Origin of the sequence: Streptomyces sp. NPDC058653, assembly GCF_042716895.1 — a bacterium.
In the GTDB taxonomy this organism is placed as follows: Bacteria; Actinomycetota; Actinomycetes; order Streptomycetales; family Streptomycetaceae; genus Streptomyces.
The window spans coordinates 1-57,671 of the sequence record NZ_JBHXRM010000001.1; the positions used below are offsets into that span (position 1 = coordinate 1).

General features: G+C 71.5%; 43 protein-coding genes and 2 pseudogenes (1 of these 45 running past the window's edge). 21 read left to right on the forward strand and 24 right to left on the reverse strand.

Annotated features, from left to right (window positions below; all coding sequences use genetic code 11):
• Positions 1 to 68: 68 nt before the first annotated feature.
• Genes ACFWU9_RS00005 through ACFWU9_RS00025 form a run of 5 tightly spaced genes read right to left on the reverse strand, consistent with a single transcriptional unit; the run spans position 69 to position 6,429 of the window.
• Positions 69 to 1,004: an ROK family protein gene (locus tag ACFWU9_RS00005; RefSeq protein WP_384313231.1), complete on the reverse strand. Its 936-nt coding sequence runs from the start codon at positions 1,002 to 1,004 to the stop codon at positions 69 to 71.
• Complete coding sequence (locus tag ACFWU9_RS00010) at positions 1,001 to 2,710, reverse strand: dipeptide ABC transporter ATP-binding protein (RefSeq protein WP_384313233.1); 1,710 nt, start codon at positions 2,708 to 2,710, stop codon at positions 1,001 to 1,003. Before ACFWU9_RS00010 ends, ACFWU9_RS00005 begins: the two co-directional genes overlap by 4 nt.
• Positions 2,707 to 3,606 carry an ABC transporter permease gene (locus tag ACFWU9_RS00015; protein WP_093591732.1) on the reverse strand — a complete coding sequence of 300 codons (900 nt, stop codon included), beginning with the start codon at positions 3,604 to 3,606 and terminating at the stop codon, positions 2,707 to 2,709. Before ACFWU9_RS00015 ends, ACFWU9_RS00010 begins: the two co-directional genes overlap by 4 nt.
• Positions 3,603 to 4,562 (reverse strand): ABC transporter permease, encoded by a 960-nt coding sequence (locus tag ACFWU9_RS00020; RefSeq protein ID WP_384313235.1) that lies wholly within the window; start codon positions 4,560 to 4,562, stop codon positions 3,603 to 3,605. The genes ACFWU9_RS00015 and ACFWU9_RS00020 overlap by 4 nt, the downstream gene beginning before the upstream one ends.
• Positions 4,563 to 4,611: 49 nt before the next feature.
• The gene (locus tag ACFWU9_RS00025; RefSeq protein ID WP_384313237.1) at positions 4,612 to 6,429 is read right to left on the reverse strand and encodes a peptide ABC transporter substrate-binding protein; all 1,818 of its coding nucleotides are present in this window, start codon (positions 6,427 to 6,429) and stop codon (positions 4,612 to 4,614) included.
• Positions 6,430 to 6,736: 307 nt separating this feature from the next.
• Between ACFWU9_RS00025 and ACFWU9_RS00030 the strand changes: the two genes are divergently transcribed.
• From ACFWU9_RS00030 to ACFWU9_RS00040, 3 genes are read left to right on the forward strand one after another with little or no spacing between them, the layout of a single operon-like run.
• Positions 6,737 to 7,969 carry an ROK family protein gene (locus ACFWU9_RS00030; RefSeq protein ID WP_384313239.1) on the forward strand — a complete coding sequence of 411 codons (1,233 nt, stop codon included), beginning with the start codon at positions 6,737 to 6,739 and terminating at the stop codon, positions 7,967 to 7,969.
• A 59-nt stretch (positions 7,970 to 8,028) separates the two neighbouring features.
• Positions 8,029 to 9,552, forward strand: a complete 1,524-nt coding sequence (locus tag ACFWU9_RS00035; RefSeq protein ID WP_384313241.1) for a M81 family metallopeptidase — start codon at positions 8,029 to 8,031, stop codon at positions 9,550 to 9,552.
• Positions 9,549 to 10,322, forward strand: a complete 774-nt coding sequence (locus ACFWU9_RS00040; RefSeq protein WP_384313242.1) for a copper homeostasis protein CutC — start codon at positions 9,549 to 9,551, stop codon at positions 10,320 to 10,322. The genes ACFWU9_RS00035 and ACFWU9_RS00040 overlap by 4 nt, the downstream gene beginning before the upstream one ends.
• Before the next feature lie 36 nt (positions 10,323 to 10,358).
• On the opposite strand, the gene ACFWU9_RS00045 is transcribed toward ACFWU9_RS00040, so the two are convergent.
• Positions 10,359 to 10,637, reverse strand: a complete 279-nt coding sequence (locus tag ACFWU9_RS00045) for an AfsA-related hotdog domain-containing protein (protein ID WP_384313244.1) — start codon at positions 10,635 to 10,637, stop codon at positions 10,359 to 10,361.
• Between the two features lie 28 nt (positions 10,638 to 10,665).
• On the opposite strand from ACFWU9_RS00045, the pseudogene ACFWU9_RS00050 reads away from it, so the two are divergent.
• From ACFWU9_RS00050 to rfbB, 3 genes and pseudogenes are all read left to right on the forward strand, one after another.
• Positions 10,666 to 10,873 (forward strand): annotated as a pseudogene (locus tag ACFWU9_RS00050) (FAD-dependent monooxygenase); the annotation flags it as partial.
• A gap of 19 nt (positions 10,874 to 10,892) precedes the next feature.
• Positions 10,893 to 11,654, forward strand: coding sequence for a sugar phosphate nucleotidyltransferase (locus ACFWU9_RS00055; RefSeq protein ID WP_384313246.1), 762 nt, complete (start codon positions 10,893 to 10,895; stop codon positions 11,652 to 11,654).
• Positions 11,651 to 12,685 (forward strand): dTDP-glucose 4,6-dehydratase, encoded by a 1,035-nt coding sequence (gene rfbB / locus ACFWU9_RS00060; RefSeq protein ID WP_384313248.1) that lies wholly within the window; start codon positions 11,651 to 11,653, stop codon positions 12,683 to 12,685. Before ACFWU9_RS00055 ends, rfbB begins: the two co-directional genes overlap by 4 nt.
• A gap of 131 nt (positions 12,686 to 12,816) precedes the next feature.
• Here rfbB and ACFWU9_RS00065 read toward each other — a convergent pair whose 3' ends face one another.
• Positions 12,817 to 13,770: a TDT family transporter gene (locus ACFWU9_RS00065; RefSeq protein WP_384313250.1), complete on the reverse strand. Its 954-nt coding sequence runs from the start codon at positions 13,768 to 13,770 to the stop codon at positions 12,817 to 12,819.
• A 127-nt stretch (positions 13,771 to 13,897) separates the two neighbouring features.
• Positions 13,898 to 14,641, reverse strand: coding sequence for a flavodoxin family protein (locus ACFWU9_RS00070; protein WP_384313252.1), 744 nt, complete (start codon positions 14,639 to 14,641; stop codon positions 13,898 to 13,900).
• Positions 14,642 to 14,960: 319 nt separating this feature from the next.
• Here ACFWU9_RS00070 and ACFWU9_RS00075 point away from each other — a divergent pair, with 319 nt between their 5' ends.
• The 3 genes from ACFWU9_RS00075 to ACFWU9_RS00085 all read left to right on the forward strand — a co-directional run bounded on the left by ACFWU9_RS00075 (position 14,961) and on the right by ACFWU9_RS00085 (position 18,526).
• Positions 14,961 to 16,664 carry an NAD-dependent malic enzyme gene (locus ACFWU9_RS00075; RefSeq protein WP_384313254.1) on the forward strand — a complete coding sequence of 568 codons (1,704 nt, stop codon included), beginning with the start codon at positions 14,961 to 14,963 and terminating at the stop codon, positions 16,662 to 16,664.
• A gap of 97 nt (positions 16,665 to 16,761) precedes the next feature.
• Positions 16,762 to 17,400, forward strand: a complete 639-nt coding sequence (locus ACFWU9_RS00080; protein ID WP_384313256.1) for an RraA family protein — start codon at positions 16,762 to 16,764, stop codon at positions 17,398 to 17,400.
• 91 nt (positions 17,401 to 17,491) lie between these two features.
• Entirely contained in the window at positions 17,492 to 18,526 is a 1,035-nt protein-coding gene (locus ACFWU9_RS00085) for an MBL fold metallo-hydrolase (RefSeq protein ID WP_384313258.1), read from the forward strand.
• Here ACFWU9_RS00085 and ACFWU9_RS00090 read toward each other — a convergent pair.
• Positions 18,516 to 19,765 (reverse strand): annotated as a pseudogene (locus tag ACFWU9_RS00090) (erythromycin esterase family protein). The gene ACFWU9_RS00085 and the pseudogene ACFWU9_RS00090 sit on opposite strands and share 11 nt — an antisense overlap.
• Before the next feature lie 45 nt (positions 19,766 to 19,810).
• On the opposite strand from ACFWU9_RS00090, the gene ACFWU9_RS00095 reads away from it, so the two are divergent.
• A complete protein-coding gene (locus tag ACFWU9_RS00095) occupies positions 19,811 to 20,545 on the forward strand; it encodes a MerR family transcriptional regulator (RefSeq protein ID WP_384313259.1) in 735 nt (244 codons plus the stop codon).
• Positions 20,546 to 20,697: 152 nt separating this feature from the next.
• Positions 20,698 to 21,615 (forward strand): hypothetical protein, encoded by a 918-nt coding sequence (locus ACFWU9_RS00100; protein ID WP_384313261.1) that lies wholly within the window; start codon positions 20,698 to 20,700, stop codon positions 21,613 to 21,615.
• A gap of 94 nt (positions 21,616 to 21,709) precedes the next feature.
• Here ACFWU9_RS00100 and ACFWU9_RS00105 read toward each other — a convergent pair whose 3' ends face one another.
• From ACFWU9_RS00105 to ACFWU9_RS00150, 10 genes are all read right to left on the reverse strand, one after another.
• Positions 21,710 to 23,746 (reverse strand): peptidase M6, encoded by a 2,037-nt coding sequence (locus ACFWU9_RS00105; protein WP_384313263.1) that lies wholly within the window; start codon positions 23,744 to 23,746, stop codon positions 21,710 to 21,712.
• A 12-nt stretch (positions 23,747 to 23,758) separates the two neighbouring features.
• Complete coding sequence (locus ACFWU9_RS00110) at positions 23,759 to 24,760, reverse strand: proline racemase family protein (protein ID WP_384313264.1); 1,002 nt, start codon at positions 24,758 to 24,760, stop codon at positions 23,759 to 23,761.
• Positions 24,760 to 25,731, reverse strand: coding sequence for a dihydrodipicolinate synthase family protein (locus tag ACFWU9_RS00115; RefSeq protein ID WP_384313266.1), 972 nt, complete (start codon positions 25,729 to 25,731; stop codon positions 24,760 to 24,762). The genes ACFWU9_RS00110 and ACFWU9_RS00115 overlap by 1 nt, the downstream gene beginning before the upstream one ends.
• Positions 25,728 to 27,224 (reverse strand): FAD-dependent oxidoreductase, encoded by a 1,497-nt coding sequence (locus tag ACFWU9_RS00120; RefSeq protein WP_384313268.1) that lies wholly within the window; start codon positions 27,222 to 27,224, stop codon positions 25,728 to 25,730. The genes ACFWU9_RS00115 and ACFWU9_RS00120 overlap by 4 nt, the downstream gene beginning before the upstream one ends.
• Positions 27,221 to 27,553, reverse strand: a complete 333-nt coding sequence (locus ACFWU9_RS00125; protein ID WP_384313270.1) for a (2Fe-2S)-binding protein — start codon at positions 27,551 to 27,553, stop codon at positions 27,221 to 27,223. Before ACFWU9_RS00125 ends, ACFWU9_RS00120 begins: the two co-directional genes overlap by 4 nt.
• Entirely contained in the window at positions 27,550 to 28,788 is a 1,239-nt protein-coding gene (locus ACFWU9_RS00130; protein WP_384313272.1) for an NAD(P)/FAD-dependent oxidoreductase, read from the reverse strand. Before ACFWU9_RS00130 ends, ACFWU9_RS00125 begins: the two co-directional genes overlap by 4 nt.
• 104 nt (positions 28,789 to 28,892) lie before the next feature.
• Positions 28,893 to 29,489, reverse strand: coding sequence for a helix-turn-helix domain-containing protein (locus ACFWU9_RS00135; RefSeq protein WP_384313274.1), 597 nt, complete (start codon positions 29,487 to 29,489; stop codon positions 28,893 to 28,895).
• A gap of 192 nt (positions 29,490 to 29,681) precedes the next feature.
• On the reverse strand, positions 29,682 to 30,959 hold the full coding sequence (locus ACFWU9_RS00140; RefSeq protein WP_384313276.1) for a DUF1266 domain-containing protein: 1,278 nt from the start codon (positions 30,957 to 30,959) through the stop codon (positions 29,682 to 29,684).
• A 159-nt stretch (positions 30,960 to 31,118) separates the two neighbouring features.
• Positions 31,119 to 32,099, reverse strand: coding sequence for an acetylxylan esterase (locus ACFWU9_RS00145; RefSeq protein ID WP_384313278.1), 981 nt, complete (start codon positions 32,097 to 32,099; stop codon positions 31,119 to 31,121).
• Between the two features lie 22 nt (positions 32,100 to 32,121).
• Positions 32,122 to 34,236 (reverse strand): glycogen debranching N-terminal domain-containing protein, encoded by a 2,115-nt coding sequence (locus ACFWU9_RS00150; protein WP_384313280.1) that lies wholly within the window; start codon positions 34,234 to 34,236, stop codon positions 32,122 to 32,124.
• 122 nt (positions 34,237 to 34,358) lie between these two features.
• Between ACFWU9_RS00150 and ACFWU9_RS00155 the strand changes: the two genes are divergently transcribed.
• From ACFWU9_RS00155 to ACFWU9_RS00190, 8 genes are all read left to right on the forward strand, one after another.
• A complete protein-coding gene (locus ACFWU9_RS00155; protein WP_384313282.1) occupies positions 34,359 to 35,426 on the forward strand; it encodes a LacI family DNA-binding transcriptional regulator in 1,068 nt (355 codons plus the stop codon).
• Positions 35,427 to 35,583: 157 nt separating this feature from the next.
• Positions 35,584 to 36,825: an extracellular solute-binding protein gene (locus tag ACFWU9_RS00160; protein WP_384313284.1), complete on the forward strand. Its 1,242-nt coding sequence runs from the start codon at positions 35,584 to 35,586 to the stop codon at positions 36,823 to 36,825.
• A 75-nt stretch (positions 36,826 to 36,900) separates the two neighbouring features.
• A complete protein-coding gene (locus ACFWU9_RS00165; RefSeq protein ID WP_384313286.1) occupies positions 36,901 to 38,076 on the forward strand; it encodes a carbohydrate ABC transporter permease in 1,176 nt (391 codons plus the stop codon).
• Positions 38,073 to 39,038, forward strand: a complete 966-nt coding sequence (locus ACFWU9_RS00170) for a carbohydrate ABC transporter permease (protein WP_384313288.1) — start codon at positions 38,073 to 38,075, stop codon at positions 39,036 to 39,038. Before ACFWU9_RS00165 ends, ACFWU9_RS00170 begins: the two co-directional genes overlap by 4 nt.
• Positions 39,039 to 39,130: 92 nt before the next feature.
• Positions 39,131 to 41,908: a GTPase-associated protein 1-related protein gene (locus tag ACFWU9_RS00175; protein ID WP_384313290.1), complete on the forward strand. Its 2,778-nt coding sequence runs from the start codon at positions 39,131 to 39,133 to the stop codon at positions 41,906 to 41,908.
• 198 nt (positions 41,909 to 42,106) lie between these two features.
• Entirely contained in the window at positions 42,107 to 42,763 is a 657-nt protein-coding gene (locus ACFWU9_RS00180) for a tellurium resistance protein (RefSeq protein ID WP_384313781.1), read from the forward strand.
• Positions 42,760 to 43,674, forward strand: a complete 915-nt coding sequence (locus ACFWU9_RS00185) for a protein phosphatase 2C domain-containing protein (RefSeq protein WP_384313292.1) — start codon at positions 42,760 to 42,762, stop codon at positions 43,672 to 43,674. Before ACFWU9_RS00180 ends, ACFWU9_RS00185 begins: the two co-directional genes overlap by 4 nt.
• Before the next feature lie 153 nt (positions 43,675 to 43,827).
• Complete coding sequence (locus ACFWU9_RS00190; RefSeq protein WP_384313294.1) at positions 43,828 to 45,165, forward strand: protein kinase; 1,338 nt, start codon at positions 43,828 to 43,830, stop codon at positions 45,163 to 45,165.
• A gap of 467 nt (positions 45,166 to 45,632) precedes the next feature.
• On the opposite strand, the gene ACFWU9_RS00195 is transcribed toward ACFWU9_RS00190, so the two are convergent.
• Genes ACFWU9_RS00195 through ACFWU9_RS00205 form a run of 3 tightly spaced genes read right to left on the reverse strand, consistent with a single transcriptional unit; the run spans position 45,633 to position 49,961 of the window.
• Positions 45,633 to 47,831: a hypothetical protein gene (locus tag ACFWU9_RS00195; protein ID WP_384313296.1), complete on the reverse strand. Its 2,199-nt coding sequence runs from the start codon at positions 47,829 to 47,831 to the stop codon at positions 45,633 to 45,635.
• 43 nt (positions 47,832 to 47,874) lie between these two features.
• On the reverse strand, positions 47,875 to 48,399 hold the full coding sequence (locus ACFWU9_RS00200; protein WP_384313298.1) for a hypothetical protein: 525 nt from the start codon (positions 48,397 to 48,399) through the stop codon (positions 47,875 to 47,877).
• Positions 48,396 to 49,961, reverse strand: a complete 1,566-nt coding sequence (locus ACFWU9_RS00205; RefSeq protein WP_384313300.1) for a hypothetical protein — start codon at positions 49,959 to 49,961, stop codon at positions 48,396 to 48,398. Before ACFWU9_RS00205 ends, ACFWU9_RS00200 begins: the two co-directional genes overlap by 4 nt.
• A gap of 404 nt (positions 49,962 to 50,365) precedes the next feature.
• Between ACFWU9_RS00205 and ACFWU9_RS00210 the strand changes: the two genes are divergently transcribed.
• Positions 50,366 to 51,043 (forward strand): cupin domain-containing protein, encoded by a 678-nt coding sequence (locus ACFWU9_RS00210; protein ID WP_384313783.1) that lies wholly within the window; start codon positions 50,366 to 50,368, stop codon positions 51,041 to 51,043.
• 63 nt (positions 51,044 to 51,106) lie between these two features.
• Here the strand turns inward: ACFWU9_RS00210 and ACFWU9_RS00215 are convergent, their stop codons facing one another.
• Positions 51,107 to 53,473: a discoidin domain-containing protein gene (locus tag ACFWU9_RS00215; RefSeq protein WP_384313302.1), complete on the reverse strand. Its 2,367-nt coding sequence runs from the start codon at positions 53,471 to 53,473 to the stop codon at positions 51,107 to 51,109.
• A 422-nt stretch (positions 53,474 to 53,895) separates the two neighbouring features.
• Here ACFWU9_RS00215 and ACFWU9_RS00220 point away from each other — a divergent pair, with 422 nt between their 5' ends.
• Positions 53,896 to 57,123, forward strand: coding sequence for a family 78 glycoside hydrolase catalytic domain (locus ACFWU9_RS00220; RefSeq protein WP_384313304.1), 3,228 nt, complete (start codon positions 53,896 to 53,898; stop codon positions 57,121 to 57,123).
• Between the two features lie 433 nt (positions 57,124 to 57,556).
• Here the strand turns inward: ACFWU9_RS00220 and ACFWU9_RS00225 are convergent, their stop codons facing one another.
• A protein-coding gene (locus ACFWU9_RS00225; protein ID WP_384313306.1) for a LacI family DNA-binding transcriptional regulator crosses the window boundary here: on the reverse strand, positions 57,557 to 57,671 show its 3' portion. 923 nt of this gene lie beyond the right edge of the window; 115 of the gene's 1,038 nt are visible here — the last part of the coding sequence; the start codon falls outside the window, past its right edge; it ends in the stop codon at positions 57,557 to 57,559.

The following is a 57,671-nucleotide window of genomic DNA, read 5'->3' on the forward strand; positions in this document are numbered from 1 at the left end:
GCCGTCCACTCCACGCCACGGACGGCGGCGAGCCGCCACGATCACGGCCACTGCTTCTACGGCAGTCGTCAGACCCCCACGTTCGCCGTCAGCTCCCGACGGGCCCGGGCCGCGGCGCCCACCGGGACCGCGTCCGTGGCCAGGGCTGCCCTGACCAGGCGGACCGGGTGGCCGCTCACCGGTGGGTCGGCGGCCAGTGATGCCAGGATCAGGGGTTCCAGCAGGGGCCAGGCGCGGCTGACCCCGCCGCCGACCACCACCGTGGTGATGTCCACGACGCCCGCCGTGATGACGATCGCCCGGGCGATCCCGGCTCCGGCGGCCCCGTACACCGCCAGAGCGTCCTGATCACCGTAACGGGCGGCCTCGGCGACCTCGCGGGCGGTCAGCCGGCGGCCGGTGCGCTCCGCGTAACGGGCCCCGATGGAACGGCCGGAGGCCAGGGTCTCCAGATGGCCCCGGCCGCCGCACGAGCAGAGCAGATCGCCGAAGCCGGGGATGTGCCCGATCTCGCCCGCCGCCCCGTGCGGTCCGGTGAACAGCGCGCCGCCGGTCCACAGCGCGCCGCCGACCCCGGTGCCCAGGGTCATCCCGAGGACGTCCGACTCACCGCGTACGGCGCCGCCGGACACCTCCCCGTAGAGGAAGGCGTTGACGTCGTTGTCCAGGAAGGCCGGGACGCCCAGGGCCTTCTCGACGGCGTCCGTCACCGCGAAGTCGGCCCAGCCGGTGAAGGAGTCGCTGGCCACCAGGATGCGACCGGTGGCGGAGTCCACCACGCCGGCCGCGCCCACCCCGGCGCCGGCGAGGCGGCCGGGGGTGCGCTTCAGCAGCGGGACCAGCGCGCCCATGGCCGCGTCGATCATGGCCTGGCCGCCATCGGTCGCCGGGGTCGCCACCTCGGCGCGGTCCAGCACGGTCAAGTCCTCGGCGCAGAGCACCACTTGGGTGGTGGTGCCGCCGATGTCCACGCCGGCGAAGAGCGTACGGTCGTGGGAACTCACGCCTGCGCCTCCGTCCGGCCGGCCGCGAGGGTGGCCAGGCGTTCGGCTCTGCGGCCGCGTTGGATCACCGGGTCGGGTACCGGCACGGCGGCCAGCAACCGGCGGGTGTAGTCGGTCTCCGGGTGCAGCAGGGTCGCCCCGGTCGCGCCCTGTTCCTCGATCCGGCCGGCCCGCATCACCACGACGCGCTGGGCGAAGTGCTGGACGACGGCGAGGTCGTGGGAGACGAAGAGACAGGCGAAGCCCAGCTCGTCCTGGAGTTCGGAGATCACTTCGAGCACCGCCTCCTGCACGCTCACGTCGAGCGCGCTGGTGGGCTCGTCGGCGACCAGCAGCCGGGGCTCAAGGACCAGGGCGCGGGCCAGGCTGACCCGTTGGCGCTGACCGCCGGACAGCTCCCGGGGGGCACGCCGGGCCAGATCGGGCGACAGCCGGACCCGTTCGAGGACGGCGGCGACCTTGGCCTGGCGGTCCTTGGCGGAGAGCCCGCGGGCGTGCACCCTGAGCGGCTCGGCGACGCACTCGCCGACCGTCATACGGGCGTCCAGCGAGGCGACCGGGTCCTGGAGCACCACGCCGATACCGGCCCGCAGCGCCCGCCGGGCCCGGGCCCGGGCGCGCGCCAGGTCCGTGCCGAACAGCGAGGCGGTGCCGGAGTCCGGCCGGATCAGACCGAGCGCGACCCGGGAGGCGGTGGACTTGCCGGAGCCCGACTCGCCCACCAGGCCCAGGGTCTCGCCGGCGTGGACGGTGAGCGACACCTCGTCCAGAGCCCGTACGGCGCCTTTGCCGCGGCCGAACACCACCGAGACGTCACGGAGTTCGACGACCGGCTCGGTGTCCGGGCGTTCGGCGGGCGCCGCCGGTACCGGCGGGCCGGCCTCGGCGACCGTCAGCCGGGGCACCGCGGCCAGCAGCCGCTTGGTGTAGTCGTGGGACGGGCGGAGCAGCACGTCCTCGACCGGGCCGGTCTCCACGATCTCGCCGTCGTACATCACGGCGACCCGGTCGGCGAAGTCCGCGACCACGCCCATGTTGTGGGTGACCAGCAGGACGCCGGTACCGGTCTCGACGGCGAGGCGGCGCAGCAGGTCGAGGATCTCGGCCTGCACCGTGACGTCCAGCGCGGTGGTCGGCTCGTCGGCGATCAGCAGGGTGGGGTCGTTCGCGATGGCCATGGCGATGACCACGCGCTGGCGCTGTCCGCCGGAGAGCTGGAAGGGGTAGGCGCCGGCCCGCTTCTCCGGCTCGGGGATACCGACCTTGCGGAGGAGTCCGACGGCCTCGGCGGCGGCGTCCCTGGCGGACACCTCACGGTGGTTGCGGATCACCTCGGCGATCTGCCTGCCGATCCGGGTCAGCGGGTCCAGCGCGGTGGCCGGCTCCTGGAAGACCATGGTGACGGTCCGGCCGCGGAGCGCGGCCAGGTCGGCCTCACGGGCACCGACCATCTGATGGCCGGCGATGGTGGCACTGCCGGTGGCGCGGGCGTTGCCGTCCAGCAGGCCCATCGCGGCCAGCGCGATCGTGGACTTGCCGGAGCCCGACTCGCCGACCAGGGCGAGCGTCTCGCCGGGCCGTACGTGCAGGGAGACCCCCCGTACGGCAGGCACGTCGCCGGTCTCGGTGGTGAAGACGACACCGAGGTCGTCGAGTTCGAGAATCGGCCCGGCCTGCGGGGCGGCGGAGCCCTGGGCGGCGGTCATCCGCGTCCCCTCACGTCGAATGCGTCGCGGAGTCCGTCCCCGATCGCGTTGAACGCCCACACCACCAGGATGATGGCCAGGCCCGGCGGCAGGATGAGCCACCAGTAGCCGGAGTACGCGGCGGTGAGACCGGCCGAGAGCATGCCGCCCCAGTCGGTGGCCGGCGGCTGGACGCCCAGGCCCAGGTAGGAGACGTACGCGACCAGCAGGATGGCGTCGGCGATCTGGAAGGTGGCCGCGACGATGATGGTCGAGACCGAGTTCGGCAGGATGTGCCGGGTGATCGCCCGGGCGTGCGTTCCACCGATGGCCCGCAGGGTCAGGACGTAGTCGCGGTTCTTCAGGGTGAGTGTCTCGGCCCTGATCAGCCGGGACGGCATCAGCCAGGAGACGACGCCCAGGATGACGATCAGTCCGGTCGGGCCGGGGGTGGTGATGGCGGAGACCACCAGCAGGATGAAGAGCGCCGGGATGGCGATGCCCGCGTCCACGATCCGCATCATGACCGCGTCGATCCAGCCGCCCGCGTAGCCGGCGGCGGCGCCCCACAGGGTGCCGATCACGGTGGCCAGGATGCCCGCGGCGAGGCCGACGATCAGCGACACCTTGCCGCCGTACATCAGCCGGCCCAGCTCGTCGTGGCCGACGGCGTCGGTGCCGAGCCAGTGCGATCCGCTGGGGGCGAGGTTGACCTGTTCGAGCATCGTGTGGGTCTGGTCGGTGGAGTACACCAGCGGACCGACGAAGCAGAACAGGAAGAAGAAGACCACGACGCCGAGCCCGACCACGGCGAGCCGGTTGCGCAGGAAGCGCCGGACGGCGAGCCGGGAGCCGGACGCCGCGGTGGCGGCGGTGGCCTTGCCGGGCATCTGGTCCGGCTGGATGAGGGCGCTCATGCCCGGCCTGCCTTCACTCGGGGGTCGATGAGCCGCTGGACGATGTCGGCGAGCAGGGTGCCGATCACGGTGGCGATCGCGATGACCAGCACACAGCCCAGCAGGACCGGGTAGTCGGAGGACTGCGCGGCGGTCCAGAAGAGCAGGCCCATGCCGGGGTAGTTGAAGAGCTGCTCGACCACCAGGGCGCCGCCGAACAGCACCGGCACGTAGTAGCCGAGCATGGCGATCACCGGCGTCAGCGAGTTGCGGAACACATGCCGCCACAGGATGGCGCGGGAGCGGGAGCCGCCGGCCCGCGCCGTCCTGACGTAGTCCTCGGACAGGTTCTCCAGGGTGGCCGCCCGCATGTAGCGGCTGAACACCGCGATCATGGAGGCGGCGCCGGCGACGACCGGCAGCACCAGCGCCTGCGGATCGGCGAACACCTGGGCGAGCGTGTCCCCCTGGGGGGCCTGGGACGGGAACCACGGCAGCACCTGGCTGAACACCAGCACCAGGATCAGCCCGAGGAAGTACACGGGCGTGGAGTACGCGATGAAGCTCAGCGTCGTGATGACGTAGTCGACCGGCCTGTTGCGCCGGACGGCCTGCCACATGCCCAGCGGGACGGCCAGCAGAAGGCCGACGACCGCCGACAGGGCGGTGAGCACCAGGGTCTTGGGCAGCCGCTCGGTGATGAGCTGGGAGACCGGCTCGTTGAGGGTGTACGAGGTCCCCAGGTCGCCGTGGACCAGTTGATCGAGGTAGTAGAGGTACTGCACGGGCAGCGGCTTGTCGAGGCCCTGCTCGTGGTTGAAGGACGCGATCTGCTGCGCTGTGGCCTGCGGGCCGAGGATCCCGCGAGCGGGACCCCCGGGCAGGGCGTGCAGCAGACAGAAGACCACGATCGTCACGATGACGATCACCGCGACGGCCTGGAGGGCCCGTCGGAACAGGTACGTGGAAGTGGTCATGTGCTTTCCGGTCGCTTCGGCTCAGTGGTGCGCGGGGTCACGGCCGGGCCTACTTGTTGGTCCACTTCCACATGGCCGGGTGGAAGTTGGCGAGCGAGTCCTGGGCGAAGCCGCCCAGGCCGTTCTTCACCACGGAGACCTGGTAGTCCGGCTCCGGGAGCCAGATGACCGGGAGGTCCTTGGCCAGGGCCGCGCTGTACTCCTGCACCGCCTCGTCGGAGGAGGAGGTGGTGGTCTCGGTGATCAGCTTGTCCACCGCGGGGTTGGAGTAGTTGCCGAAGTTGGAGCCGCCGCCGGTGGCGAACAGCGCGTCACCGCTCGGGTAGGCGGGGAAGTACCAGCTGCCGGCGGTGCCGAAGAACGACAACTGCCACTTGCAGCCCGCGTCGTCGGGCTCGCACTGGCCGGACTGCGCGAGGACCGAGTTGACCGGGGCGGTCTTGATGGTGAAGCCGATGCCGCTCTTGGCGAACGACGACTGCAACGCGCTCATCATGTTGTCGGTCACGGTCGAGCCGGACTGCGAGAGCACCTGCATCTGGAACTTCGTGCCCTTGTCCACCCCGGCGCCGCACTGGTTGTCACCGGTGCCCGGCACGGTGCACACCATGGTGCCGCCCTGCTCGGTCCAGCCGTGGTCGCTCAGAAGCTGCTTCGCCTTGGTGGTGGAGAAGGGGTACGGGTTGTTCTTCTGCTCCGGCGAGACGAAGGACGAGCTCTGGCCCTGCGGGATGGGGCCGTAGGTCGGGACCGCGGTGCCGTTGAAGACGACCTTGGAGAGCGTGGCCTGGTCCACCGACATCTGGATCGCCTGGCGGGCGTAGAGCTGCTTGAAGACCGGGCCCATGGTGGGGTTGTTGAAGTTGTACGGCATGTACGTGATGGCCCAGCCGGACCACGGCTTCACCGAGTAGCCCTTGGCCGCGAACGACGACTTCTGACTGAGGTTCGTGGCGTTGATGTAGCCGTAGTCGACCGTGCCGGCCCGCAGCGCGTTCTCCTCGGCGTCCGTGGTGGTGAACGGCAGCAGGTTCACGTTCTTGATGCTGGCCTTGCCGCCGCCGTCGTACTTGGGGTTGGCGGTCAGCACGACCTTGCCGGCCGTGGAGAACGACTTGATGGTGTACGGGCCGCTGACCGTCTTCCAGAGCGGGTCGGTCGCGTAGCCGGAGATCTTCTTGGCGGAGTCGTTCAGATACGTCCAGACCTTCTTGGCGCCCGCGGGGGTGCGGTCGAGGTCCGAGACGGTGCCCGAGTCGCTCGTCTTGTCCCAGACGTGCTGGGGCATCACGCGGATCATGCTGAGCTGGTTGGCGAGCATCCACTGCTGGTTGTACGCCTTGTCGAAGGTGATCGTGAAGTGCGTGGGGTCGGCGACCTTCAGCGAGGTCCAGTTGTCCGGCGCCTTGCCCGGGCTGTAGCTGGCCCATTCGGCCTTGTTCGCCTTGACGAGGTTGAACCAGAACTCCATGTCCCGGGAGGTGATCGGCTTGCCGTCGCTCCAGTGCCGGTCGCCGAGCGTGACGGTGACACTCTTGCCGTCGTCGGCGAATTCGGCGGCGGTGGCCAGGGAGTTCTTTTTGTTCCAGCCGACCGTGCCGGTGGAACCGTCATAGGCGATCAGCGGCTCCCAAAGGGACTGGGATATCGAGGAGTTGTTGGTGTTCAGGTGCGCCGCGGTGCCGACCGGAAGTATCCAGTTCGGTGTGAAGTTCGCCGGCAGCGCGTAGTTGATGGTGTCCGACGAGCCGGAGCCGGACGATGACGTACCGCCGCCGGAACAGCCTGTCAGCAGAGCGCCCGCGGTGGCAGCGGCGCCCGCGACGAGGGCCCAGCGGCGGCTGTTCGCCGTGTGACCAGGGAACATGATTCTCCTCAGAGTGAAAGGGCCCGCATGCGTCCCAGAGACCGGGGCGGGTGCCGCAGGACCGGCACTGCGTTCACGACAGCTAACGCCGGACACACCTGAGAAACAAAGCAAGAATTAGTAACAAGTAAGTTACTGCGAGTTCGAAGAAAGTCTTCCCGTCTCGATCGGCGCTCTTTTGTGGGTGCATTTGGATTGATTTGAGGAAGTTCGTGGACGGTTCACTTTCTTCACCGGACTCTTCCCCTCCATGAAGCGCGGGCATACTGTCGTCGCCATACACACCGTTGCGGAAGTTACTTCTTACATGACTGGAATAAGTGCTTGGGACGGCAAGGCCGCGAAAGGCACCTCAGCTCTCGCCGCGCGGGTCCTGGAACTCGTCGCGTCGGGCCAGGCCTCGTCGCGCGCCGAACTCGCCGGACTTCTCGGCGTCTCCGCCTCCACCATCTCGCTCAGCGTGGCCCAACTGGTGGAGCGCGGGCTCATCGCCGAGGAGGGCACCCAGTCCTCCACCGGCGGGCGCCCCCGTAAAGCGCTGAGACTGGGAAGCAACGACGAGTTCGCCGTCGCCGCCGACCTCGGCGGCCGGCACGCCCGGATCGGCGTCGTGCTGCCCGGCGGCGGCCTGACCGATGTCTCGACCGTCCCCTTCCTGATCGCCGACGGTCCCGAGGCGGCCCTGCCGCGGCTCGCCGAGACCCTGGAGGCGCTGGCCGAGCAGCGCGGACGGGACCAACTGCGCGGGGTCGGGCTCTCGCTGCCCGGACCGGTGGACATCGTGTCGGGCTCCGCCGTCATGCCGTCCCGGATGCCGGGCTGGAACCGCTTCCCCGTCACCGCCTGGCTGGAGGAACGCTTCGGTGTCCCGGCCGCCGTGGACAACGACGCCAACTGCATGGCGGTCGGCGAGCACACCGTACGGCCCGCGGAGTACCGGAAGACGATCATGGTGAAGATCGGCTCCGCGATCGGCGCCGGCGTCATGGTCGACGGACATCTCTACCGGGGCGCCACCGGGGCGGCCGGTGACATCACCCATATCCGGATCGGCGGCGGCGGCGACATCCCCTGCTCCTGCGGCAACACCGGCTGCCTGGAGACCGTGGCGTCCGGCGCCGCCCTGGTCCGCATCCTGCGTGAGCGCGGGGTCGACGTCAGCCGTCCGGAGGACGTGGTGCGGCTGGCCCTCGACGCCGACCCGGAGGCCACACGCGCGGTCCGCAGGGCCGGCGACTACCTCGGCCAAGTGCTCGCGGCCAACGTCAACTTCTTCAACCCGGACGCCGTCTACCTCGGCGGCATCCTCTCCACCCTGGAGCCGTTCGTCGCCGCCGTGCGCAGCCAGCTCTACGAGAGCTGCCACCCGCTGGTGACCGAACACCTCACCATCGAGCGGGCCAGCCTGGGCGCCGACGCGGGACTGGTCGGCGCCGGACAGTTCGCCCTGCAACGCGCCATGGCCCACGCCCTGCGCGGTGCGGGCGGCACCGAACCGGTCACCGAACGGTTCCGCGCCCCCGCGCCCCGCCACGCCTGACGCCCTGACCACTCACGCCTGATGCCTGACGCCCAACTCCCCCCGAGTCTCGAGGAGCCATGCCGCAATCCCGCACCGCCGCAGCCCGCCCGGTCATCGCCATCGCCGGTCTCGGCATCGAGTCGTCCACCTTCTCTCCCGCCCGCACCCGGGCCCCCGCCTTCCACCCCTCGCGCGGCGCCGACGTGCTGGACCGCTACCCGTTCCTGGCCCCCGGCGAGGAACTGCGCGAGGCGGCAGACTGGCACGGCGCCCTGGTCGGCAAGTCGCTGCCGGGCGGCACCGTCACCGCCGGCGCCTGGGCCGAGCTGACCGACGAGCTGATCGAGCGGCTCGCCGCGCTGCCCCGGCCGGACGGCCTCTGGTACGACATCCACGGCGCCATGACCGTGGAGGGCGTCGACGACGCCGAGGCGGTGCTCCTGGAACGTATCCGCGCCATCCTCGGCCCCGACGTGATCGTCTCCACCTCGATGGACCTCCACGGCAACGTCTCCCGCGAACTCGTCCACGGCAGCGACCTGATCACCTGCTACCGGATGGCCCCGCACGAGGACCACATGGAGACAAAGGAGCGGGCCGTCCGCAACCTCGTGGACCTGCTGGCCTCCGGCGCGCCCCGCCCGTTCAAGGCCTGGGTACCGGTGCCGGTGCTGCTGGCCGGCGAGCAGACCTCCACCCGGATCGAGCCCGCCAGGAGCGTGTACGCGGCCGTGGCCGAGACCGAGGCCGTCGACGGTGTGATCGACGCCGCGATCTGGGTCGGCTACGCCTGGGCCGACGAACCGCGCAACCGCGCCGCCGTGGTGGTCACCGGCACCGACCGGGCCGCCGTGTCGGCCGGTGCCGAACGCCTGGCCCAGGGCTTCTGGAAGGCCCGCGACGACTTCGACTTCGTCGCCCCCACCGGCACCTTCGACGGCATCCTGGACGAGGCCCTGGCCGGTGACCTGCGCCCGTACTTCATCAGCGACACCGGCGACAACCCGACCGCCGGCGGTGCCGGCGACGTGACCTGGGGCCTGACCCGGCTGCTGGACCGCCCGGAGTTCCGCGAGGACGACGGCCCGAACGTCATCTACGCCTCGGTGCCGGGACCGGCCGCCGTCGAGACCGCCGTCGCCGCCGGTGTCGGCGCCACCGTCACGGTCACCGCCGGCGCCGAGGTGGACGACCGGCACGCCGGCCCGGTCACCCTGACCGGAGTCGTGCACGCCGTCCGGCACGGCGACCGCGACGCCGAGACCGAGGTCGTCGTCCGGGTCGGCGGCGTGTACGCGATCCTCACCAAGCTCCGCAAGCCCTACCACCACGAGCACGACTTCACCGACCTGGACCTCGACCCGCGCGGCGCCGACATCGTGATCGTGAAGATCGGCTACCTGGAGCCCGAGCTCTTCGACATGTCGGTCGGCTGGAAGATGGCGCTCACCCCCGGCGGTGTGGACCAGGACCTGGTACGCCTCGGCCACCACCGCATCCGCCGTCCGATGTTCCCCTTCGACCGCGAGATGGGCGACCCGGACCTGTCGGCACGCCTCATACCCGCCTGCGACCAGCCCCTCGGCGGGGACGACGAATGAGCGCACGACCAGCCCTGGAGATCGCCGTCACCTCACCGGCCGGCGCCCGCGCCGCCCGCGAGAACGGCGCCGACCGGGTCGAGCTCTGCGCCGCCCTGGAGCTGGGCGGCCTGACCCCGTCGGCGGCCCTGGTGGAGGCGGTCGCCCGGGAGGGGGTGCCGGCGCACGTGCTGGTCAGATGCCGGCCCGGCGACTTCGTCCATACCGCGGAGGAGATCAGGCTGATGGCCGCCGAGGTGCGGTCCGTCATCGCCTCCGGCGCCAGTGGCGTGGTGATCGGCGCGCTGACCGCCGACGGCGACCTGGACACCGTGGCGGTCGCCCGGCTCGTCGAAGCGGCCCGCGCGTCCGGGCGCCCGGTGGACATCACACTGCACCGCGCCGTCGACCAGTCCGCCGACCCGGTGGCCACCGCCGCGCTGCTGCCCTCGCTCGGCCTCACCCGGGTCCTCACCTCGGGCGGCGCCCCCACCGCCGCCGAGGGGCGGGAGACGATCGCCGCGATGGCCGCCGCCGCACCCGGGTTGCAGGTGATGGCCGGCGGCGGGGTCCGCCCCGCCGACATCCCGTCCCTGCTCTCCGCCGGAGCCTCCGCCGTCCACCTCTCCGCCAAGACCAGGGCGCTGCCCCTGCGGGGAGGCCGCTGGATACCGCTCGGCGCCGGGGGCGCGTCCGCCGAGCAGGACACCCACTTCGTCACCGATCCCGAAGTGGTGGCCGAGGCACGTCGGGCGATGGAGGGCGAAGGGCGGGGCCCCGCGCCGGGGTAGGCACTCGCCGCGGATCGGGCCGCTGCGCTCAGAGCCTCAGTAGGTGAGGACCACCCGGAAGGCCCGCAGGTCGTTCTGTGAACCCGTCACCGTGATGATGCCCCAGCCTCCGTGGGACGCGGGGGTGACCGTGGCGTCCAGCCGGCAGGCGGAGTCGAATTCGACGTACCGGTCGTACGTGGTGCTGATGGTGCGGGGGAGCGGGTGGCCGGGCCCCGTGATGGTGTGGGCGGCCTGGGTGGCCGCCTCGATCAGGACCAGGCCGGGAACATGGTCGACCGGGTGGTCGTAGAACGTCTTGTTGCGCGTGTCCACGCGGAGTTGCCAGCTGTTCGTCCGTGGCGCGGGCTGGCAACGGGTCACCGGTGAGGACCTATCCCATGGAGAGCCCGTATGGGTCAGCTCGTTCGGCGACGCCACCCGCCAGGTCAGGGAGTACCGTAGGGGCCGAGTCGTCCTCGCCGGCGACGCCGCCCACTTCCATCTGCCCGCCGGCGGCCAGGGGATGAACACCAGCATCCAGGACGCCGTGAACCTCGGATGGCCCGCCTGCGCCCCTTCAGTTGCTCCATGCCCGAACAGCTCATCCCGATCGCCAACAAACCGGTCCTGGAACACGTCGTCGAAGGCATCCGGGACCTCGGGGTCCGGGTGAGCTACATCCCCCAGGACGAACCCCGGGGGCCGGCCCACTGCGTGTCGATCGCCCGGACCTTCCTCGGCGACGACGACTTCGTGATGTATCTCGGGGACAACACGCTCCCCGACGGCGTCCACGACCTCGCCGCGGAGTTCCGCGCCGCGCGCCCGGCCGCCCAGGTCGTCGTGCACAAGGTGGCCGACCCCCGTGCCTTCGGCGTCGCCGAACTGGACACCGACGGCACGGTTCTGCGTCTCGTCGAGAAGCCCGACGAGCCCCGGAGCGATCTCGCCCTGGTCGGCGTCTACTTCTTCACCCCGGCCGTCCGCCGGGCCGTCGCGAGTATCGAACCCAGCGCCCGGGGGGAGCTGGAGCTCACCGACTCCGTCCAGTGGCTGCTCACCGAGGGCCACCGGGTGGACGCCCGCGAGTACCGCGGCTACTGGAAGGACACCGGCCGCGCCGAGGACGTCCTCGACTGCAACCGGTATCTGCTCCGTGACCTGGAACCGGGCATCCTCGGCAGCGTCGACGCGGCCAACGACGTGGGCTCCCAGGTCCGCGTCGAAGCCGGCGCCAAGGTCGGCGCCTCCCGGATCGAGGGCCCCGCGACCGTCGACATCGGTGACCGTACGAGCACCTCGCACCGGCTCGTCGTCGGAGACCACACCCGGATCGAGGTGGCGGCATGAGATTCCTCGTCACAGGCGGCGCCGGATTCATCGGCTCGCACTACGTCCGCACCCTCCTCGACGGCGGCTACCCAGGCTACGAAGGCACCCACGTCACCGTCCTCGACAACCTCACCTACGCCGGCAACCGCGCCAACCTCCCGGCCGAGGACCCCCGGATGGACTTCGTCCGGGGCGACGTCTGCGACTTCGCGCTGCTGCGCGAACTGCTGCCCGGCCACGACGCCGTCCTCCACTTCGCCGCCGAATCGCACGTCGACCGCTCCCTCGAATCCGCGGCCGACTTCATCCGTACCAACGTCGGCGGCACCCAGACACTGCTGGACGCATGCCTCGCGACCGGCGTCGAACGGGTGGTGCACGTGTCCACCGACGAGGTGTACGGCTCGATCGAGACGGGCTCCTGGACGGAGAGCTGGCCGCTGCTGCCGAACTCCCCGTACGCGGCGTCCAAGGCGGCGTCTGACCTGGTCGCCCGCTCCTACTGGCGCACCCACGGCCTGGACCTGTCGATCACCCGCTGCTCCAACAACTACGGGCCCTACCAGCACCCCGAGAAAGTCATCCCGCTGTTCGTGACCAACCTGCTGGAAGGCCTCCAGGTCCCCTTGTACGGCGACGGGCGCAACATCCGCGAATGGCTCCACGTCGACGACCACTGCCGGGCCATCCAGCTCGTCCTCACCCAGGGCGGCGCCGGGGAGATCTACAACGTCGGCGGCGGCAACGAACAGACGAACCGCGCCCTCACCGACATGCTCCTGCGACTCTGCGGCGCCGACGCCGACATGGTCCGCCGGGTCCCCGACCGCAAGGGCCACGACCTGCGGTACGCGCTCGACGAGAGCAAGATCCGCGAGGAGCTCGGGTACGCCCCGCGCGTGCCGTTCGACCGGGGACTGGCCGACACCGTCGCCTGGTACCGCGACAACCCCGGCTGGTGGAAGGCCGTCAAGCACCCCGGCGGCGACACGGCGTCGTACGTGACCGGTACCGTCCTTCCCGTCGACGGTGGCTACGTCAACCGCTGAGCCGCCGCGCCGCCGGGAGGACCCAGGCCTGGCCCGATCGATCGTGGTCGATCGATCGGGCCACGGTTCGGCGGCGAGGCACGGGCCGGGTGGTACGGAGCGGGGCGAGCCGGGCGCATGGTGCCGTCCGGTCAGCCCGCCTGCGGCAGGAACTGGCGCCGCATCAGCTCCTGGACCGTGCGGGCGGCGACCCAGGCGACGAACGCGCTGATCGCGGCCAGGAGGATGAACGTGTACGCGGTGTCACCGCTGGGACGTTGCAGACCGTTCCAGTGCAGCGCGGTGGTGACGACGGCGGTGAGGGAGAAGACGAAGGCCCAGATGCTGGGGCCGAAGGGGAGACGCAGATAGGCGGGCAGCAGTCTCAGCTGGGCGATGACGATCAGGACCGCGTAGCCCGCCAGGAAGGCCGCGATCGAGTCCACCCGGTCACCGTTGATGGCGAAGAAGGCGATGCTCCCGACGGTGGGGGGCGCCATCTCGATGGCCACCGTAGGCAGCAGGGCAGCGGGCAGCGGCGGCCGGAAGAAGAGCCTTCCCATGATCATCGAGCCGAGTACGAACCAGCAGAGGATGCCGAGCCCGAACAGCGCCTCGGCCACCCGGAACTGGCCCACCGTGGCCGTCGCCTCGGCGGCGATGAGTCCGCCGGCGACGGTGGGGAGGAAGTAGCCGGGGTGAAGTTTGTCGATGTCGAGCGGCCCGTAGATCCACTGCCCGGTGAACCAGCCGCCCAGCGCGACGGTCAGGAAGACGAAGAGGTCCACCAGGACCTTTCCGGCCGTCGGCGCGTAGGGGAACAGCCCTTGCGACGCCAGGAGCATCGGCGTGATCACGGCGAGGGAGGCGAAGGGGCCGGCGACGTTGTCGAGCAGGTCGGCCTTGAGGCGCCCGGGGGTGGACAGGGCGTAGCGCAGGTAGGCCGCCACCGCGAGCAGCCAGACGATCGCGGCGATGATCAGGAGCGTGTTGCCGAGCCAGAAGGGGACGTGGTTCTGCTCCGCCGCGAGGATCCAGCAGCCGGCGAGACCGGCCAGACCGAAGGGAATGCTGAAGATATTGAGCGGAATCTTCCATTTGTCCATGGATGACCTCCTTAGGGGCTGCTGAGTGTCTACGGAGATGTTCGTCGCTTCGGGAGGCGGGAGGCCGTACTGACACGGCGGCGTCGGCGGGCTCCTGGGGGACGCGTCGCGAGGTGCCCGGCACCGCTCAGCGGTAGTCGGGGTTGGGGTAGTCGCCCTCGCAGCCGGCGTCCCACTCGGTGCGCTGGTTGCCGTACGCGGGCATGCCACCGGAGCGTTTGAGCATGGCCGCGACATGCAGCAGGTTCCAGGCCATGAACGCGGTGTTGCGGTTGGTGAAGTCGTTCTCGGGGCCGCCCGAGCCGGGGTCCAGATACGACGGGCCGGGCCCCGCCGCCCCGACCCAGCCCGCGTCCGCCTGGGGCGGAATGGTGTAACCGAGGTGTTGCAGGCTGTAGAGGACGTTCATCGCACAGTGCTTCACACCGTCCTCGTTACCGGTGATGAGGCAGCCGGCGGCGCGCCCGTAGTAGGAGTACTGGCCCTTGTCGTTGAGCAGGCTCGAACATCCGTAGAGGCGTTCGATCACCCGCTTGGTCACCGAGCTGTTGTCGCCGAGCCAGATCGGTCCGGCGAGTACGAGGATGTCCGCCGCCATCACCCGCTCGTACAGGGCGGGCCAGGCGTCGGTGGCGAAACCGTGCTCCGTCATGTCCGGGTAGATGCCGGTCGCGATGTCGTGGTCGACCGCCCGGATCACCTCCGTGGCGACGCCGCGCTCCTCCATGATCCCGCGGCTCCTGTCGATCAGCCCCTGGGTGTTGCTCCGCTCCGGAGACGGCTTGAGGGTGCAGTTGATGTACAGCGCGGTCAGGTCGTCGAAGCGGTAGGCGTCAGCTGTCTGGCCGGCGGTGGATGGCGGCGCTCCCATGGACGGGCTCCTCGGACGGGACTCCTGGTCGGACGGTCTGGCGGTCGGACGGTCTGGCGGTCGGACGGTCTGGCGGTCGGACGGTCTGGAGGTCGGACCTTCGGTCGGTGGCTGATGATCGGGCCGGGCGGTCGGCGGGCGGGCCCGGCCGGTCTCGGCGCAGCGTCTCCCACGGGTCCCCCGGTCCCGACCGGCACCGCGCCCCAAGCCCGGCCGCGTCAGCCGCACGAGTGGCCGCAGTCACCCTCCTGGCGGACGATGGAGAGGGGGCTCGGCGCGGGGGAGGCCCCGGGACGTCCTGCACCGACAGGAGCCGATCATGAAGAAGCAGCACAATCCGCGGAACGCCCCCGTCGAGACCACCGCTCGCGGGCGTGCCGTGCTGAACAATCCGCTGCTGAACCGGGGCACCGCCTTCACGCTGCCGGAGCGCGAGGAGCTCGGCCTGGTGGGTCTCGTGCCACCGCGCGTGCTGCCCCTGGAGCAGCAGGCGGCCCGTGCGTACAAGCAGTACTCGGACCAGCCGAACGACGTGGCCAGGAATGTCTACCTCGCGGCGCTCCGCGACCGTAACTGCGTGCTGTTCTACAGGCTCATCGGCGACCACCTGGAGGAGATGCTCCCGATCGTCTACACACCCACGGTCGGTACGGCGATCGAGCGCTACAGCAACGAGTACCGGCGCCCCCGCGGTGTCTATCTGTCGGTGGACACACCCGAGGCCGTCGAGGGCTCGCTGCGCGCCGTGGGCCTGGGCCCGGACGACGTGGACCTGATCGTCGCCACCGACGGCGAGGCGATTCTCGGCATCGGCGACTGGGGCGTGGGCGGTATCGACATCGCGGTGGGCAAGCTCGCCGTCTACACGGCCGCCGCCGGAATCGATCCGCGCCGCACGGTGGCCGTGATGCTCGATGTGGGCACCGACCGCCAGGAGTTGCTGGACGACCCGTTCTATCTGGGCAACCGGCACAAGCGCGTCGACCGGTCCACGTACGACGCCTTCATCGACGCCTACGTGGTCGCCGCCACGAAGCTGTTCCCCAACGCCCTGCTGCACTGGGAGGACTTCGGCCCGGACAACGCGCGTCGCATCCTGGACCACTACCGCGACGAGGTCTTCACCTTCAACGACGACATCCAGGGGACCGGCGCCGTCAATCTCGCCGCCGTCCTCTCGGGGGTCAGGGCCGGCGGCGTCCCGCTGACCGAGCACCGCGTGGTGATCCTCGGGGCCGGCACCGCGGGCATCGGAGTCGCCGACCGGCTGTGCGACGCGTTCATGTCCGCGGGACTGTCGGAGCGGGAGGCCGTCGCGCGTATCTGGGCCGTCGACCGTCACGGTCTGCTCATCGAGGGCCAGAAGGACCTGCGCGACTTCCAGACCCGCTTCGCCCGGCCCGCCGACGAGGCCGACGGCCGGCAGCGCGACGGACAAGTGGGCGGTGTCGCGCTCGCCGAGACCGTACGCCGGGTGCGCCCGACCATTCTGATCGGCACCTCGGGACAGGGCGGCGCCTTCACGGAGGAGATCGTGCGCTCGATGGCCGCGCACACCCCGCGACCGATCATCCTGCCCATGTCCAACCCCACACGGCTGGCCGAGGCGACCCCCGCCGACCTGCTGGCGTGGACGGACGGCCGGGCCCTGATCGCCACGGGCAGCCCGTTCGACCCCGTCGAGCACGACGGCACGCTGTACGAGATCGGCCAGGCCAACAACGCGCTGGTCTTCCCGGGCCTGGGGCTCGGCGCCATCGTCGCCGGCGCGCACCGGGTCACCGACCACATGCTCGCGGCGGCGGCCCACGCGGTGGCGGACCAGATCGACGACCTCGCCGACGGCGACCCGATCCTGCCCCGTGTCGACCAGCTGCACGGGACGTCCGCCGCGGTCGCCGCCGAGGTCGCCCGCGCCGCGGCCGAGGACGGTGTCGCCGGCGGAACGGTCGACGAGACCATCCACGACCGCGTCGTCGCCGCGATGTGGCAACCCGTCTACCGGCCGATCAAGGCCGTATGAGAGGCGGGCGGCGGGGGATCAGGAGCAGGCCCGGCGGTACGCCCGCCGGCCGGGACCGTACGGGAGGGACGACCCGGACGACAGGAAGGAAGCCACGATGACCAACCATCCGGGGCCTCTGACGGACACCGTGCTCGACCGCGTGGCGTGCGCGTCGCTGGTCGACGCCATGGGCCGTGTCCACGAGCACCGCGCGCACCTCCTCAGCCTGGTCAGCCCGGCGCCACGGAGACTGTTCGGCCCGGTCGCCACGATCGCGTATCTCCCCTACCGCGACGACATGCCGCACGCCGAGTTCGGAGATCTCTACTCCCAGGCGATGGTCGGCCGCCGGGCGGGCACGGTGCTGGTGCTGTCGAGCGGGGGCTACCCCGACGTCTCCCACGGCGGCGGCACCAAGCTCTCCCACCTCGAACACAGCGGCGCGGCGGGAGTTCTGGCGGACGGCCGCCTACGGGACTTCGACCAACTGGCCGACTACGGGTTCGCGACCTGGTGCCGGGGAGAGGCGACCCTGGCGGGCGGGGAAACGGCCATGCCGTTCGCCGCGAACGTCGCGGTGGAGGTGGGCGGCGTCAGCGTGTTCCCCGGGGACTATCTGTACGCCGACGCCAGCGGAGCGGTCGTGATCCCCGCCGGAAGCCTGGAGCGGGTGATCGACGAGGCCCTGAAGGTCGAGGCCGAGGACGCGGGCTTCGCCCAGGAGATCGCCGCCCAGGAACGAGCGGCCCGGTGAAACACCCCTTGACCCCCTTTCTTACGGGAGCGGGCTCCGCTGTCAAAGGCCGGCTGCCGCAGAGAGCCTCACATAAAGAGGAAGTGGAAACATGTGTACAGGTGGTGCAGCAAGTGACCACGCGCCTCGGGTCCTGCACGACTTCGAGCCGCGCACGCGTATGCCCCTGGAGCCGGTCGACTCGGTGACCGTCACCACGCTGATGGACAACTACACCGACCGGATCCTGGCCGATCAAGGCCCCGCACGCCGATTGCCACCGGTCACCGGGGTTCCCGCGTCGACCATGGTGGAGGAGTCCGTACCCGGTTCACTGATCGCCGAGCACGGGTTCTCCGCCCTTGTCACCGTGGTCAAGGACGGGCATGAGCACCGCTTTCTCTTCGACGCCGGCACCAGCCCCGACGGTGTCGTGGACAACATGCGGAGTCTGCGGATCGATCCGGCCTCCATCGAGGCGATCATCTGTAGCCACGGGCACTTCGACCACACCACCGGGCTCGACGGCCTGGTCCGCGCGCTTGGTGGCAGCGTCAATCTTCCGGTGCTCATCCACCCGCACTTCTGGCGCAGCCGCCGGATGGTCCTGCCGGGTGCCGAACCCATGAACCTCCCCACCACCAGCCGCAAGGCTCTCGAAGGCGCCGGGTTCGAGGTGATCGAGGAGCAGCAGCCGAGCTTCCTCTTCGAGGGGTCGGTCCTGGTCACCGGGGAAGTCCCGCGGACCACCGGTTACGAGCCCGGCTTCCCGCCGCAGCAGGCCCGGATCGGCGGGAAGTGGGAGCCCGATCCCCTCGTGCTGGACGACCAGGCGCTGATCGTCGACGTCCGGGACAAGGGGCTGATGGTCCTGACCGGGTGCGGCCACGCCGGTGTGGTGAACATCTGCCGGTACGCCCGGCGCCTCACCGACGACCGGCCCTTGCACGCGGTCGTCGGCGGATTCCATCTCAACGGGCCGGTGTTCGAGTCCCTGATCCCCCGAGTGCTCGCGGATCTCGGCGAGATGACGCCGTCCGTGCTCATTCCCGCCCACTGCACTGGCTGGCGCGCGGAGCACGCGATGGCGACGGAGTTCGGTGATGCCTTCATCCCCAACACGGTGGGCACCGCGGTCACTCTCTGACCGAAGGCAGGAAGAGGACCGCGTCGAAGTCCGTGAACGTGCCGGGGGAGAGCGGGAAGTAGCCGGGGTTGTCGGTGGTGCGCGTCGTCAGACCGGGGAATCCCGCCGCCAGCTCCCTCAGTTCCGCGACGGGCACGAGACGGCTCTCGGTCGTTGTCGAGGCCAGCAGCAGGCCTTCCAAGGTGTTCGGCGGTGGCTCGGCGATGCCCGCGTGGGGCGCCGAGCCGACGGCCGTGGCGATGACCACGTACTCGGAACCGTACGTGCGGGCGAGGTGCGCGCCGGCCGGGACCCAGGGCACGTCCATGGGGCCGATCCGCATCCGCGCCGGGTCGCGTCGCAGATGCTCGTTCTGGGCGAACACCAGAACGGGACCGTTGCCGTCCTCGCGGACCGTGAGCGCCCGCAGGTTGGCCGCCATCATCGCGTCGCGTACTCCGAGACCGCGCTCAAGCCGCTCGTTCGGATCGGTCCGGGCCAGGACCGCGTGGTACGCGAGCAGGCCGGCGGCGGTACGGGCGCCGAGTTCCGCTTCACGCAGCGCCTCCGGGGAGCAGGTCGCGGCGATCCGGGGTGTCTGGGACATGAGCAGCCAGCCGAGGTCGTCGGTGATCACCCGTAGCTCACCCGCCTCGGGCGTATCGCCGACCGCCTTCGAGGGATCCATGATCACCTCGGGGTCGGTCCATCGCTCCTCGTCGCCGATCAGAGCCTCGATCCGGCTCCATCGGTGGAGTACCGGCTCGTCGTTGGCCCCGAGGAAGGTGTGCAGCAGGCGCAGGGACTCCCGGGGGCTCTGCGCCCCGCTGTGCTCCATCGGCGCGTCGATCCCGGCGAAACGCACGCGCGGTTGTGCTCGCGCATCCACTCCACCATCGCGCGGTTCCCCGGCGCCGCGCCGAACCCATGGCTGATTCCGTCGGCCATCACCCGGTCGAGGTCACCGCCGCCGCCGAGGACGTAGGCGTCGACCAGGCGCCCCGCGAGACAGTCCGACTCCAACGCCACGCACCGGCAAGCCCCTTGGCCGACTAGCCCCCGCAGGAGGTCGTTGCGCAGACGGAGAAAGGTCTCCTCACCATGGAACGGCTCGCCGAGTGCCAGCAGCCGGGGCCGCCGCACGGCCCGGTCGTCGAGGAACCGCCCGACCGCCGCGTACATCGATTCGTCATGTGCCATCACCTCGATGGTATCTTTGACGTTTCGGTTGAGGGTTGGGCATGATTCCTGGGGAGTCATCGCTCCGTACCCTCAATCCGGGGGCGACACCGGGGAGGGAACCGCATGAGGCCCGTGGACCTGGCCCGGCCGCACGGGCTGTCCGGCCAGGCGATCCGTAACTACGAAGCGGCCGGCATCCTCCCCGCCGCCGAGCGCACCGCCTCCGGCTACCGGCGCTACACGAGCGTGCACGTCGCCGCCCTGCGGACCTTCGTCGCCCTCGTCCCGGCCCACGGCCACGCCGCTGCCCGGTCGATCATGGAGCTGGTCAACACCGGCCGTACGGAAGAGGCGCTCATCGTCATCGACCGCGGCCATGCCGAACTGCTCACCGACCGGCGGACGTTGGACTCGATCGAGCAGGCGCTCACGGAACTGACCCGGCCCCAGCCCCGGCCCGAGCCTCGGACCCGGGACGAGCGGCCCGCACCTCGCGGCACCACCACGATCGGCGCCCTCGCCCATCGGCTCGGCCTGCGGCCCGCGACTCTGCGGCGGTGGGAACGGGCCGGCCTGCTCCACCCGCGACGGGACACCGCCACCGGGTACCGGACGTACTCACCCGCCGACGTCCGCGACGCCCATATCGTCCACCAACTGCGCCGCGGCGGATACGTACTGGCCCAGATCGCGCCGCTCCTCGCCGAACTGGGCGACGTCACCTCCCCCGCCTCCGCCGCGTCGGCGATCGCCGAGCGTCGCCACCGTCTGCACACACGCGCCCTCGCCATGCTGAAGGCATCCGCCGAGATGGGTGAGTATCTGCACGAGCGGAGCCGGTACACGGACGACGGCTGATGCACCGGCGTGCACTCGCGGAGGCTTTTCACGCTCCCCCGAACGGCGCACACGCCGTTGGGCTCCGCTCATCAAGATCAATAGCCTGACGCCCGGCGCGTGACCACGCGCCTCCCAGGCGAGTGAAGGCGAGCGACCCAGTGAGACTCCCGATGTTGCGGCGCACGGCCCGGCTCGGCGCGGTGGCCGCGCTGCTGACGATGCTCGGCACCGCCCCGGCCGACGCGGCCGAGGAGTGGCGGAAGGTGGGCGGCGACGCCCGGAGCGGTGTCAGCGGTGTCGCGTACGAAGGCCGTACCGAGGACGGCGCCGGGGTACGCGTACTCGTCGTCCACGACAACAAGCGCTCCGGGCAGGCGCGACTCTCCCGGATCACCCACCGGGATGCCTCCACCGACGTCACTCCCCTCACCTGGGACGGCGCCGAACCCGTCGACCTGGAGGCCGTCGAGGCCGTTCCCGGGATGCCGGGGGAGTATCTGGCGCTCGCCGCCCGCGGCATCGTGTACCGCCTGAAGGTCACCGACTCCACGGCGACCGTCGTCGAGTACGCGCCCCTGCCGGCGATCGGCGAGGGCGACGACTTCGAGAGCTTCGAGCTCGTGTCCCAGAACGGGAGGACGGCCGCTCTCTGGGCGGACCGCGGAGCGGGGGCGGACCGTCCCGCCACGCTGTACGCGGCGTCCTTCACCTTCGCCACCTGGGGGCAGCCGCAGTTCGCCGGCGTGACGCGAAGGGCCTATCGGGCGGCGTACCCGACGGACGAGAGGACACGCCACATCTCCGACATCTCGGTGACCGACTCCGGCCGGATCCTGCTGAGTTCGGCGTCGGACGAAGGTGACGACGGACCGTTCGACTCCGCGGTGAGCGACGCGGGCCGCGTGACCGTGTCTACGGCAGGGCGGGTACGGATCGCGCTCGCCCAGACCCCGGCGGTGCTGGGCACGTTCCCCGAGTTCAAGATCGAGGGCGTGGAGTGCCTGCCGGGATCGGGCGAGGCATTCCTCGGCACCGACGACGAGAACCGTGGGGGATACGTACGGACCATGCCGTACTGCGGCAACTGACAGCCCGTCAGAGCACCTGACAGGAAGGACGGGACGAGCCCACCAGGCCCGTCCCGTCCCGTCCGTCACCTCAGTGACTCAGCGAATCAGCGGTTCAGCGACGCACACCGCACGTCGCCGTCGCCGTCCGCGACGGATCGCTCTCCGACCGCGCCGTCAGCGTCACCTTCCCCGTGCGGGCGGCGCCGTGGCCCGCCGCCACCGCGACCTCGACCTCGGTGGAACGGCCGGCCTCCGCCGTGGCCAGCCGGTTGGGCAGCCCCACCCGCCACTTCTTCCCGTCGACCCGCGCCGACAGCCGGTAGACGTCCGACTTCTGATGGCTCGCCGTCGAACCGCTCGCGCCACGCCCGGTGTTGGTGAGGTCGAACCGGCACGTGGTCCCCTTGCCGTCCGGCTTCCCGTCGGGGCTGCCGTGCTTCAGGGCCACGCCCCGCTTCTGCGGCCCCGACCCGTCGAGCGACCTGACGGCGATGACGTAGGACAGCTCGCCCTTCCGGTTCACCCGCTTGTCGATGACGTAGAAGTGCAGCCGGTTGGCGTGGTCGACGTACTCGTACTCGCTCCCCGAGTCCGTCCCGGCGTGGAACAGCCCGTCGTTGAGCTGCCGGTAGTCCCCGACGGACCGCATCACGGGTGTGCCGTCCGGCTTCGTGTAGTCGGCCATGCCGATGTCCTGCGGATTGGCGTCGACCATCCAGCTGAAGCAGAGATATCCGCAGCTGTTGTTCTCGTTGTCGAAGGGCTTGTTCCTGGTCAGCATCACCCCGTTGTCCGGGGTGAACGAGTCGGTGCCGATGCGCTGCACCGTCTCGATGGTGTAGTCGGTGAAGCCCGGCCCCGCGCACATCGGGTCCTTCGCGACGTCGCACGCCGGTGTGCGGTCCTTGCCCAGATCGATACGGACCCCCTGGAGGGCGTTCTTCTGCACGGCCGCGGTACGGGCGCGGACCTCGAACACCGCCGGGCCCGCCGTCCTCAGCGCCTCGGGGTCGAGGGCGAGGACCTGCTCGTCGTCGATGAAGCCGAGCTTCGTCCTCGTACGCAGCGTGTGCCCGGCGGGCATCGAGGCGCCCTGTGTCGCGGGCACCTGCCAGCGGTTGTGCGGGCCGCCGGGGCCGTTGAACGAGCCGCGGTCCATACCGTCGAAGGGGCCGGTGCCCGAGCGGTGGTACGGCTGTACATACGGGTTGTTGGCGTTGTCGCCGATGTCGAACGTGTGGGTGATCTCGTGGGTGATCGTCCCCGAGCTCTCCCCCTGCCGGATACCCGAGTTGCCCCAGAGCTGCGAACCCGCCTTCCACGAGGTCCACTCGGTGTAGCGGCCCCGGACCCAGTTCGGCAGCGACGGGTCGGGCGGGCCCCACTCGTCGGGGATGTCCTCCTTGTTCTGGAACATCATCTCGCCGAACTCCTGCCAGACGGACGTCTCGTCGTAGCCGGCGTAGAGACGGAAGACCCGGTCGTACGACTCGGCCTCCTCCTCGCCGACGTCGTCGAGCCACATCGGGTCGATGTCGTCCTCGATCGAGCCGTCGCAGCTGTGCCCGGCGGGACAGCCCTCGCCCTCCTGGCCGATGTCGTTGACGCCGTACTCGTACGACGCGCGCGGGGCGCGGTAGGGCGAGAAGGGGACGAACTCGACGCCTATCCGGCCGTCGGTCTGTTCCATCCAGTACTCGTTGACGGTGTGCCCGTGGTTGAGCTCGCTCGGCTTGTTCCAGAAGTCCGCGTAGAACTGGGCGATCCGGGCGCGCGGCACCGGATCGATCTGGGGGTTCTTGAACACGTCGCTGCCCTTGGGCAGCGTCATCACGAAGGGCTGGTCGGGGAAGTCGACGGCCAGCACCGCGATCCTCAGCTTCTTCTCGGTCGGCCGGCGCTCAGGATCGGCCCAGTCCGTACCGGGCACGGCCCGGTAGTCGCTCCAGGTCATGTCCTGCTGGTCCTGCCAGTTCTGCGGGTCGAGGGGCGCGAACGGATCGCCGCGCCCCTCCTTGCCGGCCGTGGCGGAGCCGGGCGCCGTCGTCACGGCTCCCGCCCCCGCCCCCGCTCCGGCGCCGGCGGCGAGCAGCGCGGCGGTCAGCGCGACCGCCACCACCAGCCGTTTACGTTGTCGGGCTGAGCGCATGGGAACCCCTTCTCAGAGAACGAAGCCGTTCGGGAACGGATCCGCGGGATCCAGCAGGTAGTTGGCCGTTCCGGTGATCCACGCGCGACCCGAGAACTCCGGCACCACCGCCGGCAGGCCCGCGACCTCGCTCGTCCCCAGCAGCCGCCCGGTGAACCGGGTGCCGATGAAGGACTCGTTGACGAACTCCGTGTCCAGCGCCAGCTCGCCCCGGGCGTGGAGCTGTGCCATCCGCGCGCACGTACCGGTGCCGCACGGTGAGCGGTCGAACCAGCCGGGCTGGATGGCCATGGCGTTGCGGGAGTGCCGGGCGTCCGAGCCGGGCGCCAGGAACTGCACGTGCTTGCAGCCGCGGATCGTCGGGTCCGCCGGGTGCACCGGCGGATGGTGCGCGTTGACGGCGTCCGAGATCGCCAGGCCCGCCGCCAGGATGTCGTCCTTGCGCGCCCGGTCGAAGGGCAGCCCGAGGGACGCCAGGTCCACCACGGCGTAGAAGTTGCCGCCGTACGCCATGTCGTACCGGACCTCGCCCAGACCCGGCACGGTCACCTTCGCGTCGAGCTCCAGCGCGAACGCGTCCACGTTGCGCAGCGTGACCTTCTCGGCCACACCGTCGCGTACCGCCACGCGGGCCTCCACCAGCCCGGCCGGGGTGTCGAGACGTACGACCGTCTCGGGCTCGGTGACCGTCACCATCCCGGTCTCCACCAGGACGGTCGCCACCCCGATCGTCCCGTGCCCGCACATCGGCAGGAAGCCGCTGACCTCGATGTACAGGACGCCCCAGTCCGCGTCCCGACGGGTCGGCGGTTGCAGGATCGCGCCGCTCATCGCGGGATGCCCGCGAGGCTCGTCGACCAGGAAGCGCCGCAGCGGGTCCAGACGCTCGATCGCGTAGGTCCGGCGCTCGGCCATCGTGTCGCCCGGGACCGGTGCCACGCCGCCGGTGACCACGCGCGTCGGCATGCCCTCCGTATGGGAGTCGACCGCGCTGATCGTCCGTACGCTGCGCATCAGACCGCCTGCCGCTCGCCGTCCGTGGCGGTGCCCGGAGCCCCTGCGGCCTCCGCGGCCAGGAAGTCGATCGCCTGACGCATCTCGGCGGTGATCAGCTCCCGGTGCGCGGGGATCAGCGGGCCGCGCGGCGGGCGGCACGGGCCGCCGTAACGGCCGACCATCTCCATACCGAGCTTGATCGCCTGGACGAACTCGGTACGCGAGTCCCACCGGAACGCCGCGACCAGCGGCCGGTACAGGGCGCGTGCCTCCTCCAGCCGTCCCTCCGTGGCGAGTCGGAACAGGCGCGCCGACTCCGCCGGGAAGACGTTGGGGAAGCCCGCGAACCAGCCGGTGGCCCCCATCAGCATGCTCTCCAGCGCCACGTCGTCCGCGCCGCTGATCACATCGAGACCGGGCGCCCTCTCCTTGATCTCCAGCACGCGCCGCACATCGCCGGAGAACTCCTTGACGGCGAGCACGTTGTCGATCTGGGCGATCTCCGCGAGGAGGCCGGGTGTCAGGTCGACCTTCGTGTCGACGGGGTTGTTGTAGACCATGACCGGCAGGCCGACGGCGGCCACGGCCTCGAAGTGCGCCACGACCTCACCCGCGTTGGCCCGGTACATCGTCGGCGGCAGACAGAGCACACCGTCGGCGCCGTCCTCGGCGGCGGCCTCCGCCCACCGCACCGCCTGGTGCGAACCCGGCCCGTGCACGCCGACGACGACCTTGCCGCGTCCGCGTACCGCCTCGATGGCCGTACGGGCGACGGCGCGGCGTTCCTCGTCGGTCAGGGACGAGTACTCGCCGAGGGATCCGTTGGGGCCGACCCCGTCGCAGCCGTTGTCGACGAGCCAGCGGCAGTGGTCGGCGTACGTGTCGTGGTCGACGGCCAGTCCGGCCGGGGCCGAGGGGTCCTGCCGGTACGGCAGCGCGGTCGCGACGACGACCCCGGTCAGCGGGTTGGGGCTCTCGACGGTGCTCATGAAGTGCTCTCCTCCACGGGGGAGTTGGGGAATGAGGAAGGTGTCTCGGGCGGTCGGGCCAGTTCGCCGAGCCTGATCGGTTCGGCGACGGGCCGGTGGTACGGGCCGGTGCCCGTGTCGGTGGTGCCGCGCAGTTCGGCGACGGTCGGGCCGCAGACACGGGCCTGGCACGGTCCCAGCCCGGCCCGCGTCGCCAACTTCGCCACCCGGGGCTCGGTACCGGTGGGATCGGCGGCCGACCGGCACACCGCCTCGTACGTCGTCTCCTCGCAGCGGCAGACCACGGTGTCGGGACGCAGCCAGCCGGGCCAGGCACGGCCGACGGGGTGCGCGAGCGCCAGCCGGGCGGCGAACGCCCTGCCCTGGTCGCGGCTGCGGCGGGAGGTGGCCAGGGCCCGCGAGCCGGGGTCGCCGCCCGCCGCGATCCAGCCGGCGACGGCGCCTTCGGCGCGCGCGGCGGGAGCCCCCGCGATGCCGGTGATCTCCCCGGCCGCGTACACGCCGGGCCGGCTCGTACGCTGCTCGTCGTCCACGGCCACGAAGGGGCCGGCGGAGGACGCGGAGGTGGATCCGGCCGTGGACGATCCGGCGGCCCCGCCCGGCGCGCGGCGCAGCTCGCACCCGGCCGCGACCGGCAGCTCCAGCTGCGGGGTGAACCCGTGGCCGACGCACAACGCGTCGACGGCGATGACACGTTCACTGCCGGGTACCACCGACCAGTCCGCCCGGACCCGGGCACTGACGATCTCCTCCACGCGGCCGTCGCCCCGGGCCTCCACGACCGCCCTGCCCATCCGGTAAGGCACCCGGTGACGCGCCAACGCCCCTGTGTACGAGAGGAGTTCACCGGACTTGCCGAGCTGCGAACCGAGCTCCCACGGGCGGCGCAGCCAGCCGCGCGCCACGGACGCGGGACCACCCGCCTCGAGAACGGCGAGGACCCGGGACCCGGCCTCCAGCAGGGACGTCGCCACCGGCAGCAGGAACGGCCCCGTGCCGGCGACCACCACCCGGTCACCGACGACCACACGCTCTCCCTTGACCAGCGCCTGGGCCGCGCCCGCCGTGTACACACCCGGCAGGTCCCAGCCCGGGAAGGGCAGCACCCGGTCGTGGGCGCCCACGGCGAGCACCAGGGCGTCCGGCTCCAGCACATGGCGGCGCCGGGGCGTACCGCGCAGGACGTGCACCAGCGGCGGACCGTCCGACGCGGGGTCACGCCGCTCCAGCGCCCATACGGAACTCTCCGCCCACCAGTCGCAGCGCGGATGCTCCAGCACCCGGCGCACGCGCCGGTCGAAGGAGCGGTAGCCGTGCTGGAGAGCGCCGGGGTCGGCCGCCTCGTACGCCTCGGGGAGCATCCGGTGGTACTGGCCGCCGGGCCGCTCGGCAGAGTCGATCAACGTCACCTGGGCGCCCGCGGCCAGGGCCGTGTCGGCGGCGGCGAGCCCAGCGGGCCCGGCTCCCACCACCACGACATGACGGGCGCTCACCGGGCCCGCCACCCTTCGCGGTTGTCGCCCGGGACCCGCGACTGGGTGGTCACCACGTCACCGTCCCGGGCGCGGCGGCGGCACGCCCGTACGTCGCGCTCGTCGTTCACCGTCACCAGACAGTCGAAGCAGACACCAATACCGCAGAACACACCGCGCGGCGCTCCCGAGGGCGCCAGGCGCCAGGCATCGCGGCCGGCGGCGAGGAGCACCCCGGCCAGGGTCTGGCCCGCGATGCCGGTGAGCGGTTCACCGTCCACCGTGATGGTGAGCGGCCGGTCCCGGCGGCCGGCCGGGTCGGACCCGGCGGGTACGAGACGTGGGCTCATGCCCCCTCCTCGGTGGTGGTCGGATTCTCGGGCGGTGCGTCCGGTCCGTCGGGCTCGGCCGGCGTCTCGCCGAGCACCGCCGGCCGGTCGACGCGGAAGGGACTCGTGTCGATCGCTGTCGGAACGCCGCCGAGCAGTTCGCGTACGAGCCGGGCGGTTCCGACCGACAGCCCGATTCCCGCCCCTTCGTGGCCCGTCGCGTGCCAGAGACCGGGCAGTCGTGGATCGGCGCCGATGACCGGGAGATGATCGGGGACGTACGAGCGGAAGCCCCCGTACGCCCGCATCACGTGCACGCCCGCCAGCGACGGGAAGAGCTTGAGCGCCTTGGCCGCGATCGCGGACAGCACCTCCGGGCGCGTCCGGTCGTCGAAGCCGACGCGCCGTCTGGACGATCCGAGCAGGACGGTGCCCGCCCGGGTGGACTCCACGACGGCCGACGTCCGGAGATCGCCCGCGCCACTGCCCACCGCGCCCACGTAGTCGGCGTCGTACACCTTGTGGAAGACGGTCGGCGGCAGGGGAGTGGTCACCAGGACCTCACCGCGCCGGGGGCGGATGTCCAGGGGCACACCGAGCCGCCGGGCGACCTCGCCCGACCAGGGGCCCGCGGCGTTGACGAAGACATCCGCCTCCACCTGCCCGTCCACCGTGAGGACCGCCGTGAGCCGGCCGCCGCGAGTCACTGCGCCGAGCACCTCGCGGCCGGTACGCAGCCGGGCCCCGGCCCGCAGCGCGTCGGCGAGCAGGGTGACGGCCGCTCCGGCCGGCTGGACCTGCGCGTCCTCGGGGTAGTACACGGCGGCGGTGCGCCGTTCGGTGAGGAACGGCTCGGCCTCCGTCAGCGCGTCGGAGTCCATGGTCTCGGCCCGGACCCCGGCGGCGCGCTGGGACGCCGCGAACGGCAGCAGCCCGTCGGCGCCCTCCTCGGTGGTGGCCACCACGATGCCGCCCTTGGGGTCCCACTCCACCGGGTCCACCGTCTCCGGGGAGGTCCGCTCACCGACGGCGGCCAGCACCTCGGGCCACAACCGCCGCGACAGCTGGGCGAGTTCCAGCTCCGGCCCCGGGCCCTTGTCGGAGACCAGGATGTTTCCCTCGCCGTGCGAGGTGGTCGCGGCGGCGGCTCCCGCACGGTCCAGTACGAGGACGTCGAAACCGGCGACCGCGAGCTCGCGGGCGCACGCGGCACCGATGATTCCGGCGCCGATGATGACGACTCGTGTTCGGTCCACCAGACCTCCGCGTTCTTCATAGCGAACGAAGCTGAGGCTATGGCGAGGTACCGGAGGTGTCAACGGGCCCCGCGGACCGAACGGTCACGCGTCGCGCGCCGCCCTCAGTGGGGCGTGCTCGGCCCCTCCTGCCTGGCGGCGCCCCCGCCCGACCGGTAGTGCAGCAGCAGCACCGAACGCACCGGCCCGTCGTTTGCCGCGTAGCGGTGCGGCAGCGAGGCGTCGAACGACACGTAGTCGCCGGGCCCCAGCTCCACCCGGTGGCCGTCCACCTCCACGCTCAGCGTGCCGCTCTGCACCACGGTGTGCTCGGTGCCCGCGTGTCCGAGCGACGGCTGCTGCGAATCGGCCCGTACCTGCTGGTCGTAGACCTCCACGATGACTCCGCCCGCCTCGATCCGCCGCAGCGGACGCAGATCCACGCCCTCCCCGCTCAGCACGTCCACATCGGCCGCCCGCACCACGGTCACCGCCTCCGCGTGACCGGTGTCCAGCAGGTCCGAGATGGGCACCTCCAGGGCGCGCGAGAGGCTGAACACCGTCTCGATGGTCGGATTGCCGGTGGCCGACTCCAGCTGCGACAGGGTCGCCTTGCCGATCTTGGACAGCCGGGACAGCTCGGAGAGTGACAGACCCCGACGGCCCCTCTCCCGGCGGAGATTGGCGGCCAGAGCGCTGCGGACCGGACTGTTGGGGGACATCGGGGGATCTCCTTCGACCGTCAGGTCTGTTCGCTTCAGTAGGCGGTGTACGGCTATGCCCTGTTCGGTATCACGAACGGAGCGCCATACGCGACCGCCGGGGACGGGCATCGTATCGACATCCGCGAACCCGTCCCCGGGCGGTGGCGACGGGGAGATCCGGTCACCGCTCTGCCTGACCGGGCCCCCTCCTCAGCCCGTACCGAACGGGACCGTTCGCCACGGGCTGTCCGGCGTTGTCGCCAGGGCCCGGTGGGCATCGAGCACGGTGGTGTACCAGGGGCCGAACTCCTCCTCGTCGAAGTGGAGACACCGGCCCAGCACATAGCCCGCGGAGAACTCCTCCCACGAGTCGTACACCGCCCGCGCCTCCCCCGACGCGCGTGTCAGCGCCGTGAGTGTCTCCGACTCGGTGGCGTAGCGCGCGCCCAGGCCCCAGCGGGCCATCTTCGAGGCGCGGCCGATGTCCCACGCGGCGACCGAGCGGACCACACCGTCCGGTGGCAGAAGACCGTCGGCGCGGAAGCGGGACTCGTAGCGCAGCACCTTGCCGACCAGCGAGCGGAGGTGCGCCACGAACGTCTCGAACTCGGCCCCGTCCCCTGGCGTTCCGGCCCGTACGGGCTGGTCGCGCAGCGTGTCCCCCACGCACGCGCGCCACTCCTCGGCATCGACGCGTCCGCCCGGCGCGGCGATCAGCGCGGTACGCGCCCCGAGTACGAAGTCCCAGTACCAGGGGCTGACTTCACGGCCGAGGAGCCGCTCCTCGATGGCGAGCCAGTCCTCCCGGTCATGGACACCCCACGACTCGGCCACCCGCTCCCGCTCGCCCCGGAAGCCCATACCGTGCCAGTACGCGGTGTTCCACGCGTCCCCGTTGGTGAAGCAGAGGTGCGCGCCGCAGGCCAGACCGTGCAGCAGCGGCCCCGACGGGAGGACGCCGGAGCGCCGGGTCACCACGCGGTCCATCAACTCCTCGGAGGAGAACAGCTCGTGGTGCAGGTCCAGCCAGACCTCCCGCTCCTCGTCGTCGGTGGGGAAGTACTGCTGACAGGGCGTGGCCACATTGACCGCGAGGACGTCCACATCGGTGGGGAGTATCCCCGCGAGCGCGCCAAGCGTCGTGTACTCGTAGACGAGATCCGGGTGCGGGCGGGGCAGCAGACCCGCCGTGTAGACCCCCGCCACCGTGCGGCCGTCGGGGATCTCCATGGTCAGCATCGGGTACGCGCTCCCGCCCGCCGCGACCGCCTCCTCGACGGCGACCGGGTAGTACACGCCCTCGATCGCGAGCGCCCGCAGATAGGCGTACACGTTCTCGGCCCTGGCCAGCTTGTAGAGATGCTGCTCCAGATCGGCGGGTGCCGGCCATCGGCCGCCGTCGTCCGGGGCGGGGACGAAGGGAAAGAACTCGTCGTGGACCTCGGCCTTGTCTCCGTCTCCGTCTTCGTCCTCGGCCGCCGTCCGCATCCATCTCTCCCCGTGCCGGTCGCACCCTCGTCCAGGGCGCAAGATCAAAGCCACGTTACCGCTGACGGGACGGGCTCCCGCGCGCCGGCCGGGAAGTCAACGGCGCCTGGATGAAAGGGAGATGACCACCCGGACCCGGCCGGGCGCCACCCCCGTCCCTCAGCTCCCGGCGAGCTCCGGCAGCCCGCGCAGGAAGCGCAGTTGCTCCAGGTCCTGGAAGTAGCCGCCGCCCTCGTGGCGGTTCCACGGCCAGACGCGGATGTCCTTCGGTCCCGACCAGTGGTTGTACGCCGCGAACACCGTCGACGGCGGGCAGATGTCATCCATCAGGGCCGCCGAGAAGAGCGCCGGGGCGCTCGCCCGCGCCGCGAAGTTGACCCCGTCGAAGTAGGACAGTGTCCGGAAGACCCGCTCGGCCGAGTCCCGGTGGGTGCGCAGATACGTCCAGATCTCCCGGTACGCGTTGCCCTCCACCACCTGGAGCGCGCGCCGGAAGTGGCAGAGCGAGGGCTGGTTGACCAGGGCGGCGCCCACCCCGTCGGTCAGCGCCGACGCGGCCAGCGCGATCCCGCCGCCCTGGCTGCCGCCCGCGATCACGATCCGCGCCGGGTCGACCGACGGATGCGCGCGGGCCGCGTCCACGGCCCGCACCGCGTCGGTGAACACCCGGCGGTAGTAGTAGTCCGCCGGATTCTCGATGCCCCGGGTGACCATGCCCGGCGAGGACGCGCCGCCGCTGCCGTGCGGATCGCCCGTCGCCCCCGGCTGGAGCGAACCGCCCTGCCCCCGGGTGTCCATCAGCAGATGCGCGTAACCGGCGGACGGCCAGGTCAGCCACTCGTGGGGGAAGCCGCGCCCGCCGCCGTAACCGAGGAAGCCCACCACGCACGGCAGCGGCCCGGTGGCCGAGGCCGGCACCAGCAGCCAGCCGGCCACCGGATCTCCGCCGAAGCCGGGGAAGCTCACGTCGTACACGTCCACCTCGGTCAGACAGGCGTCGTACGGGGTGAAGACGGGCGCGCGGTCATGGCTCCGCGCCTCACGGAGGGTCTCGGCCCAGAACGTGTCGAAGTCCGGCGGCTCCTCCCGGTCGGGGAGGTACTCGCGCAGCTCCTCCAGGGGCAGATCCATCAGCGGCATGGCGGCGCTCCCTTGTCGTCGATCAGGCGCGCTCGGCGCCGTACACCGTGAGGGAGTCCGGGGCTTCCACCCGGACCTGACCCGCCGCGTCGAGCGATACGGCCAGAGGCGCGCCCGCCACCCGCAGTCCGGTCAGACGCAGCGGACCGAAGCCCTCGGCTGCCTTCGGCGAGATACGCAGCGTGCCTCCCGGCACATCGACCTCCAGACCCAGCGCGGCCTGGAGCAGCGCGACGGCGGACGCCGCCGACCAGGACTGCGGGCGGCACGACGCCGGATACGGGGCGGGCACACTGTCGACCGCCGAGCCGTGACCGGCGAACAGCTCGGGCAGCCGGCCGTCGAACGCCGCGGACGCGGCGACCAGTCCGCCGGCGAGCGAGGCGGCCTCCGCCGGGAAGCCCGCCCGGACCAGGCCGTGCACGGCGATGGCCGTGTCATGCGGCCAGATCGACCCGATGTGATAGCCGAACGGGTTGAAACCGGTTGATTCCGTGCTCAATGTGCGCAGTCCGAAACCGGAGTTCAGCTCGGGCCCGGCCAGCCGGGCCGCCAGCAGCGCGCTCTCCTCCTCGTCCAGGAGACCGGTGCCCAGCAGATGCCCGAAGCCCGAAGTGACCGAGTCCACCGGGCGCTTGGCGGCGTCCAGTGCCACGGCCGGGTAGCGGCCCGACTCGTCCTCGATCCAGAAGCTCTCCCGGAAGCGGCGCTTGAGCCGGTCCGCCCACGCCTCCCAGCGCTCCGCGCCGGGCCGGCCGAACGCGCGCAGCAGCGCCGCGCCGCCCATCGCCGCCTCGTAGCCGTACGCCTGGACCTCGCACAGCGCGATCGGGGCCTCGGCGAGCCGGCCGTCGCGCCAGCGGATGGCGTCCCCGGAGTCCTTCCAGCCCTGGTTCGCGAGCCCGAGACCGGAGACGTCGATGTATTCGAGCAGGCCGTCCCCGTCCGCGTCGCCGTACGTCGCCAGCCACTCCAGGGCGGCCTCGGCGTGCGGCAGCAGATCGCGCACCTGCTCGGGGTCCAGGCCCCACCGCCAGGCGTCGTGCAGCAGGATCACCCAGAGCGGGGTGGCGTCGACCGTGCCGTAGTAGACCGGCGGCAGTGACGCGCCCTCGTTGAGCTTCTGCCCCTCACGGCGCACCTCGTGCAGGATCTTGCCGGGCTGCTCGTCGGTGCGGCTGTCGGTGGTGGTGCCCTGGCGGCGGGCAAGAGTGCGGAGGGTGCCCGCCGCCAGGTCGCTGCCGAGCGGCAGCAGCATGCGCGCCGCCCACAGCGAGTCACGGCCGAACAGGGTCAGGAACCAGGGTGACCCCGCGGCCAGGAACTGATCCTCCGGATGCTCCGGGTCGGAGAGCAGCAGCCGCTCCAGGTCGCCGACCGACCGGGCGAAGAACTGGTCCAGGCGGTGATCGGCGCTGCGCAGCCCGGTCCCCGACCACGGCACGGCGTCGCGCGCGACGGCCGGGAACCGGAGGGGCTCGGTGTCGGTGACGGTGCACTCGAGATCCGTACGCCACGACTCACGTGCCGCCAGCGCCACTTCGAACCGCAGCTCACCCGCGCCCGCGTCGGTCCGGGGCGAGCCCGACGACGCGTGCAGCCGCACACGGACGCCGTCCCCGCGCCAGACCAGCGCGCCGTCCTCCGCCTCGGCGGGGACCGGATCCGACCGGCGGCCCGACTTGACGCCGTTCATGCTCGCCAGGTCGCCGGCCGCGCTCACGACGACCTCCAGCCGTATCTCCTGTACGCCCGCGTTCACGATCTCCAACTCCTCGCGCAGCACGCCCGGTTCGAGCGAGCGCACGCGGTGCAGGGTGACGGCCGGGTCGGCGGTGTGCTCGCCGACGCCGCGCACCACGGAGCGGAAGGACGTCCTGTCCGCGGAGGTGAGGGTGTTGCTGACGGGAAGGACCGGCACCCCCTCGACCCGGACCGAGAGTCTGGAGAGCAGCCGGCGGTCGCCGTGGAAGAACCCGTCCACCCCGCCGGTGATGTCACCGGTCGGCCGGGAGAGCACCAGGCTGGGCGCGTAGAGCGTGGTGCAGACGTCGTGCAGGAAGGGCTGGAGGCCCTCGGTGACGACATTCCCAAGGGGCTGGTGACCGGCGGGGTTTCCCTGGACGACCGTGTTCACTGTGTGGCGCCTCTCGTGATTTGGATCGATCTAAAATCACCTTAACCCTTGCCAAGCTGGTGTGGGAAAGAGTTTTATCGATCCATTGCAGATGCGGCGCCGCATTTCGAACGGTCGCCGCCATGGAACGGAGGCCGTTGGTGGCACGTACGACGTCGGCAGGCGGGCGCAAGGGAGGGCCGGTCACCCTGGCTCTCGTGGCCCAGAGGGCCGGAGTGTCCACCCAGACGGTCTCCAACGCGCTGAACTCGCCCGAACTCCTCGCGCCAGGCACCCTGAAGCGGGTCCGCGAGGCGCTGGACGAGCTGGACTACCGGCCCCACCAGGCCGCGCGTTCGCTCCGTACGCGCTCCAGCAGACTGATCGGGTACGGCGTCCAGCCCACGCCGCCCGGTCTGTCGACGCCCGTCACCGACCACTTCCTGCACGCCCTGTCGGACTCGGCGGACCGGGCCGGCTACCGCATACTGCTCTTCGCCGCGCCCCTCGGCACCGCCGACGAGGCGGAGCGGTACGACGAACTGCTCCGCGAGCACTCGGTCGACGGGTTCGTCCTCAGCAACACCTACCGGGGCGACAAGCGGCCGGGCTGGCTGCACAAGAACGGCGTCCCGTTCATCGCGTTCGGCCGCTGGTCGGCGCGGGACACCGGCGACTGGGTGGACGTGGACGGTGCCCACGGCACCGCCGCCGCCGTCGACCACCTGGTGGCCGCGGGACACCGGAAGATCGCCTTCCTGGGCTGGCCGCGCGGTTCGGGCGTCGGTGACGACCGGGCCGGCGGCTGGCGTGAGGCGATGCGCCAGCACGACCTGCCCGTTCGCGACCTGCGGGTGTCGTCCCTGGACGACGTGGACGCCGCCCGCGAGGCGGTCGCCCGCGTCGTGGGCCGCGCCACCGCCGTGGTCGCGGCCAGCGACACCCTGGCGCTCGGCTGCTACCGCGCGCTGCGGGACGCCGGACTCAGCCCGGGGCGTGACGTGGCGGTCGTCGGCTTCGACGACTCGCCCGCCGCCGGGCTGCTCTCACCCAGCCTCAGCAGCGTCCGCCAGCCGCTGGACGAGGTCGGCCGGGCCTGCACCCGGATTCTGATGGCCCGCATCAAGGACCCGGCCGCCGACCCCGGGCGTGTGCTGCTGGCACCCGAACTGATCGTCAGGGAGAGCTCGTCGGCCGAGCACCGCCCCTGACCCCGCCGGGACTCCCCACCCGGACCCCTCCCCGCCCCCGTACCGATCCGCTCCCCCGTACCGATCCGCCGCCCAACGATCCACCCCCAACGCCCGCCCCCGTCCCCCAAGACCCCGACAGCACGCCCACGACAGCGACAGCTGGAAAGAGAAGCAGATGAAAAAGAACAGAGCCGCCACCGCCGCCGCAGTGTGCGGCGCGCTCCTCATAGCCGGATGTTCGTCCGACTTCGGCAGCGACAGCGGCGCCGAACAGGACAGCTCCGAGAAGCAGAAGCTGACCGTGATGATCGGCTCGTCCGGCGACGCCGAGACGAACGCCGTCAAGGCCGCGGCCGCCGCCTGGGCCAAGAAGACCGGCAACACCGTCACCGTCGTACCCGCCCAGAACCTGGACCAGCAGCTCGGCCAGGCCCTGGCCGGGGGCAAGCCGCCGGACGTCTTCTACGTCGGCTCGTCGGTCTTCGCCAACTACGCCAAGGGCAACTCCCTCTACGCGTACGGCGACAAGCTCGTGGACAAGGACGACTTCTCCACCGCGCTGCGCAACTCCTTCAGCTACGAGGACAAGTTCGTCTGCGCGCCCAAGGACAGCTCCACCCTCGGCCTGGCGATCAACACCACGATGTGGAAGGCCGCTGGGCTCACCGAGGCCGACTACCCCAAGACCTGGGACGATCTGACGAAGGTCGCGGACAAGCTGACCACCGACAAGGTCAGCGGCCTCGTGGTCAACAGCTCGTACAACCAGCTCGGCCCCTTCCTCAAGCAGGCCGGCGGCTGGATCACCAACGCCGACCAGACCGAGATCACGGCCGACAGCCCCGAGAACGTCGAGGCGCTGACGTATGTGAAGAAGCTCCTCAACGACGGTGTGCTCACCTACCCCAAGCAGGTCGACGCGGGCTGGGGCGGCGAGGCGTTCGGCGCCCAGAAGGCCGCGATGACCATCGAGGGCAACTGGCTGACCGGCGCCATGACCAACGACTACCCCGACGTCGACTACACGGTCGTACCGCTGCCCAAGGGCCCGGCCGACCAGGGCACGCTCTCCTTCAGCACCTGCTGGGGCATCGCCAACAAGAGCGCCCACCGCGACGCGGCCGTCTCGCTCGTCGAGGCCTTCACCACCGCCGAGCAGCAGGTGGAGTTCGCCGACGCGTACGGCGTGATGCCCTCGCGCACCAGCGCGCTCGCGACGTACGAGAAGCAGCACCCGCAGGACAAGGCGTTCGTGGACGGTTCCGCCTACGCCCAGGGCCCGGTCACGCTGCCCGGCTTCACCAAGGTGCTCGACCAGTTCGACACCGACCTCGCCGGGCTGGCGAAGGCGGACCCCAAGAAGATCCTCGGCGACCTGCAGACCAACGGTGAACAGGTCCTGAAGAGCAACGGCTGACGGGCCGGTCCCACCGTGTACGACACCCGCCGGGGCCCACGGACCCCGGCGGGTGCAGGAGGAGAGAGAAAGCGCATGAGTCAGTACGGCAGCGGCAGCGGTTCTGCCGCCGCGCCGCCCTCCCCGGCCGGGGGCGGCACGGGCGGCCGGGCCCGGGCCGGGCGCCCGCCCCGCGAATCCGCGTCCGGCATCAAGGGCCGGCAGGGACTGTGGGGCTGGCTCTTCGTCAGCCCGATGGTGCTGGTCCTCGGCCTCTTCCTGCTGCTGCCCATCGGGATGGCCCTGTGGGTCAGCCTGCTGAACTGGGACGGGCAGTCCAACCCCTTCACCGGCGCCGCCGACTTCATCGGCGTCGACAACTACTCCAACGTCCTGACCACCGACGGCCTCGACCGCACACTGTTCATGACCTCGGTGCGCAACAACCTCTACTTCGTCCTGCTGGCCGTACCGCTCCAGACGATCCTCGCCCTCGCGCTCGCCGTGGCCGTCAACAGCCGCCGGATCAAGGGCAAGGGCCTCTTCCGGACGATCTTCTACTTCCCCTCGGTGACCAGCTCCATCGCCATCTCCACCGTCTTCCTCTTCCTGTTCCAGGGCAGCGGCGCCATCAACGCGCTGCTGAAGTGGGTCGGCATCACCGGACCGAAGTGGTTCACCGACGCCAACGGCCTCGTGTGGACGGTCCTCGGCGGCCTCGGCATCGTGGACCCCGACAGGCCGACGGCGGCGCTCGCGTCCAACGGCTTCCTCGGACTCTCCTGGTGGGACTGGCTCTCCGGCCCGTCCATCGCGATGTGCACCGTCATCACGCTGATCGTCTGGACCTCGTCCGGCACCTACATGCTGATCTTCCTCGCCGCTCTGCAGGACGTGCCCGCCGAACTGGAGGAGGCCGCCCTGCTGGACGGCGCCAACCGCTGGCAGTCGTTCCGCAACGTCACCATCCCCGCGCTCCGCCCGGTGATCTTCCTGGTGGTCACACTCGGACTGATCGGCAGCTGGCAGATCTTCGACGCGGTGTACGTGATGAGCCAGGGCGCCCCCGGCAACACCACCCTCACCCCCGCGTTCCTCTCCTACACCGCGGGATTCCAGGACTCCGAATACGGCCGCGCCGCGGCCATCGCCTTCATCCTGCTGGCGATCATCATGGTGATGACCCTGTTCCAGCGTGTGCTGCTGCGCGACCGTGACAAGCCGGTCCGGGCGGGCAGGCGCCTCGGGGCCGTACGCCGGAGGGCTTCATGAGTACGCCGCCGACCATGCCGGCCCCGATACGCCGGGCGACACGCACGAAACCCGGGACCTGGGCGCCCCGGACCACCCAGAGCTCTCCCGCCGGGCCCCGCGCGCCGCGGAGCACCGGCCGGCGGATCCTGCTCGTCGCGCTCTATCTGCTGCTCACCGGCATCGGGCTGCTGTATCTGCTGCCGTTCGCCATCCAGATCGCGACCTCGTTCAAGACCGACCCTGACGCGGCCGCCAACCCGCTGTCCCTGCTGCCGGACCCGTTCTCGCTGGAGTCCTACCGGCGGCTGTTCGGGCTCGGGAACGCCGGGGACGCGGTGCCGTTCAGCACCTGGCTGGGCAACTCGGTCCTCGTCACCCTCTTCATCACCGCGGGCCGCGTCTTCTTCGACTCGCTGGCCGGTTACGCGCTGGCCCGCCTCGACTTCCGCGGGCGCAACCTGCTCTTCAACGGGCTGCTGACGGTGATGTCGGTCCCCGGTGTGGTGCTGCTGATCCCGAAGTTCCTCGTCCTCAACCAGCTGGGCATCTTCGACACGTACGCCGCCATGATCATCCCCCTGCTGGTGGACGCGGCCGGAGTGTTCATCATGCGGCAGTTCTTCCTCTCCGTCCCCAAGGAGGTGGAGGAGGCGGCGCGGATCGACGGCGCCGGTGTCTTCCGCACCTTCTGGTCGGTGGTGCTGCCGATGGCCAGGCCCGCCCTGATCACCCTGACGATCCTGTCGTTCCAGGGGTCCTGGAACGAGTTCACGCACTTCCTGGTCGCCACACAGTCGCCGCAGTACCAGACGCTGACGACCGGCCTCGCATCCTTCGTCTCCGGCAGCCTCAGCAGCGGGACGCAGTATCCGCTCAAACTGACGGCCGCCCTGCTCGCGACGATCCCCGTGGCGCTGCTCTTCTTCGCCTTCCAGCGCCACTTCGTACGGAGCGCGAACTCCGGGGCCGTCAAGGAGTAGACAGGGTACGCACGGCGGCCGAGAAGGGTATCGGCTTGGACAAACTTCGCGGACCGCCTGCGGCCGGGTGAGCGGGCTGGTCAGAATATGGCATGGTCATCCGCCGTCTCAGCTACCTGCTCGACCCGGACCCGCCGCCGACCCCGGACCCGCCCGCGGACCCTTCCGCGGAGCCGGACCCGGACCTCGTCCCGGACACCGGCGGCATCCTCCTGCGACGGCTCCGACCGGCCCCGGAGGGCGAGGCCGGGGTCTCCGGTGATCTGCGCGCGCAGGTGGAGCAGATCATCACCCTCACCCACGGCCGTACACGCCACGGCGTCCTCAGTTGCAGCCGGCTCCCGGCGGGCGGCAGCCTCCTCAGCAACAGCCGCCCCGACGGCGCGCACCCGGACGGACAGCGGCAGTTCATCGACGTCCTGCACCTCCCGGCGGGCGCCGCCGGGTTCGACCGGGTATGGCCCATCGACACCTGGCGCTCCCCGTCCTGGGACACCCCGGCGCCGGACGAGGAGCCCGCCGATCTGCTGCCCGTCCCCGGCGGTCACTTCAGCCACGAGCTGCTCGTGCGCTTCGCCAAGGAGCGGGCCCCGCGTGTGGCGCCGTTCCTCGCCGACGTACGACGCCTCTTCGCGGACCCCGCGGGGAGGCAGATCGTCATCGCCGAGGAGGACCCGGAGACGGTCGTCCGCTGGATCGCCCTCGCCTGTGCCTCGCTCCCCGAGGAGAGCGCCCGGGCGCTCACGTTCGTCACCGACGCCGACGAACCGCACAACGCGCCGCAGCAGATCATCGGGATCGGCCCCGACTCCGCCTTCGACCGGCACGACCCACTGCTCCTCGACCATCTCTACCGGGTCCACGACGGCCTCGGCGGACCGGGCAGCCCCTACGTCTCCGACGTCTGGGCCAAGATGAAGGCCGAGATGTGGCTGGCGGGCACGCCGGGGACACCGGGCGCGGCCGGCTTCTCGACGGCCGGGGACGCTCCGCCGCTCCCGGCCGCCGGCCCGCCCCCCGTACCCGGGGCGCCCGGCCCACCGGCGGCCGACGCCGCGCCGCCCGGCTCCTCCCCGTCCGGTACGGCGGTGGCCGCCGACCCGTTCGACCTCGCGGCGCTCGTGCCCCAACTCCTGCGGACGGGAGGGGTGTTGGGGGACGGACCCACCGGGCCGGAGGGCAGCGCGCCGCACACCGTCGTCGCCTCGTTCGTCGCGGCGGCGCAGGACCCGGCCCAGGACGCCGCGGGCATCGAGGAGTTGACGCGGGTCTGCCAGGAGCTGGGCAAACACTGCCCCGAGAGCGTCACCGACCCGCTGGCGCTCGTCCTCGCCCGGCGCCGGCTCGCCTCCGCGCTGGACCAGGACACCGGACCGCGGCACGACCCGCTCGTCGGCCTGCCCCTCGGCGAGGCCGCCCAGCGGTTGCTGCGCTCGGAGTTCGGACCCCGCTTCGACAAGGCGCTCGGGCGCACATTGCGCCGCCCCGTCCCGGAGTGGGCCGGGCCACTGCATCTCGCGCTCGTCCTGCACGGCCCCCAGGGACCCGGTGTCGAGGACGCGGTGCGCAAGCTCGTCCGCGTTCTGCTCCAGCCCCAAGTCCCGCAGTGCGCCGAGGCCGTCGCCGTACTGAAGAGCGTGGGCCACCAGGGGCTGAACCGGAGCGTCCTCGCCAAGATCACCGTCGAGACCGCGGGCCGGCGGAGCCATCTCCTGCGGGAGCTGCTGATGTCGCCGCACGGCGAATGGGTGCGATCCCATCTCGACATCGCCCCACCCTCCGTGCGCCTGGTCGAGCTGGCCGTGAGGTGGGGCGGGTCACCGCACCATCTGCGCGGCTTCGAACTCTTCGCGAAACTCGCCGAACCGGCGCCCGGAGCGGCCGTGTCGGCCGCGACCGACCCGCTGACACTGGAGACCCTGTGGGGGCTGGTGTGGGGCGCCGGCCAGCCGGAGCGGCCCGACTTCCCCCGTATCTTCCGCATCTGCGGCGCGGACGCGATCTTCGCCGCCAATCTCGGCGCCCGGTTCCTGACCTGGTTCACCTCGCCCGGCCGGTTCGACCGCGCGCTGGTCGACTTCGCCCACGCGGTCCACCGCCGGGGGGAGCCGGGCCCCCGGGAGCTCGCCACCGCCCAACTGCTCGTCCTCGCCGATGACTTCGCGCGGTCGAGCGGCTCGGCCAGGGACGTCGTGGACAGGGTGGGGGAACTGCGGCGGGACGGGGCGCCCGTGGACCCGTCGGTGTGGGAGGGCGTGCAGTACCTGCTGGCGCGCGGGTTCGCCGGACTCCCGCCGCAGGAGCTCTACCAGTCGGGCGCGCTGTCGTACCTCGCCACCGGGGAGACGGTGTTGCAGCAGCACTACCGTGCCGCCGTTCAGGCCCAGTTCGCCGACGACGCCAAGATCAGAAGCATGGCCGCACAGCCGGAGATCATCGCCGATCTCTTCTTCGTCTGGCGCAAGGACCTGACCAGGTCCTCCCGCGAGTGGCACGCCACAGTCGACGAACTGCTCCGGCAGACGGTCGCCGTGGTGCTGCGCCGGATGACGGACGAACAGCGCAGCGCGGTCGCCACCCGACTGGTGACACGGTCGAAGAACTGGCTCCAGAGCTGGCTGAGTTGGTCCAACCGTGTTGTCGGCGGCGGCAGCGGGGACACACAGATCCCGGGCGCCCCCGCCTCGTACGCACCGGGCCGGCGGCCGGGGCAGGAACAGGGGTACGGGCAGGGGCATCGCCCCGGGCAGCCCGGTCCGCCGCCCACTCCGCATGTCCCGGGACAGCCACCGCCACCGCAGTCGGGCGGCTTGCCACCGCTCCCACCGAAGTACCCGCCCGGGTACTCGCCGTCGCACCCACCACCGTGATCGAACGGCGCGCGATTCCCTGCTCAACACACCGGCCGACGCACCCTCAACTAGGCTTTCGGCCTAGGCTTTCCGCGACACCACAACACCGCACCACACCACTCAACGCACCACACAGCAGAACCAGGCGTGCGCGAACGGGACGCCTCGGGGGAGAGGACCAGCGTGACCATCATTCTCGACGTGCCCGGCGGCAGCATGGCCAGCCGCCCGGCACACTTCATCTGGATGCTCGACTGCTCGGGCTCCATGGGAGTGAACGGCAAGATCGGCGAGTTGAACTTCGCCATCCGTGAAGCCATTCCGGAGATGCAGCAGGCCGCCCTGTCCAACCCGGCCGCCTCGCTGCTCGTCCGCGCCATCTCCTTCGCAAGCGGGGCGAGTTGGCACATCGAGGAGCCCACCCCGGTGGACCGGTTCACCTGGGACGACGTGCACACCTACGGCGCCACGGACATGGGCGCCGCCTTCCGGATGGCCGCCGCCGCCCTCCAGACCCCGCCGATGCCGCAGCGTGCCCTGCCGCCCGTCCTGGCCCTCGTCTCCGACGGCCAGCCGACCGACGACTGGCGCTCCGGACTGCGCGCCATCGACGACACGCCCTGGGGCAAGCGCGCCGTGCGCGTGGCGGTCGCGATCGGCGACGACGCGGACAAGAGCATGCTCAAGGAGTTCCTGGGCAACCCCGAACTCGAACCGCTGCTCGCCAAGAACCCGCGCCAGTTGGCCGCCGCGATCCGCTGGATGTCCACCGCGGTGGTGAAGGAGGCGTCGGCGCCGAAGATCGAGGACGCCGCACCCCTGAACGTCTCGCCCGTCGTGCCGCTGACCAAGGACGAGACCGACATCTGGTGAGCGCCACCGGGACACCCACCACCGGGTGGGAGCTCCTCGACGGGGGAGTCAAAGGGGTCGCCAAGAAGTTCAGCCAGGACCGGGGCCGGGCTCTTGTCACGGACGACGGCCGCGCGGTCGTGCTGGCCGTCGCCGACGGCCACGGGTCGCGCGCGCACTTCCGCAGTGAGATGGGCGCGCGCTGGGCCGTGGAGACGTTCACCGACAGCGCGTTGGTGTACGCGAGGGAGGTCGTGAGGCGCGGGGACGACGCCGCGAACCTGCCCCGGCTGCTCGCGGAGGCCCGTACCCTCCCGCAACAGGTCGTGCACGCCTGGCGCCGTCGCGTCCTGACGCACGAGGCCAACTCCCCGGCGCACGGCGGGAACACCGCGTCCGGCGCCGTGCCGGGCACCGCGACGGACGGGACGGCGGGAGCCGCGCCGGCGGCCGACCTCGCCGTCTACGGCAGCACACTCATAGGCGCGGTCCTCACCGAACGGCTCCTGGTCTGCTGGCAGTTGGGGGACGGCGACATCGTGATCGTCGACGAGGACGGCACGACACACATGCCCTTCTACACCGGCCCCGACATGGGCGACGAGACGGAATCGCTCTGCGAGCCGGAAGCCTGGCGCAAGGCGCGGCTGCACTGGCAGCCGCTGACCGGGGGCGGCCCACCGCCGGGCGTGCTGATCTCCACCGACGGACTCTCCAAGAGCTTCGCGGACCACGAGGGGTTCCTGGCCTTCGCCAGCGGGGTGCGCTCACGCGCCGCGTCGCACGGGGTGGCGGCCGTGCAGGCCCAGCTCCCGGACTGGCTGGGCCACGCGGCGAAGTACTCAGGGGACGACGCGACGCTGGCGGGCGCCTTCCCGGCGGCCGGTCGCGGCACCGCGCGTCCCGGACCCGACAACGACGACTCGTACTGACCCACAATCGCCGACCCACACCCGCCGACACGGTCACACGCCCACGCCGCCAGGCGCCCACGCCGACACGGACCGACGCAGACACGCACCGACCACGCGGACACGCTGACGCGGACACGCACTGAAGCAGAGAGGTACAGCATGGCGAACGGCATGCTCGCAGCCGGACAGACCCTGGTCACCGAATCCGGGGAGCAGGTCACGGTCGCCGAGCTCTTCGGCTCCGGCGGCCAGGGCGAGGTCTACCGGGTGCGGACTCCGCACGGCGACCGGGCCGTGAAGTGGTACTACCCGCAACTGGCCGACGCGAGGCAGCGGCAGATCCTCGAAGGCCTCATCCACCACGGCTGGGGCGACGACCGGTTCCTGTGGCCGCAGACGGTCGTGATGGACCCCTCGGCCTCGTACCCGGGCTTCGGCTATCTGATGGACGTACGGCCCCAGCGCTTCCACGACCTGCCCGCGCTCTTCCGCCGGGACCCGTCGGTGGCGGCGACCACCCTGCGTACGCTCGTCGCCGCCGCGCTGCACACCGTCGAGGCCTACTTCACCCTGCACTCCAAGGGCATCGCCTACCGGGACATCAACTGGGGCAACATCTTCTTCGACCCCACCACCGGCGACGTGCTGGTGTGCGACAACGACAACGCCGTGGTGGACGGCGAAGCCGCCGCCGTCGCCGGGACGATGGACTTCATGGCCCCCGAGCTGGTGCGCGGCGACAAGGGCGCGATGCCCGGCATCCAGTCCGACCTGCACTCGCTCGCCGTGCTGCTCTTCCTGCTCCTGATGAACCATCACCCGCTCGACGGGGCACAGGCGTTGAAGATCCGCTGTATGGACGAGGCGGCCAAGCGCAAGATGTACGGCACCCATCCGCTGTTCATCTACGACCCCCACGACCGCAGCAACGGGCCCGTGCCGGGCGAGCACCCGACCGTCATCGCCACCTGGGGCGCGCTGCCGAAGATCCTGCGCGACCTGTTCGTGAAGACCTTCACCCAGGGGCTCAACACACCGTCCATGCGGGTGCGGGAGTCGCAGTGGCGGGACGCGCTGAGCCGGGTGCTCGACGCGATCACGGTCTGCGCGTCCTGCGGCCGGCAGAACCTGACCCAGCCCGACGGCCCGGCGCCCGACTGCTGGAAGTGCGGCAACGCGGTCCTGCTGCCGCCGAAGCTGGAAGTCGTCACCGGCCGCGGCACGCTGCGCACCCGCCGCGGCATCCGCCTCGACAGGCAGGCGCGGGTGTACGCGCACCATCTGGTGGACGACCCGGAGCGGCACGACTTCACCGCCGTGGTGGGGGAGATGACCGAACACCCCCAGCAGCGGGGGCGGTTCGGCCTCACCAACCGTTCGACGCTCCAGTGGACGGTCCGCCGCGACGACGGCACGGTCCAGGAGGTCGGTCCCGGCCGCACGGTGGCACTGCGCCCCGGACTGCTCCTGGAGTTCGGCGGCGGCACGGAGGCGGAGGTGCACGCCTGACAGGGTGACGGGCGTCCGCGCTCTCGGCAGGGCGCTCAGGGCCGGACGCCGGCTCCCCCAGCCGGATGCCGCCCTCCGCGCCGGCGGTGACGGCCACCGGCGATCCCGCGATCCGGGCGATCATCCGCGGATGGTGCCCGGTGAGCGGGCCCCCGATCCGCTCCCCAGGGGCCAGATCAGTACGGTCCCGATCCTCCGCTTAACGACGCACCGCACCGGGCGCCCTGCACCGGGCGCTCCGGGCCGATCCGCGAAGAGCCGCCGGACAGGACCTAGGGGTGTCTTGCCGATCTTGCCGGGCTCGCGGTCCCTGGCACGCACGCTCTCCCCCGTAGCCCCGGGGGGCACGGGTGGTGCCCACTGCGTTGTCGTCGGTCGGCATGGCCCCGCCATGCCTCCCTCCTCCGCCTTGCGACCGCACGCACCAGACCCCGCTCCCTCATCCGGCCTGATCGGCAAGACACCCCCTAGCCCCCGGGCAGCCAGCGGCGCCACCACGGGCGGTCGCGGGGCGCGCCCCCGCTGCTCCACGGCGTCCACGGGAACGACAGCAGCGCCAGGCCCCGGTTGTTCCTGGGCGGCAGAGGCGGCAGCGCGGGCAGGTTCGGTAGCGATGTCGTCGCGGGGACCGCCGGGATCGTCACGGCGTCCGGGCGGGGCACCGCGCTCACCTCGACGCGGCACGGGCGGGCCGTCAGGGGGATCTCGACGCGCCGCTCGGCCAGATAGCGGCTGCGCGCCACCCGCATCTCCTGCCGCAGTCCCTCCTGCTCCCACACCACCAGCACCAGGACCGCGGGCTCCGGCCAGCGGAACCGTAGCTCCGCCGTGTCCGGAGTGTTCCTGCGAGCCGTCAAGTCCTCCACCGCGCCCGGCCGTTCGACCAGCACGCTCGATCCGGCCACCGCCCTGTCGCCCAGCACGCTGACCGGCGTCATACGGACCCGGGACCGCACCTCGGGCACCACGCTCACCGGGCTCTCACCCGGCGCCGACCGCGCGGCCGGAGTGCCTGACACATCGTCACCGGACGCGATGGGCAGGCCCGGCCACTCCACCAGCCGGCCGTTGCCCCGCGCGGGCGGACGCCAGTCGATGGTCACGGTGCCGTCGTCGTGCCGACGTACGGTGATGTCGTCCACCGGCGACGGCCAGTCCACGGCCGTCGCCGCGACCCGCAGGCCCGGCGACCACGCCAACTCCCCCTCGGGGCCCGGCAGATCGGGATCCGTCGGATAGCCGCAGGAGATCTCGTACAGATATGTCCCGGGCCGCAGCGGCCGGTCCACGAACCCCTTGCGCCCCGCCGGCACGACCAGCCCGTCGACCGGCACACCGTCCGTCGGCTCCCCGGAGGGCCCCGCCCGCCCGGCCGGGCGCGCCATCGAGCGCACCGCCCTGAACCCCGTGGCCGCCGGGTGCGCGCGCCACTCCAGCCGTACGCCGTCGGGCACGGGCACCGCGCGGACCTCCTCCACGTCCGGCACCAGCAGCACGGCGCCGGTGACCCGCGGCATCCCCGCCAACCGGCCCCCGCGCAAAGGCAGTACGGCGTACCGCACCCGCCTGCCTATCGGGGCGTCCGGGTCCAGCACCGAGAGCGAGGAGTCCGCGTACGGCACCTCGACGGCCTGCTCCGGCGCGCCCTCCAGGAAGCGCACCACCCGGTACGAGACCGGGCCCGCGAGCCTGGCCGTGTCACGCGGCAGCCGCGCGGCCGTCCAACTGAGCGTGACGGCCCCCCGCTCGACGCTCACCCGCAGGGTCGAATCGGCGGGCTCCCGCGCGTCGGGGGAGTGAGCCTCGTCCGCGAGCCGCGTGGCGGCGCCGAGCAGGCCCGCCATCATCCGCTCGTCGTCGGCCGCCCGCCGTACCGCCGCGAGCCAGGACACCGCCGCCGCGCGCAGCTCACCGAGCAGCCCGAGCCGCCGCGCCTCGGCGGCCAGCCGGTCCACGGCCGCCGCGCGCTCGTCCAACCGGGCCCGGAAGTTCGCGAGCACATGGTCGCTGGGGTGCGCCGGCAGGAGATCGGCGATCCGCTGGGCCTCCCGCAGCCGGTCACCGGGCCACACCTCGTTGATCGACTCGGCCGCGTTACGGACCGGTCCCTTGCCCGGGAAGCCCGCCGCGACGGCGGACGCCAACGCCGCCGCGTCCGTGCTGTGCACGCCGAGTGCCTCCGCCGCCTCGGCGGTCGGCCCTCCCGCCCGGTCCTTCAGCTCACGGCACACCTGCCAGAGCACGATGCGGCGCGGCCCCATCGGATCGTCGCGGACGACGGTCTCCATGGTGTCCATCAGGGCCGCCGCCGTGCCGGCGCGCGGATCGGTGGAGGTGCGCCAGCGCTCCGCCGTTTCCTGGATGTGGCGCAGGTCCACCCGCGTCCACGCACGTCCCCTGGCAGGAAACCAGAGACCGTCGAGGATGCGGAAGCCGTCGTCCGTGGTGGCCTTCGGCAGCGTCGCGAAGGGGCTCGCCCCGGCTTCGACGGCCGGGCCCCGCAGCAGATCGGCGGCGTGCCGGAACCCCAGCCGGCGGATCACCGAGTCGAGGTCGGCGAAGCCCCGCATTCCGGGGAACTGCGGCAGTACGGGCAGCGGCAGCCGCCGCCCGTCCGTGCCGCCGTCCGTGCCTTCCGCCCGTGCGCCGGGCCGCCACCGCTCCACGCCGTGGGTCCTCTCGTTCGTCGCGGCTCTCCGGCCGCCCGGTTCAGCGGGGCCTGGTGTAGAAGTAGATCCGTATGGTCGCCGTGTCGGCGGGTTCGCCGAGGGCGTGGAAGTCGTCCGTCGCCGTCTTCTTGGAGAACATCTCCGGACGCGCCTTGCTGAGCAGCGAGTTGACGCGGTGCGCGTACTCCGTGCCGCCCTGGCTGCCGCCGAAGGTCAGGACCAGCGCGGCGGTGCGCCCCGGCCACTTCTTCGTGCCCTTGTTGATCTGGGCGACGATGTCCTCGGAGTCGTTGCCCTTCACCCGGATCTGCTGCGGCTTGAGCTCCACCGACCTCGGCCCGACGGGGGACGGGGTCGGCGAGGGCGAGGCGGAGCGGGAGGGCGACGGTGTCGGCCGCCCCGTGGCGCGGGCGGCCAGCGGATCGGGCCGGTCCGCCATCGACACCAGGGCGAGCACCAGCACCAGGTCCGCGAAGAGCCAGCCGGCCAGCATGACGACGCCGAGCCGCCCGCGGCGCCGTACACCGCCGGCCAGTTGGCCCACCCGGCGTACGGGACGGCTCACGGGCCCACCTCGTCCCGCGGCTCGTGCGGCGGACGCGCCGGGCCCTGATGGGGGACGCCGGGGGTGGCCGGCGTGTCGGGAAGGGCCGCCGACCCGCCGTTGGGGTTGCCGTTCGCCCCGGAGTTCGCCGCGCTGCTCGGCCCGCCGTTCGCACCGGTCAGCAGCAGCTGCTCCGTGGGCGTGTCGTACTCGAAGCCCGCCCCGTACGCGCGCCCGCCCGGGAGCGTCTGCCCGCCGGACGGATCGGGCGCCGGGTGCGGCGCCGGGCCGGGGCCCGGGTCGGGCAGGACCCCCGGCCCGGCCCCTGCCCCGGCGCCCGGCAGCGACAGCCCGCGCAGTCCGGTGTCCAGCCTGGCCGCCGCGTCCTGCCAGTGCGCCGCCGCCGCGTCCCAGCGCTCGGTGGCCTCCCGCATCCCGTCGACCGCGTCGTTCGTACGTCCCGCGCTGTCCACCAGGGCCTTCGACGCGCGCTCCGTGGCCTGCGCCACCGTCTCCGACTTCGCCGCCAGCGTCTGCTGCGCGGCGGCGAGTGCCTTCAGCGACGACTCCACCGTGTCGCCCGCCGCCTTGACGCGATCGGCGATCCGGCCGGCCGCGGCCTGGTTCTCGGCCCCCGCCTGCATGGTCGCCGCCTGACCGCCCCGTACGGCGGCCTCGATCCGGTCCGCGGCCGTGCCGAGCTTCGGGAGCTCGCCGGTGAGCGCGAGTGCGGCGTTCTCCAGCGAGGTCGTCGCGTCCTCCAGCGCCTTCGCCGAGGTGACCAGCGAGTTGTGGCTGCGGTCGGCGCGGGACGCCAGCGACTCCATGCGCGTGGCGGCCTTGCTCAGACCGGCCGTGAACTGCTGGGGGGACGCCGCGCGATGAGGTACGAGCGCCAGCTGGACCCGGGTGAGCAGCGAGGCCAGCCTGCCGAGCAGATACTCCTGGTGCCCGTTGACCTTCGCCTCCGCGCGGTCGGCGCGCGAGCGGGCACGGGCGTGCCACACCGAGAGCACCACGAGCAGGCTGATCAGCACGACCGCCATCAGCGCCACGTTCTCGAACCGGCCCGACGAGGCGAGATGCCCCCCGAAGCCCGTCTGCCACAGCTGGAGGAACGGACGCGTCGCCTCCTTGGGGTTTTCCTGGCTCAACTCGCCGTACGCGCGCACCGCTTCGCGCAGTCCGAACCAGGTGATGAGCAGCGGGACGAACACCAGAACACCCAGCACGGCCTCCAAGGAGCCCTCGCGGACGGAGCGTTGGCGGATGTCGTCGCGCACCGTGCGCAGCAGGCCCTTGGCGCCCGCCTTGGCCGCCAGCGCTCTCCTGAGCTGTGTGTGGAGCGGTGCCCGCACGGCCGGTGGCCGTTGGGCCAGGCTTTCCGGGCGTACGTAGGCCGCCACCAGGTCCACATCGGCCCAGCGGTCGAGGCGGTTGTTCTGTTCCAGGTCGTCTGCGAGGTCGTTGAGTTCAGCACTGCGCAGTTCGAAGGCGGACTCGGCGGCGAGAGTCCTCAGCTCCGCCGCGAGTTTCCTCTGTTCTGTGTCCGCCCGCGCAGTGTTGGGTGATACCTGTGCCAACCCTGTTTCCCCCTGAATCGGGTGTTCCCCGTGTGCGTGCACCGTTGTGCGGCGCCCGGTCGCCCGCCTCGCCGCGACACCTCATGGGGGGACGCCCCCGACGCGGTGGTGGTTCCTCGCGTGGTGCTTCGGTCGTCGCGAAAGCGTATCGCCCGGGGCGAGTTGAGGATCGCACATGGCGAATCCGTACGGTGGGCCGCGCCCGCCCTGCCGGCCCACCGTGCCGTTGACAGGGGCAGAGGGCGGACCTACGTTCCTACAGAAAGCGCTTACTCGGTCGCCCCGGAGGGGGAGTGTTGACGACGTACAGCACCGGCTCACCCGCACCCACATCGGCATCCGCCCCCACAGACCCGGTCCCGGGCCCGGCCTCGGGCTTCGCCGGGCTCCCCGGCGCCGTCGCCGTGTCACATCTGACCGTGTACGACTGGGAGGCCGCCGACGGTCTGCGCGGCGGTACCCCGCATCTCCATCTGACCTGCTCCGAGGGGTATGTGGTGACCGGCGGGCGGGGCGCGGTACAGACCCTCACCGCCGAGGGGTTCGAGAGCACCCCACTGGAGCCGGGCGCCCTGGTGTGGTTCACCCCCGGCACCATCCACCGGCTGGTGAACGAGGACGGTCTGCGGATCGTCGTGCTGATGCAGAACAACGGGCTTCCCGAGGCCGGGGACGCCGTACTCACCCTGCCCCCGGAGCATCTGCGGGACCCCGGGACGTACGGGCGCCTGGTACGTGTCCCCGAGGGCACCGAGGCCGAGCGGGAGACGTTCGCTCGGCGCCGCCGGGACCTGGCGGTCGAGGGGTTCGCGGCGCTGCGCGCGGCCTGGGACGCCGGGGACGAGAAGCCGCTGCTCGACTTCCACCGGGCCGCCGCCGCGCTGGTGCGGCCGAGGCTCGACGACTGGCGGGCGCGCTGGGAGTCCGGCGCGGCCGAGGCCGCCCGCCAGACCGGCGCCCAGCTCGGCCGGCTGGCCGAGGAGGACGCCTCGCACCTCGCCGACGCGCGGGTGCACGCCCGACTGCCGGGCGCCCAGGGCGTGTTCGGGATGTGCGGGCGGCTGGACACCTACGTGGTGTGAGCGGGGTGCGAGAAGTGGCGGACGCGGTGCGCCGGTGGGACCGGCGCACCGCACCGCGTCGGATCAGTCCGCGTAGACCTCCAGTTCCGAGAGCTGGGCCGCGGGCCAGCCCGTGTTGCCGGTCACGGTCACCCGTACGTAACGGGTCGGCGTACCGGGCAGGTCGACGGTGGCGGTGTTGGCGCTCGACGGGTTGAACGTGACGCCCGCCGATGCCTTGAGTGTGCTGTAGGTGGAGTTGTCGGTGCTGCCCGAGACGCTGAGCGTCTGCGTACGGGTCTGCCACGCCGAGGCGGGCGGAAGCTTCAGCACCAGCCGGTCGACGTTCTTCGCCGAGCCGAGGTCCACGGTGATGGACTGCGGGAAGGCGTTGTTGGTGCTCTCCCAGTAGCTGTTGGCGTTGCCGTCGACGGCGTTCCCGGGGCCGTACGTCTGCGCCTGGCCGGTCGCGGTGACCGGACGGCCCTCGGCGAGGTTGCCCTCGTCACCCGGCGGGTCGGTCGGCGGGTCGGTGGGGTCCTCGGGATCCACCGGACCGCCCGGTACGCCGCCGTTGGTCCACTGCGGTGCGGGCCACACACCCGTGCAGGCGGGCGGGTTGGAGTACCAGCCGGAGTTGCCGCTGCCGACCTGGGTGATCTGGAACCCGGCGCCCACACAGTTGTGGATCTTGTTGGACTGGGCGATGTTGGTGGCCTTGACGTTCTCGAAGGTGGCCCTGCCCGGTGCCTGGATCTGGAGGGCGTAGGTACCGGCGCCGTCGATCTTGACGTTCTTGAAGTTCAGCCCGTTCGTCGCACCCTCGATCAGATGGATCGCGGCGTAGGAGCTGTCGAGTATCTCGGTGTCGGTGATGTTGATGGTGGCGTTGTTGATGGGTTCGTTGAGGCCGCTGAACCACACCGCGCCGACACCGAACTGCCAGTTGAAGTCGTTGTTCCCGGCCCGGATCAAGGTGTTGCGCGCGGCGGTGTGGGTGCCCGAGACCGCCGTACCCTGCCCGGAGTTGACGCCCGGATAGCGGTTGGCGATGTGCAGGCCGCCGCCGTTGGTGATGGTGTCCGACATGACGTTGTCGGAGATCGTGATGTCCTTGCCGCCGTAGGTGACGATGTTGTTCGCCAGGATCGGCAGGATCACGGTGTTGAAGGTGAACTTGTTGTTGACGTTGGGGATGTTCTCGGCCCACATGGCCAGACCGTCGTCACCGGTGTTGCGGACGAAGGTGTTGGTGACGGTGGAGTTGGTGACACCGTAGTGGAAGTTCACCCCGTCGGCCGTCTGGTCCAGGATGCGGCTGTTCTTGATGGTGAGGTTGTTCATCGGGCCGTCGACCCAGGCACCGCACTTGGTGTGCTGCATCCAGATGTTGTCGATGACCGAGTTGGACAGCGCGCCGCCGATCGCGTTGACCTGGTCGTTGTCGACGCGCTCTCGGATGTCGCCCATGATGGCGAAGTCCTTGAGCGTGACATTGCTGCTGCCGCCCTGGTTGGCGTACTTGCCGTAGACACCGACGGCCTTGCTGCGGTCGGTGGGGTGACGGCCCTTCAGGACGCTGTACCAGGGCCCGGCGCCGGCCAGGGTCACCTTGTCGACCACGATGTGGTCGCGGATCTCGAAGTTGCCCTGCGGGATGTAGACGACCCTGTTCTGTGCCTGTCCGGCCGCCACCGCCGCCTGGAACTTGGCGGTCGAGTCGGCGGCGCCGGTCGGGTCGGCGCCGAAGTCGGCCACGACGTCGAGCGCGCCCGAGGGCTTCGCCTTCGGCGCCTCCACCTGCTCGAAGTCGGCGAGGTCGATGGTGAACGTCGGTGACTGGGCGGTCGACGACACCTGGAGTCGGACCTTGGTGCCGACCGCCAGGGTGGAGCCGAACATGGTGCGCGTCTCGTCGTAGAAGTGGTGGGGGTTGGTGTCGCCGGGGTTGTTGTTGAACGGGTAACCGCCGTAGTACCAGCCGTACTTGGAGGTCACGGGCACGTTCTTGAGCTGGTTGCCGTTGACCCGCACGTCGATCCCGGCGTCCCGGCCGGTCCCCGCGGAGTTGTCGGGCAGCGAGTAGCGGAAGGTCATGGCGTTGGCCGGCTTGGTGAGGGTGAACTCCACGTACTCACCGACCGCGTCGAGGGTCACGGCCTGCCGTCCGGAGGCTTCCGAGGGAAGCGATCCGTACAGCCGGTTGGGGCCTATCAGGGTGCCGTTGGTGGCGGCGTACTCGGCCTCGTGCTCCACGAAGGGCACGGTGGCGCCGCGGCCGGGGATGCCGACGGGTGAGGGCGCGGGCACCCCGGCCGCCACGGCGGCGGGGGCGGCGGAGATGACGACGGCGGCGGCCGTTCCGGCCACCGCCATCGCGAGAGCGAGTGAGGCGGAGAGGGAGGCGGATACGCCGCGGCGGAACAGGCGGCGTCTCGGGGGAGGTGTCACAGACATACGTCCTTGCGGCTCGTGGGGACTCTGCGGACGCGAAAAGGCTAGAAGTGCTTCCGCAGGAAGTCTATGAATCTGCGCAAGAAATGGATGCTCGGTCAGAATCTCTATGCGTTGTTCGCCGCTCTTTTCCCTTCATATCCTGGCAAGTTGGACCGGGGGTTGAGCTGAGCCTCGCTCAACTCCGGTGATCGGGAGGCCGGTTCCTGGCTCCGTCGGACGCTCGGCGGTCGCAAAACTCTCCCTGATCACAGCAAGAATCCGAGTTGCCGCACCCGTCGCTCGGACACCGTGCGCACCCTCTTGTGAGCTCTCCCGGATCGGCCCTACGATTCTTGACAGGGACATGAAACGATTCAATCAAAGGGGCTGGCATGGGCATGGGCTGGACACGCAGAAGTCTCCTGGGCACTTCCGTGGTGGGCGCTGGCGCCGGAATCGTCTCTCTCGCCGTGGGCCCGGCCGCCTCGGCCACCACCCCCGGGCGGGGCGAGGACCATCCGCGCGGCGGCCGGCTGCGCGTCGTCGCCACCACCGTGGAGTACGCCCCGCACGTCCTCGGCACCGACAACCCCACCCCCCTCCTCTCCTGGGAGCTGACGGCCGACGGGCACGGCGCCGAGCAGCGCGCGTACCAGATCAGGGCCGCCACCGACCCGCGCCACCTCGCCGGGGGCCGCCAACTCCTCTGGGACACCGGCAAGGTGGCCTCGGGGCGCGGTGTCGCCGTCCCCTACGGCGGTCCCGCACTCCCGCCCCGTACCCGCTGCCACTGGCAGGTCCGCGTCTGGGACGGCGCCGGCGACGTCTCCGCCTGGAGCACCGCCGGCTGGTGGGAGACCGCGCTCGGCGACGAGAAGTGGGGAGCCGGCTGGATCGGCGCCGACGCGGGCGCCACCCCCCTCACCCTCGAAGGCGCCACCTGGATCTGGACCGAGGGCGCGACCACCGGCGACGCCCCCGCCGGACCCCGCTGGTTCCGCTCCGCCCTCGACCTCCCCGCAGGCGCCGACATCGCGAGCGCGACCCTCGTCGCCACCGCCGACGACGACTTCACCCTCCACCTCGACGGCGTCCAGGCCGCCCACGCGCCCGAGCAGCAGGACGGCTGGCGCACCGGCAGGACCGCCGATGTCACCGAGGCCGTCAGGGCGGCCGGGCCGCGTGTCGTCCTCGCCGCCGTCGCCACCAACCGCGGTGGCGCCTCCGTCAACCCGGGCGGCCTCATCGCCCGTCTCGTCGTCCGGACCACCGACGGGCAGACACGCGAACTCGTCACCTCCGGCGACTGGCTGACCTCCGAGACCGAACAACAGGGCTGGCGGCAGCCGGACTTCGACGACAGCGGTTGGACCCCCGCCACCGTCCTCGCCCCCTACGGCGAAGGCCCCTGGGGCGACGACGTTTCCATCTCCCTGCCCGAGGCACCCGCACCGCTGCTGCGCCGCGAGTTCACCGTACGCAAGCCCGTCACACGCGCCCGTCTCTACATCAGCGGACTCGCCTACTACGTCGCCGAGTTGAACGGCGAGAGGGTCGGCGAGCAGGTCCTCGACCCCGCCTTCACCGACTACGACGAGACCGTCATGTACGCCGTGCACGACGTGACGTCCCTGCTGCGCCGGGGCGACAACGCCATCGGTGTCACCCTGGGCCGGGGCTTCTACGGCATGACCACCCCCAACGTCTGGAACTGGCACCGGCCGCCGTGGCACGGCGAGCCCCGCCTCCTGTGCCGGCTGGAGGCCGAACACCCGGACGGCACCCGCACCACCGTCGTCTCCGACACCGACTGGCGTATGACCGAGGGCCCCACCCTCACCAACTCCCTCTACGCCGGAGAGACGTACGACGCGCGACTGGCCCCCACCGGCTGGACACGACCCGGCTTCGACGACCGCTCATGGCGCGCCCCGGGCGCCCAGCAGGCACCGAAGGGCGCCCTGCGGGCCCAGCCGCACGACCCCATCGAGATCATCGACACGATCACTCCCACCAAGATCAGCGAACTGCGCACCGGTGTGTACGTGGTCGACATGGGCCGCACCACCGCCGGCTGGACCCGGCTGACCGTCAAGGCGCCCGCGGGCACCGTCGTCTCACTCGTCCACGGCGAGAAACTCAAGGCCGACGGCAGCGTCCACGCCGAGACCGGACACGTCCCGGGCCGCTTCCAGCGCGACGAGTACATCTGCGCGGGCGGCACAGAGCCCGAGGTGTGGGAACCGTCGTTCTCCTACAAGGGCTTCCGCTACGTCCAGATCGAGGGACTGCCCGCCCGCCCCGCGCTGTCCGACGTACTCGGCCGGACCGTCCACACCAAGGTGGACGAGGTCAGCGCGTTCTCCTGCTCCGAGCCCTTCTACGAGCAGCTCGACAAGGCGATGCGCCGCACGCTCCTGAACAACCTGCACGGCATCCCGACCGACACCCCCATGTACGAGAAGAACGGCTGGACGGGCGACGCCCAGCTTGGCGCGCCCACCCTCGCGTACGGCTTCGGTGTCCGCCGCTTCCTCGGGAAGTGGCTGGACGATCTGAGGGACAGTCAGAACGCCGACGGGCAGCTGCCGGTGATCGTCCCCAGCGGCGGCTGGGGGTACGGCGACCTCGGCCCGTCCCCCGAGTGGACCACCGTCTACCCGTTCCTGGTCCGCGAGATGTACCGGGTCTACGGCGACGACCGGATCGCCCGGCGGCACTGGCCCGTCCTCACCCGCTATCTGGACTGGGAGCTGGACCGCCTCGTCGACGGCCTCGCGATCACCGCCCTCGGCGACTACCTGCCGCCCGGCTACGGCGGCAACCCGCCCGAGGACACCCGGCTGACGGCCACCGCCTATCTGCACCGGGCCCTGGTCGGCACCGCCGAGATGGGCGAACTGCTGGGCCACGACGAGGTGGCCGCGCGCTACCGTACGGCGGCGGCCGGTCTCAAGGACGCCCTCAACGCGGAGTTCCTCAACGACGCCGGGCACTACAGCACCGCCAAGGACCCGGACTACCGGCAGACCTCCAACGCGATCCCGCTCGCCTTCGGCCTCGTCCCCGCCGGCGCCCGCGCCTCCGTCGTCGAGAGCCTCGTCGCCGACATCACCGAACGCGGCAACCACCTCAACACCGGCGCGCTCGGCACCAGCGTCCTGCTGCGCGTCCTGTGCGCGCACGGCCACCCCGACATCGCCCACGCCATCGCCACCCGGCGCACCTACCCGAGCTGGGGCTACTGGTTCGACAACGGCGCCGACACCATGTGGGAGATGTGGCAGCTCGACTCCCGCTCCCGCGACCACTACTTCCAGGGCACCGTCGCCCAGTGGCTGTACGAGAACGTGGCCGGTCTGCGCCCCGGCGACGACGGCTACCGCACCTTCACCGTCCGCCCTGACGCCCGCACCGGCGTCAGCTGGGCGCGCACCTCGATCCGTACGGTGCGCGGACCGGCCTCGGTGGCCTGGTCCAAGGTCGGCCGTGACCTGCGGCTCACGGTGAGGGTGCCGGTCGGGGCGAGCGCCGAGATCCATGTCCCCGCCGACAGCGAGGACAAGGTGACCGCGCCCAAGGGCGCCGACCACGTCCGCGCCGAGCCGGGCTTCCAGGTGTACCGCGCCACGCACGGGGCGTGGGACTTCGTGGCCCGGGGCTGACGGGACCCGGTCCCTGTCCGTCCTCGATCGCCGGACGGGCTCCCCACGCCCGGCGATCGAGCCCGGACGCAAGGGTCCCGTCCGGCCCACGCCCGGCATGCGTGCGCGGAGGACGTCACGTCGTGGACGCCCCCTCGGGGGCCGCCCGATGTGTGGCGCCGGAGTGTCAGCTCCGGTGCGCGCCCCCCGCGTGGGCGGAGGACGTCACGTCGCGGACACCCCCCTCGGGGGTCACCAACGTGTGGCGCTGGAGCGTCGGCTCCGGTGCGTGCCGTCCACGTGCGGACGACGTCACGTCGCGGACACCCCCCTCGGGGGGCGGCCCGATGTGTGGCGCCGGAGGGTCGGCTCCGGCGAGCGCTACCCCCGCGCGGACGACGTCACGTCGTGGACACCCCCCTCGGGGGGCGGCCCGATGTGTGGCGTCGGAGCGTCAGCTCCGGTGCGCGCCGCCCGCGCGGGGCATCGAGGACTCCCGCACCACCAACTCCGGCTGGAGCACAATCCGTTGGTGCCGGTGGTCCGCCGCCGACTCGCCCGTCTCCTCG

Bases quoted from the DNA above. Each gene is read 5' to 3' on its own strand.
- ACFWU9_RS00075 (WP_384313254.1), top strand. From the start codon at position 14,961: ATGAAGAAGCAGCACAATCCGCGGAACGCCCCCGTCGAGACCACCGCT.
- ACFWU9_RS00135 (WP_384313274.1), bottom strand. From the start codon at position 29,489: ATGTCCCCCAACAGTCCGGTCCGCAGCGCTCTGGCCGCCAATCTCCGC.
- ACFWU9_RS00115 (WP_384313266.1), bottom strand. From the start codon at position 25,731: ATGAGCACCGTCGAGAGCCCCAACCCGCTGACCGGGGTCGTCGTCGCG.
- ACFWU9_RS00165 (WP_384313286.1), top strand. From the start codon at position 36,901: ATGAGTCAGTACGGCAGCGGCAGCGGTTCTGCCGCCGCGCCGCCCTCC.
- ACFWU9_RS00040 (WP_384313242.1), top strand. From the start codon at position 9,549: ATGAGCGCACGACCAGCCCTGGAGATCGCCGTCACCTCACCGGCCGGC.
- ACFWU9_RS00170 (WP_384313288.1), top strand. From the start codon at position 38,073: ATGAGTACGCCGCCGACCATGCCGGCCCCGATACGCCGGGCGACACGC.
- ACFWU9_RS00035 (WP_384313241.1), top strand. From the start codon at position 8,029: ATGCCGCAATCCCGCACCGCCGCAGCCCGCCCGGTCATCGCCATCGCC.
- ACFWU9_RS00125 (WP_384313270.1), bottom strand. From the start codon at position 27,553: ATGAGCCCACGTCTCGTACCCGCCGGGTCCGACCCGGCCGGCCGCCGG.
- ACFWU9_RS00065 (WP_384313250.1), bottom strand. From the start codon at position 13,770: ATGGACAAATGGAAGATTCCGCTCAATATCTTCAGCATTCCCTTCGGT.
- ACFWU9_RS00105 (WP_384313263.1), bottom strand. From the start codon at position 23,746: ATGCGCTCAGCCCGACAACGTAAACGGCTGGTGGTGGCGGTCGCGCTG.
- ACFWU9_RS00190 (WP_384313294.1), top strand. From the start codon at position 43,828: ATGCTCGCAGCCGGACAGACCCTGGTCACCGAATCCGGGGAGCAGGTC.
- ACFWU9_RS00100 (WP_384313261.1), top strand. From the start codon at position 20,698: ATGTTGCGGCGCACGGCCCGGCTCGGCGCGGTGGCCGCGCTGCTGACG.
- ACFWU9_RS00025 (WP_384313237.1), bottom strand. From the start codon at position 6,429: ATGTTCCCTGGTCACACGGCGAACAGCCGCCGCTGGGCCCTCGTCGCG.
- ACFWU9_RS00055 (WP_384313246.1), top strand. From the start codon at position 10,893: ATGCCCGAACAGCTCATCCCGATCGCCAACAAACCGGTCCTGGAACAC.
- ACFWU9_RS00080 (WP_384313256.1), top strand. From the start codon at position 16,762: ATGACCAACCATCCGGGGCCTCTGACGGACACCGTGCTCGACCGCGTG.
- ACFWU9_RS00030 (WP_384313239.1), top strand. From the start codon at position 6,737: ATGACTGGAATAAGTGCTTGGGACGGCAAGGCCGCGAAAGGCACCTCA.
- ACFWU9_RS00015 (WP_093591732.1), bottom strand. From the start codon at position 3,606: ATGAGCGCCCTCATCCAGCCGGACCAGATGCCCGGCAAGGCCACCGCC.
- ACFWU9_RS00095 (WP_384313259.1), top strand. From the start codon at position 19,811: ATGAGGCCCGTGGACCTGGCCCGGCCGCACGGGCTGTCCGGCCAGGCG.
- ACFWU9_RS00110 (WP_384313264.1), bottom strand. From the start codon at position 24,760: ATGCGCAGCGTACGGACGATCAGCGCGGTCGACTCCCATACGGAGGGC.
- ACFWU9_RS00070 (WP_384313252.1), bottom strand. From the start codon at position 14,641: ATGGGAGCGCCGCCATCCACCGCCGGCCAGACAGCTGACGCCTACCGC.
- rfbB (WP_384313248.1), top strand. From the start codon at position 11,651: ATGAGATTCCTCGTCACAGGCGGCGCCGGATTCATCGGCTCGCACTAC.
- ACFWU9_RS00175 (WP_384313290.1), top strand. From the start codon at position 39,131: ATGGTCATCCGCCGTCTCAGCTACCTGCTCGACCCGGACCCGCCGCCG.
- ACFWU9_RS00180 (WP_384313781.1), top strand. From the start codon at position 42,107: ATGGCCAGCCGCCCGGCACACTTCATCTGGATGCTCGACTGCTCGGGC.
- ACFWU9_RS00140 (WP_384313276.1), bottom strand. From the start codon at position 30,959: ATGCGGACGGCGGCCGAGGACGAAGACGGAGACGGAGACAAGGCCGAG.
- ACFWU9_RS00020 (WP_384313235.1), bottom strand. From the start codon at position 4,562: ATGACCACTTCCACGTACCTGTTCCGACGGGCCCTCCAGGCCGTCGCG.
- ACFWU9_RS00085 (WP_384313258.1), top strand. From the start codon at position 17,492: ATGTGTACAGGTGGTGCAGCAAGTGACCACGCGCCTCGGGTCCTGCAC.
- ACFWU9_RS00010 (WP_384313233.1), bottom strand. From the start codon at position 2,710: ATGACCGCCGCCCAGGGCTCCGCCGCCCCGCAGGCCGGGCCGATTCTC.
- ACFWU9_RS00145 (WP_384313278.1), bottom strand. From the start codon at position 32,099: ATGCCGCTGATGGATCTGCCCCTGGAGGAGCTGCGCGAGTACCTCCCC.
- ACFWU9_RS00160 (WP_384313284.1), top strand. From the start codon at position 35,584: ATGAAAAAGAACAGAGCCGCCACCGCCGCCGCAGTGTGCGGCGCGCTC.
- ACFWU9_RS00155 (WP_384313282.1), top strand. From the start codon at position 34,359: ATGGAACGGAGGCCGTTGGTGGCACGTACGACGTCGGCAGGCGGGCGC.